The 57,671-nt window shown below is 69.2% G+C and carries 49 protein-coding genes, 1 tRNA gene, 1 other RNA gene and 1 pseudogene (2 of these 52 cut by a window edge); 30 read left to right on the forward strand and 22 right to left on the reverse strand.

The features are described from left to right. Nucleotides 1-517, forward strand: the 3' portion of a protein-coding gene (locus tag ODE13_RS12450) for a DUF5998 family protein (protein ID WP_179542830.1). Its footprint begins 104 nt before the window's first position; the window shows 517 of its 621 coding nt (coding positions 105-621); its start codon lies beyond the left edge, outside the window; it ends in the stop codon at nt 515-517. Between the two features lie 19 nt (nt 518-536). Beyond that, entirely contained in the window at nt 537-1,763 is a 1,227-nt protein-coding gene (locus tag ODE13_RS12455; protein ID WP_322479574.1) for an alkaline phosphatase family protein, read from the forward strand. A 21-nt stretch (nt 1,764-1,784) separates the two neighbouring features. Here the strand turns inward: ODE13_RS12455 and sepH are convergent, their stop codons facing one another. After that, nucleotides 1,785-3,089 (reverse strand): septation protein SepH, encoded by a 1,305-nt coding sequence (gene sepH / locus ODE13_RS12460; protein ID WP_322479575.1) that lies wholly within the window; start codon nt 3,087-3,089, stop codon nt 1,785-1,787. 350 nt (nt 3,090-3,439) lie between these two features. Here sepH and ODE13_RS12465 point away from each other — a divergent pair, with 350 nt between their 5' ends. Further along, entirely contained in the window at nt 3,440-3,739 is a 300-nt protein-coding gene (locus tag ODE13_RS12465) for a DUF4193 domain-containing protein (RefSeq protein WP_070158911.1), read from the forward strand. A 138-nt stretch (nt 3,740-3,877) separates the two neighbouring features. On the opposite strand, the gene ODE13_RS12470 is transcribed toward ODE13_RS12465, so the two are convergent. Further along, nucleotides 3,878-4,360, reverse strand: a complete 483-nt coding sequence (locus ODE13_RS12470) for a DUF3093 domain-containing protein (RefSeq protein ID WP_322479576.1) — start codon at nt 4,358-4,360, stop codon at nt 3,878-3,880. Between the two features lie 151 nt (nt 4,361-4,511). On the opposite strand from ODE13_RS12470, the gene dut reads away from it, so the two are divergent. The 7 genes from dut to ODE13_RS12505 all read left to right on the forward strand — a co-directional run bounded on the left by dut (nt 4,512) and on the right by ODE13_RS12505 (nt 14,346). Next, on the forward strand, nt 4,512-5,006 hold the full coding sequence (dut, locus tag ODE13_RS12475; protein ID WP_322479577.1) for a dUTP diphosphatase: 495 nt from the start codon (nt 4,512-4,514) through the stop codon (nt 5,004-5,006). A 26-nt stretch (nt 5,007-5,032) separates the two neighbouring features. Further along, nucleotides 5,033-6,019, forward strand: coding sequence for a DUF3710 domain-containing protein (locus ODE13_RS12480; RefSeq protein WP_322479578.1), 987 nt, complete (start codon nt 5,033-5,035; stop codon nt 6,017-6,019). 84 nt (nt 6,020-6,103) lie between these two features. Continuing rightward, a complete protein-coding gene (locus ODE13_RS12485) occupies nt 6,104-6,913 on the forward strand; it encodes a DUF3159 domain-containing protein (RefSeq protein ID WP_322479579.1) in 810 nt (269 codons plus the stop codon). Between the two features lie 4 nt (nt 6,914-6,917). Then, nucleotides 6,918-8,459 carry a class I SAM-dependent RNA methyltransferase gene (locus tag ODE13_RS12490; protein ID WP_322479580.1) on the forward strand — a complete coding sequence of 514 codons (1,542 nt, stop codon included), beginning with the start codon at nt 6,918-6,920 and terminating at the stop codon, nt 8,457-8,459. 343 nt (nt 8,460-8,802) lie between these two features. Next, entirely contained in the window at nt 8,803-11,625 is a 2,823-nt protein-coding gene (locus ODE13_RS12495) for an aconitate hydratase (protein ID WP_322479581.1), read from the forward strand. Nucleotides 11,626-11,761: 136 nt separating this feature from the next. Continuing rightward, complete coding sequence (gene dxs / locus ODE13_RS12500; RefSeq protein ID WP_322479582.1) at nt 11,762-13,780, forward strand: 1-deoxy-D-xylulose-5-phosphate synthase; 2,019 nt, start codon at nt 11,762-11,764, stop codon at nt 13,778-13,780. 71 nt (nt 13,781-13,851) lie between these two features. Further along, nucleotides 13,852-14,346 carry a hypothetical protein gene (locus tag ODE13_RS12505; protein ID WP_322479583.1) on the forward strand — a complete coding sequence of 165 codons (495 nt, stop codon included), beginning with the start codon at nt 13,852-13,854 and terminating at the stop codon, nt 14,344-14,346. 53 nt (nt 14,347-14,399) lie between these two features. Here ODE13_RS12505 and ODE13_RS12510 read toward each other — a convergent pair whose 3' ends face one another. The 6 genes from ODE13_RS12510 to msrB all read right to left on the reverse strand — a co-directional run bounded on the left by ODE13_RS12510 (nt 14,400) and on the right by msrB (nt 20,696). Continuing rightward, a complete protein-coding gene (locus ODE13_RS12510; protein WP_179542818.1) occupies nt 14,400-14,840 on the reverse strand; it encodes a Rieske (2Fe-2S) protein in 441 nt (146 codons plus the stop codon). Nucleotides 14,841-14,919: 79 nt separating this feature from the next. Then, nucleotides 14,920-17,097, reverse strand: a complete 2,178-nt coding sequence (locus ODE13_RS12515; protein ID WP_322479584.1) for a 3-hydroxyacyl-CoA dehydrogenase NAD-binding domain-containing protein — start codon at nt 17,095-17,097, stop codon at nt 14,920-14,922. Nucleotides 17,098-17,192: 95 nt separating this feature from the next. Further along, on the reverse strand, nt 17,193-18,422 hold the full coding sequence (locus ODE13_RS12520) for a ribonuclease D (protein ID WP_322479585.1): 1,230 nt from the start codon (nt 18,420-18,422) through the stop codon (nt 17,193-17,195). Between the two features lie 7 nt (nt 18,423-18,429). Beyond that, entirely contained in the window at nt 18,430-19,059 is a 630-nt protein-coding gene (locus tag ODE13_RS12525; protein ID WP_322479677.1) for a DUF3000 domain-containing protein, read from the reverse strand. 75 nt (nt 19,060-19,134) lie between these two features. Continuing rightward, the gene (locus tag ODE13_RS12530) at nt 19,135-20,262 is read right to left on the reverse strand and encodes a threonine aldolase family protein (protein ID WP_322479586.1); all 1,128 of its coding nucleotides are present in this window, start codon (nt 20,260-20,262) and stop codon (nt 19,135-19,137) included. Then, nucleotides 20,259-20,696: a peptide-methionine (R)-S-oxide reductase MsrB gene (msrB, locus tag ODE13_RS12535; protein ID WP_322479587.1), complete on the reverse strand. Its 438-nt coding sequence runs from the start codon at nt 20,694-20,696 to the stop codon at nt 20,259-20,261. Before msrB ends, ODE13_RS12530 begins: the two co-directional genes overlap by 4 nt. A gap of 264 nt (nt 20,697-20,960) precedes the next feature. Here msrB and ODE13_RS12540 point away from each other — a divergent pair, with 264 nt between their 5' ends. Beyond that, complete coding sequence (locus tag ODE13_RS12540) at nt 20,961-22,334, forward strand: alpha/beta hydrolase family protein (protein ID WP_322479588.1); 1,374 nt, start codon at nt 20,961-20,963, stop codon at nt 22,332-22,334. Here ODE13_RS12540 and ODE13_RS12545 read toward each other — a convergent pair. Then, nucleotides 22,306-22,764: a SufE family protein gene (locus tag ODE13_RS12545; protein ID WP_179543253.1), complete on the reverse strand. Its 459-nt coding sequence runs from the start codon at nt 22,762-22,764 to the stop codon at nt 22,306-22,308. The genes ODE13_RS12540 and ODE13_RS12545 overlap by 29 nt on opposite strands. A 117-nt stretch (nt 22,765-22,881) precedes the next feature. After that, complete coding sequence (locus ODE13_RS12550) at nt 22,882-23,766, reverse strand: sulfurtransferase (RefSeq protein ID WP_322479589.1); 885 nt, start codon at nt 23,764-23,766, stop codon at nt 22,882-22,884. A gap of 128 nt (nt 23,767-23,894) precedes the next feature. Between ODE13_RS12550 and zapE the strand changes: the two genes are divergently transcribed. The 4 genes from zapE (at nt 23,895) to ODE13_RS12570 (ending at nt 29,264) form a co-directional block, all read left to right on the forward strand. After that, on the forward strand, nt 23,895-24,983 hold the full coding sequence (gene zapE / locus ODE13_RS12555) for a cell division protein ZapE (protein WP_322479590.1): 1,089 nt from the start codon (nt 23,895-23,897) through the stop codon (nt 24,981-24,983). Nucleotides 24,984-25,199: 216 nt separating this feature from the next. After that, complete coding sequence (ppk2, locus tag ODE13_RS12560; protein WP_179542811.1) at nt 25,200-26,138, forward strand: polyphosphate kinase 2; 939 nt, start codon at nt 25,200-25,202, stop codon at nt 26,136-26,138. Nucleotides 26,139-26,432: 294 nt separating this feature from the next. Beyond that, a complete protein-coding gene (gene gndA, locus ODE13_RS12565; RefSeq protein ID WP_322479591.1) occupies nt 26,433-27,875 on the forward strand; it encodes an NADP-dependent phosphogluconate dehydrogenase in 1,443 nt (480 codons plus the stop codon). Between the two features lie 159 nt (nt 27,876-28,034). After that, nucleotides 28,035-29,264, forward strand: coding sequence for a M14 family zinc carboxypeptidase (locus ODE13_RS12570; protein WP_322479592.1), 1,230 nt, complete (start codon nt 28,035-28,037; stop codon nt 29,262-29,264). 22 nt (nt 29,265-29,286) lie between these two features. On the opposite strand, the gene epsC is transcribed toward ODE13_RS12570, so the two are convergent. From epsC to msrA, 3 genes are all read right to left on the reverse strand, one after another. Next, nucleotides 29,287-29,874: a serine O-acetyltransferase EpsC gene (gene epsC, locus ODE13_RS12575; RefSeq protein ID WP_322479593.1), complete on the reverse strand. Its 588-nt coding sequence runs from the start codon at nt 29,872-29,874 to the stop codon at nt 29,287-29,289. A gap of 131 nt (nt 29,875-30,005) precedes the next feature. Then, complete coding sequence (gene cysK / locus ODE13_RS12580; protein ID WP_322479594.1) at nt 30,006-30,941, reverse strand: cysteine synthase A; 936 nt, start codon at nt 30,939-30,941, stop codon at nt 30,006-30,008. A gap of 105 nt (nt 30,942-31,046) precedes the next feature. Further along, the gene (gene msrA, locus ODE13_RS12585) at nt 31,047-31,622 is read right to left on the reverse strand and encodes a peptide-methionine (S)-S-oxide reductase MsrA (RefSeq protein ID WP_179542806.1); all 576 of its coding nucleotides are present in this window, start codon (nt 31,620-31,622) and stop codon (nt 31,047-31,049) included. Between the two features lie 107 nt (nt 31,623-31,729). Between msrA and ODE13_RS12590 the strand changes: the two genes are divergently transcribed. Beyond that, entirely contained in the window at nt 31,730-32,653 is a 924-nt protein-coding gene (locus tag ODE13_RS12590; protein ID WP_322479595.1) for a Nif3-like dinuclear metal center hexameric protein, read from the forward strand. A 68-nt stretch (nt 32,654-32,721) separates the two neighbouring features. After that, on the forward strand, nt 32,722-33,174 hold the full coding sequence (locus ODE13_RS12595) for a reverse transcriptase-like protein (RefSeq protein WP_322479596.1): 453 nt from the start codon (nt 32,722-32,724) through the stop codon (nt 33,172-33,174). A gap of 75 nt (nt 33,175-33,249) precedes the next feature. On the opposite strand, the gene ODE13_RS12600 is transcribed toward ODE13_RS12595, so the two are convergent. From ODE13_RS12600 to ODE13_RS12610, 3 genes are read right to left on the reverse strand one after another with little or no spacing between them, the layout of a single operon-like run. Then, nucleotides 33,250-34,032, reverse strand: coding sequence for a YaaA family protein (locus ODE13_RS12600; protein ID WP_322479597.1), 783 nt, complete (start codon nt 34,030-34,032; stop codon nt 33,250-33,252). A gap of 52 nt (nt 34,033-34,084) precedes the next feature. Further along, the gene (locus ODE13_RS12605; RefSeq protein ID WP_322479598.1) at nt 34,085-36,100 is read right to left on the reverse strand and encodes a VWA domain-containing protein; all 2,016 of its coding nucleotides are present in this window, start codon (nt 36,098-36,100) and stop codon (nt 34,085-34,087) included. Next, nucleotides 36,097-37,020 (reverse strand): ATP-binding protein, encoded by a 924-nt coding sequence (locus ODE13_RS12610; protein WP_322479599.1) that lies wholly within the window; start codon nt 37,018-37,020, stop codon nt 36,097-36,099. The genes ODE13_RS12605 and ODE13_RS12610 overlap by 4 nt, the downstream gene beginning before the upstream one ends. Before the next feature lie 258 nt (nt 37,021-37,278). On the opposite strand from ODE13_RS12610, the gene ODE13_RS12615 reads away from it, so the two are divergent. The 4 genes from ODE13_RS12615 to ODE13_RS12630 all read left to right on the forward strand — a co-directional run bounded on the left by ODE13_RS12615 (nt 37,279) and on the right by ODE13_RS12630 (nt 41,476). Beyond that, entirely contained in the window at nt 37,279-38,778 is a 1,500-nt protein-coding gene (locus tag ODE13_RS12615) for a flotillin family protein (protein ID WP_322479600.1), read from the forward strand. Nucleotides 38,779-38,791: 13 nt separating this feature from the next. Continuing rightward, nucleotides 38,792-39,289 carry a hypothetical protein gene (locus ODE13_RS12620; protein ID WP_322479601.1) on the forward strand — a complete coding sequence of 166 codons (498 nt, stop codon included), beginning with the start codon at nt 38,792-38,794 and terminating at the stop codon, nt 39,287-39,289. 106 nt (nt 39,290-39,395) lie between these two features. Beyond that, an RNA gene (gene rnpB, locus ODE13_RS12625) (RNase P RNA component class A) lies at nt 39,396-39,809 on the forward strand. A 200-nt stretch (nt 39,810-40,009) separates the two neighbouring features. Next, nucleotides 40,010-41,476: a glyceraldehyde-3-phosphate dehydrogenase gene (locus ODE13_RS12630; protein ID WP_322479602.1), complete on the forward strand. Its 1,467-nt coding sequence runs from the start codon at nt 40,010-40,012 to the stop codon at nt 41,474-41,476. A gap of 122 nt (nt 41,477-41,598) precedes the next feature. Here ODE13_RS12630 and ettA read toward each other — a convergent pair whose 3' ends face one another. Together ettA and ODE13_RS12640 are read right to left on the reverse strand one after the other, a co-directional pair. Continuing rightward, the gene (gene ettA / locus ODE13_RS12635) at nt 41,599-43,281 is read right to left on the reverse strand and encodes an energy-dependent translational throttle protein EttA (protein WP_322479603.1); all 1,683 of its coding nucleotides are present in this window, start codon (nt 43,279-43,281) and stop codon (nt 41,599-41,601) included. A 186-nt stretch (nt 43,282-43,467) separates the two neighbouring features. Beyond that, a complete protein-coding gene (locus ODE13_RS12640) occupies nt 43,468-44,031 on the reverse strand; it encodes a single-stranded DNA-binding protein (RefSeq protein ID WP_322479604.1) in 564 nt (187 codons plus the stop codon). Between the two features lie 286 nt (nt 44,032-44,317). Here ODE13_RS12640 and ODE13_RS12645 point away from each other — a divergent pair. The 3 genes from ODE13_RS12645 (at nt 44,318) to ODE13_RS12655 (ending at nt 47,283) form a co-directional block, all read left to right on the forward strand. Continuing rightward, nucleotides 44,318-44,390, forward strand: a tRNA-Arg gene (locus ODE13_RS12645). A gap of 1 nt (nt 44,391) precedes the next feature. Continuing rightward, nucleotides 44,392-45,852, forward strand: coding sequence for a DUF2079 domain-containing protein (locus ODE13_RS12650; RefSeq protein ID WP_322479605.1), 1,461 nt, complete (start codon nt 44,392-44,394; stop codon nt 45,850-45,852). A 189-nt stretch (nt 45,853-46,041) separates the two neighbouring features. Further along, nucleotides 46,042-47,283, forward strand: coding sequence for a glycosyltransferase (locus ODE13_RS12655; RefSeq protein ID WP_322479606.1), 1,242 nt, complete (start codon nt 46,042-46,044; stop codon nt 47,281-47,283). Nucleotides 47,284-47,348: 65 nt separating this feature from the next. On the opposite strand, the gene ODE13_RS12660 is transcribed toward ODE13_RS12655, so the two are convergent. Next, complete coding sequence (locus ODE13_RS12660; protein WP_322479607.1) at nt 47,349-48,371, reverse strand: acyl-CoA thioesterase II; 1,023 nt, start codon at nt 48,369-48,371, stop codon at nt 47,349-47,351. A 323-nt stretch (nt 48,372-48,694) separates the two neighbouring features. Between ODE13_RS12660 and ODE13_RS12665 the strand changes: the two genes are divergently transcribed. Beyond that, the gene (locus ODE13_RS12665; RefSeq protein ID WP_322479608.1) at nt 48,695-49,474 is read left to right on the forward strand and encodes a hypothetical protein; all 780 of its coding nucleotides are present in this window, start codon (nt 48,695-48,697) and stop codon (nt 49,472-49,474) included. 80 nt (nt 49,475-49,554) lie between these two features. Here ODE13_RS12665 and ODE13_RS12670 read toward each other — a convergent pair whose 3' ends face one another. Next, nucleotides 49,555-49,983 carry a globin gene (locus tag ODE13_RS12670; RefSeq protein ID WP_322479678.1) on the reverse strand — a complete coding sequence of 143 codons (429 nt, stop codon included), beginning with the start codon at nt 49,981-49,983 and terminating at the stop codon, nt 49,555-49,557. A gap of 213 nt (nt 49,984-50,196) precedes the next feature. Then, nucleotides 50,197-50,664: pseudogene (locus tag ODE13_RS12675) on the reverse strand (OsmC family protein); the annotation flags it as partial. 161 nt (nt 50,665-50,825) lie between these two features. On the opposite strand from ODE13_RS12675, the gene ODE13_RS12680 reads away from it, so the two are divergent. From ODE13_RS12680 to pgsA, 5 genes are all read left to right on the forward strand, one after another. Continuing rightward, the gene (locus tag ODE13_RS12680) at nt 50,826-51,299 is read left to right on the forward strand and encodes a ribose-5-phosphate isomerase (protein WP_322479609.1); all 474 of its coding nucleotides are present in this window, start codon (nt 50,826-50,828) and stop codon (nt 51,297-51,299) included. A 40-nt stretch (nt 51,300-51,339) separates the two neighbouring features. Further along, nucleotides 51,340-52,233 (forward strand): Fpg/Nei family DNA glycosylase, encoded by an 894-nt coding sequence (locus ODE13_RS12685; RefSeq protein WP_322479610.1) that lies wholly within the window; start codon nt 51,340-51,342, stop codon nt 52,231-52,233. Nucleotides 52,234-52,408: 175 nt separating this feature from the next. Next, nucleotides 52,409-54,412, forward strand: coding sequence for a threonine--tRNA ligase (gene thrS, locus ODE13_RS12690; RefSeq protein ID WP_322479679.1), 2,004 nt, complete (start codon nt 52,409-52,411; stop codon nt 54,410-54,412). Between the two features lie 10 nt (nt 54,413-54,422). Beyond that, on the forward strand, nt 54,423-55,067 hold the full coding sequence (locus ODE13_RS12695) for an HIT domain-containing protein (protein WP_322479611.1): 645 nt from the start codon (nt 54,423-54,425) through the stop codon (nt 55,065-55,067). Continuing rightward, nucleotides 55,067-55,681 carry a phosphatidylinositol phosphate synthase gene (gene pgsA / locus ODE13_RS12700; RefSeq protein WP_322479612.1) on the forward strand — a complete coding sequence of 205 codons (615 nt, stop codon included), beginning with the start codon at nt 55,067-55,069 and terminating at the stop codon, nt 55,679-55,681. The genes ODE13_RS12695 and pgsA overlap by 1 nt, the downstream gene beginning before the upstream one ends. Here the strand turns inward: pgsA and ODE13_RS12705 are convergent, their stop codons facing one another. After that, on the reverse strand, nt 55,682-57,671 hold the 3' portion of the coding sequence (locus ODE13_RS12705; protein WP_322479613.1) for a M3 family metallopeptidase. It continues 161 nt past the right edge of the window; only the last 1,990 of its 2,151 coding nucleotides appear in the window; its start codon lies off the right edge, out of view; its stop codon occupies nt 55,682-55,684.

Consider the following 57,671-nt stretch of genomic DNA (forward strand, 5'->3'; position numbering starts at 1 on the left):
CGAGGCGCTCGACGGCCGCGAACCGACGCATCAGATCGTCCATGTGGACACTCATTTCGACATGGAGGAGGTGCACCGGCACATCACCGTGCTGGCGCTGGCCGAGAACGTCATCGTCGTGGCTCATCTCGACGACCATGACCTGGAAGCCGACGACGCGGCGACCGCCGGGCGCACCGACACTGTGGCGAGGATCTCCACGGAGGTGGTCCCGGTCAGCCGGATCCGTTCAGTCATCCTCTCCGAGGTGCACCGCCAGCCCGAGCACTTCCGCCCAGACCGCGGCCTCGCCGAGGTCACGCTCAACATGAACTGGACCGGCGGGGCACGCTTCGAGACGGCTCCGGTGCACTGTGGGGATCCGGACTGCATGGCGGACCACGGCGACGACGGCACCGTGATCCCGGAGGACATCGTGCTGCGCATCGCGGCCACCGCCGAGGGCGACACCGCCGTGGAGGAGGCGCGAAGCTTCGTGCGTGCCCTGCGTCGTGCCTGCGTTCGTCACGCCCGCTGAACGGGAGGGGAGCATTCCGATGACAGCACGCGCACGTGAGCTGGCCGCACTCGCCCCCGACTATGACGGGGGCCATGTCCGCCATGTGATGACCTCTGCCGCAGCCTCCCTGGGGCTGGACGGCTTCTCCGAGCGGCTGGGGCTGCCCTCGGCGAGCATCGCGGTGGTACTCATGGTCGACGGGCTCGGCGATGAGCTCATCGCCCGGCACAGCGGCCACGCCCGTTTCCTGGCCTCCGCCTGGCGGCGCAGCGCCACAGGTCAGGTGATCGACGCCACGGCCCCGGCCACGACGGCAGCCTCCATCGCTTCGTTGGGCACCGGTGAGGTTCCCGGACGCCACGGCCTGGTGGGCTACGACGTGCTGGCCCCCTGGCTGGACCGGGTGGTCAACATGCTCGGCGGCTGGGACCCCGCGGTGGATCCGGCCCGATGGCAGCCCCATATGTCGGTGCTGAGCCGCGCGGAGCGTGGCGGTGCCCGGGTGCTGACGGTGTCCCGACCGAAGTTCGCCGACTCTCCGCTCACCCGGGCGGTGCTCGCCGGCGGCGAGTTCCTCGGCGCGAACCGGATGGACGCTCGGTTTCGGATGGCGGCCGACGCGGTGCACGCCCATCGGCCCGAAACCTCCGCGGCCCGGCAGGGCTCTCCTCAGCCGCTGCTGATGTATCTCTACGTGGATGAGCTGGACAAGACGGGGCACCGCTACGGCGTCGACTCCCCGGAGTGGATCCGTGCCCTGGAGACGCTCGACGCGGAGGCGGAGAAGTTCGTCACTCGACTCGGGCAGCGATTCGGCGATCAGTTCTCCGCGGTGCTCACCGCCGATCACGGGATGCTGGACATCGCGCCGCAGGGGCGCTTGGACTTCGGCCAGGAGGAGGCGCTGCTGCGCGGCGTGAGGCACACCGGCGGCGAACCACGCTTCGTGCACGTCTACTTCGACAAGGACGCCTCTCCTGCGGTGCGCCGTCAGGTCCACGAGGCCTGGGAGGAGCGCTTCGGCGACCAGGCGTGGATCTGCACCCGGGATGAGGCCATCGACGCCGGCTGGTTCGGCCTCGTGGAGGACCGGGTGCGCCCCCGGATCGGGGACCTGCTCATCGCCGTCCACGGCCCGCTCGCGCTCTATCACACCGAACGTACGGGGACGGACCCGCTGCAGATGATCGGCCAGCACGGGTCGCTCACCGATGCTGAGATCAAGGTGCCGCTGCTCTCGCTGACGGGCCGCCCCTTCGGCTGAGCCCGCACCCAGGAGCTGAGCTCAGTCGCCCTTCGATCCGAAGAGGATGTCGTCCCACCGGGGCATGTTCGGGCGACGAGCTCCTGAGCGCTTCGGTCGCGGGCGCCCTTCGGAGGCGCCCTCCTCGTCCGGGCTCCTGGACTCTGAGGAGCCGCGGGAATCCTCGCCGGTCGTCGGCTGGTCCGTGTCGTGGGTGCCGGTCGCTCCGGAGACGGGTCCGGCATCACCGCCAGGCTTGGTGGTCTGCGCCTCCACCGTCTCGGCGTAGCTGAATCCCCAGGCGTCAGTGCGCTCGGCCTCGGTCAGGGAGGGCTCCTCGCCGTCCTCGTCCTCCAGCGCCCGCAGACGGGGGGCGTCCTGACCGGCAGTCTGCTCGTCCCGGGTGAGCATCAGGGCCAGTTTGTCGTCGGCGTCCTCGTCGGCGCCCAGACGCTGGCCACGACGGGCGCGCAGCACGTCCAGCAGGTCCTCGTGCTCGTCTCCCTCGACGGAGGGGCCCGCCGGTCGGGCTGTTGCAGGGTCCGGGGCGGCGGCATCGATGGGGGAGGTGTCCTGCTCGTCGGCGGGCACCGGGCCCGCCGCGCGGTCTGGGCGGCGCCGGGGCGAGGGCTGCTCGGTGGAGGACTCCACGTCGAACGGGGCGTCGACTGCGGTCAGCCGGCGAGGTCCACGGCGGGATCCGGTCTCCGGAGGAAGGCTGCTCAGGGTCTGCGCCCAGGGCCCCACGGGGCGCAGATGCCGTGACTCGGGGGTGAAGACCCACTCCGCCGGCGGATCGACGTCGACGCGGGCACGGCCGGCGGAGAGGTCGTCGGCGTCGAACCAGCACAGGATCTGCCAGTTGCCGTCCTGTCGACGCCAGGCGTCCCAGGCCAGTGAGGCGAGGTCCACCTCGAGAGCACGCAACCGGACCAGGACCATGGCCTGCAGCGTGGCCGGGGCGTCGCCGAAGGCGATCCGATGCTGCTCCGTCGAGGACGGCGGGGAGATCTGCGTGCCCCGGGCGCGCTCGGCGATGTAGGCGCGCTCGGCCTGCACCGGGCCCGCGTAGCGCTCCACCCGGGCGGGGTCCAATCCCGATTCAGCGACCATCTGCTCCACGGTCGCGCCGGCGCGCAGCCGGGCCTGGACCTCACGGACGGTCATCGGGGCGCGTGCGTCCTCGGCTCGTGTGGTGAGGTGCGCCGGGCGCGTAGAGCGCCGCGCCACCGCCGTGCGCAGCGCCTCGTCCACGGGCAGGGCGTATTCCTGGCCCTCCTCGTCCGCGAGGACGAGCGTCTCGTCGGAGTCCTCTTCCGTCACGCCCATGATCCGCAGCTGCTGCATCGATGCTTCCTCCTGCCAGTGGTCGGCAGTCGTCGTCCTGATGGATGTGGTCCAGGGGTCACTGTAGCGCGGGACGCCGGTCACCTCCTGACTCCGATGGAGCAGAACTTGAACCTTGTGCCTCAACAGTGTCTCCTAGGGGTGCTCCTGTGCCTGCTCTGGACTCCAGATGAGGTCCGTGGACACCGGTGCGGTCCGACCGCTTCCGCCCACGGCTCAACATGGTGTCCTGGATTTGGCACAGGGGGACTGATACGACACAATCTGTCCGACAAATCGCGCCGGAGGCACTGGTGGTGGCCGGTGGCCGCGCGACAGGAATTCAACTCTCGGAGTGTGGAGCGACCCTCATGGCAACCGACTACGATGCGCCGCGCAAGAACGACGACGACGTCAACGAAGACTCCATCGAGGAACTGAAAAATCAGCAGACCAATCGACAGTCTGCCGTCGTCGACGAAGATGAGGCCGAGGCCGCTGAGGGTTTCGAGCTCCCCGGCGCGGACCTCTCGGACGAGGAGCTGCAGGTGCGGGTGCTGCCCGCCCAGTCCGATGAGTTCACCTGCGGGGAGTGCTTCCTGGTGCGTCACCGTTCCCAGGTCTCCCGCGAGGAGAACGGCATGTTCATCTGCAAGGACTGCGACAGCTGACCTCACGGCGCAGCCAGCGGTCGCAGACTGACGGAGGCCCCGTCCCGGATCATCCGGGACGGGGCCTCCGTCAGTCTGGTCTCATGGTGTCACAGCGTCTCGTAGTGTCCCAGCCGACGCACGGGGTGCACGACCGGCTCAGTCGGTCACGCTGACCCCGGTCTCCCGGATCGGCTCCGTGGAACCGAGCGCGGCCAGCACGGCCTCCGGGTCTCGGGTGGAGATGATCCAGTATGGCGTCGCATCCTCCGGATCGGTGATCTGCACGGTGAGTACGGGGTCGATCCACCCGCGGATGCACTGATAGGACCGGGCGTCGAAGCCGGGCCCGAGCTGCTCGCGGGCGGCCGGGCCGCGGTGACCGACCACCATGCCTACGTGCTGCAGGTCGATGCGGGCACGGCCGGCGGTGAGCCATCCGTCGGAGATCTCGAGCCGCGGGGTGGTGATCACCAGGGCGAAGAGCAGCAGCGCCATGCCGATCACCATGACCACCAGGCCGAGGCCGATGCTGATCGGGAAGAAGATCAGCGAGACCGAGGCTCCGATGATGACCGCGACGAGCCAGATCCACCACGCCGGCCAGAGCTTCTCGGAATAGCTCGGAGAATGGTTCGTCATGCTCCCAAGCTTCTCACGGAACGCCGGTGGGCGAGGAACCGTGCGGCCGGGCTCCGCCCGCGTGTGGGGGGGGCTCCGTCGTCCGTGTCGAGGTGAGTCGAGGTGAGTAGACTCGAGGGGTCGCCGCCCACCCGAGGAGAGAGCACCACCGATGACCACGTCCACGCATGAGCACGCTCACGAGCCCGCCCCGGTCACTGACGCGCCGGACCGGGTGAGGGTGCCGATCCGCCAGCTCGACCACACGCTGCCCCTCCCGAGCTACGCCCACCCCGGGGACGCCGGAGCGGACCTGGTCAGCGCCGAGGACTTCACCCTGGAGCCGGGGGAACGTCGTCTGGTCCCCACAGGGGTCGCGGTGGCCGTCCCGCAGGGGTGGGTCGGCCTGGTGCATCCGCGCAGCGGTCTCGCTGTGAAACACGGAATCACCCTTGTCAACACGCCGGGAACCATCGATGCTGGGTATCGTGGGGAGCTCAAGGTGTGTCTGGTGAACACCGACCGTTCGACTCCGGTGAGCTTCCGTCGTGGAGACCGCATCGCGCAGCTCGTCATCCAGCGGGTCGCGCAGGCCGAGTTCGTGCCTGTCGCCGAGCTGGACGACAGCGTCCGCGGCGCGGGCGGCTTCGGCTCGACCGGCACGTGACTCCCGAGGAATAGAGGAACTTCAGCATGATCTTCGGACGACGGAAGAAGTCCACGGAGGCGCAGGCGCCCAAGCCCGCCACCATCCAGGAGGCCCTCCGCGAGGAGGATCCGGTAGCCGCTGCCGGTCCCGATGCCGCCGGCGTCACCGATGTGTCCACGGAGACCTCCGCCGACGAGAACACGCAGACCGGGGCGGAACCGGGCTCGGCCCGGTCCGCGCCCGAGGAGACGGGAACAGATGCTGCCAAGGGCGTCGCCGCAGAGGGGGATGCCGCCGAGAGCATCGCCGGCGCGGGCCCCTATGACGTCACCGAGGTCGAGTCGACCAAGGGCTACATCGATTTCGGCGCCCTGCTCGTGCCGGCGGGCAAGGAGCAGAAGGTCAGGCTCGACATCGATCAGAAGACCAAGCGAGTGGTGGCGCTGACTATCTCGGTCGGCGAGGCCAGCATCCAGATCCAGCCGTTCTCCGCGCCCAAGTCCGGCGGAACCTGGGACGAGGTCCGTGAGCAGATCCAGGACTCGGTGATCAAGCAGAAGGGCCGCATCAAGGCGCTCGACGGCCGCTTCGGCAAGGAGATCGCCGCCCGCGTGCCGACCACCCTCAAGGACGGCCGTTCCGGCTGGCGGGTGGCCCGCTTCATCGGGTTCGAGGGGAATCGCTGGTTCCTCCGGGGAGTCGTCGGAGGCCGCGGTGCCATCGATCCCAAGGCCGCCCAGGGCGTGGAGGATCTCTTCTCCCGCCTCGTGGTCGTCCGCGGAGAAGACCCGTTGCCGCCGCGTGAGCTGCTGGCCCTCCGACCTCCCGAGGGCGCGAAGCGCGTGGTGGTTCCGCGGAACCCGGCGCAGCGACGAGATGCCGCTCCCGGTCCGAACCCGGCTGCGGCGGCAGTCGGCGGCGTCGGGGGCGTGGGCGGAGAGGCTCAGCCCGCCGCCAACGGGGTGCGACCGCAGGAGCAGGACAGGGCGGCCCGCGGTCCAGGACGGGCGGACGGCTCGGGACAGGGCTGAGAACGCCCGATGTGTGATGAGCAGGCCGGCGGGGTCTCCCGCACGGCGGGGGGACCAGCACAGGGGGAGGCACAGGCGACAGTGATGACAGACTCATCGGCACGGGCTGACACGCCCGGCGAGCCGGACGACGACGTGCGTGAGGCGGATCAGGCGCACCGGGGCATGCCACGGGCCGAGGGCCCGCAGGGCACCCCCGCCGAGACCGAGCCCGGCGCCGGGGAGTTCGGCGAGCGGCTCTCCGAGTCGGCCGCCTCCCGGATGCGCACCCACGACGACGGCTCCCTGGACGTGATGGCCTCCATCGGCGGGGTGCGGGGCCTCGTGGAGGCCTCGGTGCCCGCCGCCGCGTTCCTCACGGTCTTCGTCATCACCGAGGACCTGCTGAGCTCCTCACTCGTGGCGGTGGCGCTCGGCGTGCTGTTCACCATCGCCCGCCTGATGCAGCGGGGCCCGCTGGTGCAGTCCCTCTCTGGCCTCGCAGTCATCGTGCTCTGTGCCTTCGTGGCCCAGCAGACCGGTGAGGCCCGCGACTTCTACCTGTGGGGATTCCTCACCAATGCTGCCTACATCGCAGGCTTCGCCCTCTCGGTCGCAGTGCGCTGGCCCTTCCTGGGCATCCTCTTCGGCTTCATCCGCGGTGAGGGCGTCACCTGGCGGCAGGACGACGAACGCCGACGGCGCTACGCCCTGGCCACGTGGATCGTCACCGGGGTGCTGGCGCTGCGGCTGATGGTCCAGCTCCCGCTCTACCTCTCCGACGCAGTCGTCGCGCTGGGCACCGCCCGCCTCGTGATGGGGCTTCCCCTCTATGCGCTGGCGCTGTGGATCGCCTGGATGATCACCCGCCCCTCGGCGGTTCCCGCGCCGCGCACCGGTGGGGCGGTGACCTGAGCCTATGACCGGTCAGACCGCACGCACCACGAACTCGCAGCAGGTGCTCACCCTCGATGTGGGCCCGATGGCCCATGGTGGTCACTGCGTGGCCCGCCACGAGGGCCGCGTCATCTTCGTCCGGCACGCCATTCCCGGTGAAGTCGTGCGAGCCCGGGTCACCGACTCCGGGCCGCAGGCCAAGTTCTGGCGCGCAGACGTCATCGAGGTGCTCGCGGCCTCGGACTATCGCCGCCGCCACATCTGGAAGCTGGCCGACGCCCTGCGCGCCCATGAGATGGACCGGCTGCCGGTGGGCGGCGCCGAGTACGGACATATCACCGATCAGCACCAGCGGAGGGTCAAGGCCCAGGTCTTCCGAGACACCCTTCAGCGCATCGGGGGCATCGCCCTGCAGGACCTCGCGCTGGCCCATGGCCCCGCCGACGGGGAGATCCATGTGGCCGACGTCGGGGAGCGCCACAGCAACGGCCTGCACTGGCGCACCCGAGTGAGCTTCGGCATCAACGATCACGGTGTGCTGAGCATGAAGCCTTACCGCAGCCACCAGCTCATCGATCTGCGCGGCATGCCGTTGGCCGTCGAGGCCATCCACGAGTCCCGACTCTTCGGCGGAGACTTCACCGGTGCGGAACGGGTCGACGTCGTGGCTCCGGGCGGGCGGGCTCCGCTGGCCCTGGTGGTCCACGCCCAGCAGCATCGGGCCGCTGAGGCAGGACTGCGAGAGCGGCTCCTGCGCATCGCGGAGATCGAGCCGACCGTTCAGACCATCGTGCTGGCCCTGGCCCGGGCAGACGACGCGCGCGCCGGAGACATCACCTCCGGGGATCCGAGCAGCGCAGGCGGCCGCGGGTCCCGGCAGGGCGCACGCAACGGTGCCCGCGGGCGGGCCCGGGGTGAGCGGCTGGCCGCACCTCAGGTGCCCACGGTGGTCGAGCATGAGGTGGTCCTGGGAGGGCGCACCGTCGAGGAGCCGCTCCCGGTGCCGCTGACCACGGATGCCGGCGAGGTACGCCATTTTGTGCCGCTGCGCCCCGAAGGCTTCTGGCAGATCCACCGGCACGCGCCCGATGCGCTGGTGCGCACCGTCGACGAGATGGTCTCCCTCGGGGCGGGGAGCTCGGTTGCCGACCTCTATGCCGGGGCCGGGCTCTTCAGCGCCTGGGCGGCCGAGCGGACCGGCGCGGAGGGACGAGTGATCAGCGTCGAGGCGGCCCCGGGCTCCAGCGCCTCAGCCCGTGAGCTCTTCGCGACTTCCCCGCAGGTGAGCGTGGAGCGAGCAGCGGTGGAGCGTGTGCTGGACTCACTCTCCGGCCATGACCTGGTCCTGCTGGATCCGCCGCGTGCCGGTGCGGGGAAGAAGGTCATCGCCGGATTGGACGTAGCCGGCCAACGACAGATCGTCTACGTGTCCTGCGAACCGGCCTCCTTCGCTCGCGACGCGAAGGACCTCCTGGCCCGTGGATGGCGACTTGCGGACCTCCAAGTCCTCGATCTCTACCCGAACACCCACCACATGGAGTCGGTGGCCCTGTTCGAGCGCTGATCCAGGCAGGTGGAGCAGCTCCTGGTCAGTGTCGTCCCCGTGTCTTCCCGTGCCGTCACTGTGCACGGCGCGGTCGTTCCGACACGAGTCTCCTCAGCGCATGACGACCGAGTAGGATGGACAGCGATACGGCTCTGAGCGCTGGAGGAGGGACCGCGTGCTCAGGCCCGGTCGCACCACTGACCCGAGATCGCCGTCGTGCTCACTGTTGAGCGTCGCTGCGTCCACGGGGCGACCGAGGCCGGCACCGGAGACTCCGCCATGTGAGATACCTCAGCGCCCGTAGTCCGGGGGCCGTGCGCCGCCGGACCGTGTCCGTCTGGCAACTACAGAGGAGTCCCGCGTGAGCACTGTGGACAGCTTCGGAGCAAAAGGCGTTCTCAACGTCAACGGCGCCGACTATGAAATCTTCCGCCTCAACACTGTGGAGGGGTACGACTCCCTGCCCTACAGCCTGAAGGTCCTTCTGGAGAACCTTCTGCGCACTGAGGACGGGGCGAATGTGACGGCCGAGCACATCACGGCCATCGGGCAGTGGGACGCGAAGGCACAGCCCAACACCGAGATCCAGTTCACCCCGGGCCGGGTGCTGATGCAGGACTTCACGGGCGTGCCCTGCGTGGTGGACCTGGCGACCATGCGCGAGGCTGTGGCCGATCTCGGCGGAAACCCGGACCAGATCAACCCGCTGGCGCCGGCCGAGATGGTCATCGACCACTCCGTGCAGATCGACTCCTTCGGCAATTCGGACGCGATCGAGCGCAACATGGACATCGAGTACCAGCGCAACGGTGAGCGATACCAGTTCCTGCGCTGGGGTCAGATGGCCTTCGACGACTTCAAGGTCGTGCCCCCGGGCATGGGCATCGTGCACCAGGTCAACATCGAGAACCTGGCCCGTGTGGTGATGACCCGGGAGATCGACGGCGTGCTGCGCGCCTACCCGGACACCTGCGTGGGCACCGATTCGCACACCACGATGGAGAACGGCCTGGGCGTGCTGGGCTGGGGCGTGGGCGGCATCGAGGCCGAGGCTGCGATGCTCGGCCAGCCGATCTCCATGCTGATCCCGCGCGTGGTCGGCTTCAAGCTCTCCGGTGAGATCCCGGCCGGCGCGACGGCCACCGACGTCGTCCTCACCATCACCCAGATGCTCCGCGAGCACGGCGTGGTCGGGAAGTTCGTCGAGTTCTACGGCGAGGGCGTCGCCGCGGTGCCGCTGGCCAACCGCGCCACCATCGGCAACATGTCCCCGGAGTTCGGCTCCACCGCGGCCATGTTCCCCATCGACGACGTCACCATCGATTACCTGCGCCTGACCGGCCGCACCGAGGAGCAGCTCGCCCTCGTGGAGGCCTACGCCAAGGAGCAGGGCATGTGGCACGACGCATCGCGCGAGCTGCGCTTCTCGGAGTACCTTGAGCTGGACCTCTCCACCGTGGTGCCGTCCATCTCGGGACCGAAGCGACCGCAGGACCGCATCGAGCTCACCGACGCCAAGCAGCAGTTCCGCAAGGACATCCACAACTACGTGGAGCACACGGTCGACACCTCCACCAACGGCCACGCCGACGCCGCCTCGGCGGCCTCCTTCCCGGCCTCCGACGCTCCGGCGCACGCCGCCGACGAGGAGCAGGACGCCAAGGACCGTCCGCGCCACGACGACAGCGGACCCGTGGTGGGCCGCCCGTCCAAGCCGGTGGGCATCTCGATGCCCGACGGCCGTGAGTTCACCATGGACCATGGTGCGGTCTCCATCGCGTCGATCACGTCCTGCACGAACACCTCCAACCCCAATGTCATGCTCGCCGCAGGTGTGCTGGCGCGCAACGCGGTGGAGAAGGGCCTCACGCAGAAGCCTTGGGTGAAGACCTCCATCGCCCCGGGATCGAAGGTCGTCACCGACTACTATGAGAAGTCAGGCCTGATCGAATACCTGGAGAAGATCGGGTTCTTCGTGGTCGGCTACGGCTGCACCACCTGCATCGGCAACTCGGGTCCTCTGGAGGAGGAGATCTCCCAGAAGGTCCAGGACGAGGACCTCGCCGTGACCTCGGTGCTCTCCGGAAACCGGAACTTCGAGGGCCGCATCAACCCCGACGTGAAGATGAACTACCTGGCCTCTCCGCCGCTGGTGGTCGCCTACGCGCTGGCCGGCACGATGGACTTCGACTTCGAGAACGAGCCGCTGGGTCAGGACGCCGACGGCGGTGACGTCTTCCTGCGCGACATCTGGCCCGACCCCGTCGAAGTCCAGAGGATCATCGACGAGTCCATCGACACGCAGATGTTCACCTCGAAGTACGACACCGTCTTCGACGGTGACCACCGCTGGACGGCGCTGGACACCCCGGAGGGCTCGACCTTCTCCTGGGATGAGAGCTCCACCTATGTGCGGAAGGCCCCGTACTTCGACGGCATGCAGCTGGAATCGTCGCCGGTCGAGGACATCACGGACGCTCGGGTGCTGCTGAAGCTCGGCGACTCCGTCACGACGGACCACATCTCACCGGCTGGGTCCTTCAAATCGGACACTCCAGCGGGACGCTACCTGCTGGAGAACGGCGTGGAGCGCAAGAACTTCAACTCCTACGGATCCCGGCGCGGCAACCACGAGGTCATGATCCGTGGCACCTTCGCCAACATCCGGATCAAGAACGAGCTCCTCGACGACGTCGAGGGGGGTTTCACCCGGGACTTCACCCAGGACGGCGCCCCGCAGGCCTACGTCTACGATGCCGCGATGAACTACCAGGAGGCAGGCACCCCACTGGTCGTGCTCGGCGGCAAGGAGTACGGCTCCGGCTCGTCGCGCGACTGGGCGGCCAAGGGCACCAAGCTGCTCGGGGTCCGTGCGGTCATCACCGAGTCCTTCGAGCGCATCCACCGGTCGAACCTCATCGGCATGGGCGTGCTCCCGCTGCAGTTCCCGGAGGGCGAGACCGCCGACACTCTGGGCCTGACCGGCTTCGAAACCTTCAGTATCTCGGGCATCACGGCACTGAACGAGGGCACCACCCCGGAGACCGTGACGGTCACCGCCACCAAGGAGGACGGCACCGAGGTGTCCTTCGACGCGGTGGTCCGCATCGACACCCCCGGCGAGGCGGACTACTACCGCAACGGCGGCATCCTGCAGTACGTGCTGCGCCAGCTGGTGAAGTGACCGGCTGATCGAGGCGGCGGAGGTCGCCGGAGCGACGGCGGGCGGACCGGGGGAGACTCTGGGCCGCCCGCCGTCGGCGTCCGGCGGGTGCGGAATCCGGCACGACGGACGGTAGAATCGCAGGAAGCCTGATCGCATGGGAGGGATCGAGTCCGTGAAGACCATTCTGGAGACCATCAGGTCTCCCCAGGATCTGACCCGGCTGTCCGATGAGCAGTTGGAACGGCTGACCGCGGAGATCCGGCAGTTCCTCATCGACAACGTCTCCAGGACGGGCGGGCATCTGGGCCCCAACCTCGGCGTGGTGGAGCTGACCCTGGCGATCCATCGCATCTTCGACTCGCCTCGTGACTCGATCATCTTCGACACCGGACACCAGTCCTACATCCACAAGCTGGTGACCGGGCGTCAGGACTTCTCCACCCTGCGGCAGCAGGGAGGGCTGGCGGGCTACCCCGATCGGGCGGAGTCCATCCACGACGTCGTCGAGTCCTCCCACGCCTCCTCGTCGCTGTCCTGGGCCGACGGGATCTCCAAGGCCCGGGTCCTCAGCGGGGAGGACGACCGGTCCGTCGTCGCTGTCATCGGGGACGGAGCGCTGACCGGCGGCATGGCCTGGGAGGCGCTGAACAACATCGCCGCGGACAAGGACCGCCGAGTGATCATCGTCGTCAACGACAACGGTCGCTCCTACGCTCCGACAGTCGGCGGGCTCGCCGATCAACTGGGTCGGCTGCGCCGCGGCTTCCTCGACAAGCTGCGCACGCACCACGTCTACGAGAGGACGATGGACGGCACCAAGCAGCGTCTGCAGCATGGGGGGCCGGTCAGCCAGATGGTCTACCGCAGCCTGCATGCGGCGAAGAAGGGCGCCAAGGACTTCTGGGCCCCGCAGGGCCTCTTCGAAGACCTGGGCATGAAATACATCGGCCCGGTGGACGGCCATGATCAACGCTCCATGGAGGAGGCTCTCCAGGACGCCAAGAACTATGGCGGCCCGGTCATCGTCCATGCCCTCACGGAGAAGGGTCGCGGCTATGCGCCGGCCCGCGCGGACGAGAAGGACCAGTTCCACGCCGTCGGGGTGATCGATCCGGAGACCGGTGAGCCTGTCTCGCGGGGGGCCGCACGGTCCTGGACCTCGGTCTTCGAGGAGGAGATCACCGCCATCGCCGACGAGCGTCCCGACGTCGTCGCGCTCACCGGGGCGATGCTCAATCCCGTGGGGCTGCGCAGCTTCGCCCAGAACCACCCGGAGCGGGTCTTCGACGTCGGCATCGCCGAGCAGCACGCCGTCACCTCTGCGGCCGGGCTGGCCTATGGGGGACTGCACCCGGTGGTGGCCCTTTACGCGACCTTCCTCAACCGGGCCTTCGACCAGCTGCTCATGGATGTCGCGCTCCACAAGGCGGGAGTCACGCTCGTCCTCGACCGCGCAGGGGTCACCGGTCCGGACGGCCCCAGCCATCACGGCATGTGGGACCTCTCCCTCCTGCAGATCGTCCCGGGGCTGCAGATCGCCGCACCGCGTGACTCGACGCGGCTGCGTGAAGAGCTGCGTGAGGCAGTGGCGGTTGACGACGCTCCTACGGTGGTCCGTTTCTCCAAGGGCTCGGTCAACGGCGAGATCGACGCCCTGCATCGGTTCGACGACGGCGTGGAGGTGCTCCATGGCCAGACCGACGACGACGGCGCCTACAGCAACGACGTGCTGATCGTCTCGGTCGGCACGATGGCTGAGCTGTCTCTCGACGTCGCCCGGCGACTCGCCGACCAGGGCATCACCTCCACGGTGGTCGACCCGCGATGGGTGCTGCCGGTGCCGGAGACCGTGGTCTCCCTGGCGGCGAGGCACCGCATCGTGGTGTGCGCCGAGGACGGGGTGAAGGCCGGCGGCGTCGGGTCGCGGATCCGTCAGACCATGCGTGAGGCCGGAGTCGACACCGCTCTCAACGAGGTGGGCCTGCCGGTGGAGTTCCTCTCGCATGGATCGCGGGGCGAGGTGCTCGCACGGGTCGGACTGACCTCCGCCCAGATCGCACAGGACACCGTGGCCCAGGTGCTGGGCACCAAGGTGCCTTTCGCCCGCCCGCTGCCCGGGGAGGACCTCCCCACCGGAGAGATCCCCAGCTTCCCCTTCAGCCGGGACACCTGAACCTGCCCCTGACCAGCTCACACTTCCCGCCGCTCGGGACCTCCCTGCGGCCCAGACCCTCCGGAGGCTCCATGATCAGTCTGTTCCGTCCCGCCGAGCCGTCAGGCTGGCAGTACCGCGAAGCGTGGTTCGACGAGGCCGCCGGTGAGTTCGTGGTCCATCACGGTGCGGTGGGCGTCAACGGCACGCTGACCGCCGAGAAGGCGCAGCCCGAGGAGGCTCAGGTGCTGCTGGAGAGCTTCACCGCCCAGTGTGCGGCCGACGGGTACCGCGAGGTGTCCAAAGAGGAGACTACCGAGCTGGTGGTGGCTGTCCCGCTGAAGGGCTCGGAGCCTTCGGCGGCGGAACGGCGGAATGCGGACACCGTGCACGCCACGGTGCTGACCACCCTGGCCTGGCGGGGCCTCGGCGCGTTGAGCGATCCTGAGCCGGCGGAGTTCGACGGTGCCACGGCGCTGGTCATGAGCGGCCGCACGCTGCACCGCCGCAAGGCTGGAGATGCGGTGCGCGGTGCCATCCGCGGAACGGATGTGCCGGCCTCGAAGGTGCGTATCCGCATCGGCTGATCCTGATCGCACGGATCCGCCTCCGGTCCGGGCTCCTCAGAGGGTCGTACTGCTCAGATCAGCACACGGATTTCGCCGTCGGTGATCTCCGCCTCGAACCGGGTCAGCGGGCGGGTCGCGGGCCCAGAGATCGGCTCGCCCGAGTCGACGGCGAAGACGGATCCATGGCAGGGGCAGGGGAACCGCTCGTCCTCAGCCTCCACCGTGCATCCCTGGTGGGTGCAGACGGACGTGAAGGCGTGCACCTCTTCCTCGCCGCTGCGGTGCAGGAGAAGGTCATGCTCTCCGACGCTGGCTGACGTGGAGGCTCCCGGCGGCAGCTCCTCGGCCGCGAGCACCGATTCCCACGTGTCGCCGGGATGCACGGCCTCGCCCGCAGACTCGGAGTCTTCCGTGCCGCCGCCGCAGGCTGCCAGTGAGAGCCCGGTCAGGCCGACGGCCCCGGCAGCGGTGGAGCGGAGAAAGGCCCGGCGGGCGCAGCATGTGTCACTCATCGGTCCCGAGTCTACCGGGACCAGGAACGCAGTGCCGCGCCCACCTGACGGGCCGATTTGATCGACTGTGGGGCCGACCTCAGTGGAAGGTGCGGCCGTTGATCCGCTCGCTGGCGCCGATCTGATCCAGGTAGGGAGTGATGCCGCCGCGGTGCATCGGCCAGGCGGCCCCGAGGATCATGCACAGATCGATGTCCTTCGGCGAGCTGACCACCCCCTCGGTGAGCATCAGACCGATCTCCTGGGCCAGGGCGTCCTCGACGTCGTGGAGCAGCTGCTCGCCGGTGCGCGGGGAGTCGCCGACCTCGATGAGCGCCAGCGTCTCCTCCTTGATGTACGGGCGGCCCTCCTCGTCGGTGCTCCAGATTTCGGTGACACCTGCCTCGATGAGTCGTTGCAGATTGTCCGAGACATGGAACCTCTCACCGAACGCCGCGTGCAGCGACTCGGTGACGTGCTGGGCCACCGGGATGCCGACCATCGCCAGCAGGGTGAAAGGCGTCATCGGCAGTCCGATGGGCCGCAGCGCCTGATCCGCGGTGGCCGCGTCGGTGCCCTCGTCGAAGGCCTTCTGCACCTCGGCCATGAGGCGCAGCAGGATCCGGTTGACCACGAACGCGGCCGAGTCGGTGGTCAGCACCGGGGTCTTGCGCAGCCGTGCGGCAAGGTCGAAGGCCGTGGCGATAGGCTCGTCAGCGGTCTGCGGGGTCCGGGCGATCTCGATCAGCGGCATCACGGCGACCGGGTTGAAGAAGTGGAAACCGATGACCCGCTCAGGGTGCCGCAGATCGGCGGCCATCTCCGTGACCGACAGGGAGGAGGTGTTCGTGGCCAGGATCGTCTCGGCAGGGACGATCTCCTCCAGCTCCGCGAAGACCTGCTTCTTCACCCCGATCTCCTCGAAGACCGCCTCGATGATGAAATCGGCGTCCGCGTAGACGGACTTGTCCGTGGAGCCGGTGACCAGGCCCTTGAGGCCTGCGGCCTGATCGGCGCTCAGCCTGCCCTTCGTCTGCAGCTTCTGCACCTGGGAGGAGACGAAGTCCAGGCCCTTGGCGACGCGGGCGTCGTCGACGTCGGTCATCACCACGGGCACCTGCAGGTGCTGGGCGAAGACCATGGCGAGCTGAGAGGCCATCAGCCCGGCCCCGACGATGCCGACCTTGCCGACCTGACGCGGAGCCGTCTCCGGCACTCCGGCCGGACGCTTGGCGCGCTTCTGGACCAGCTCCAGGAAGGCGTAGACGGTGTTGGCGAACTCGGCGGTCACCATCAGCTCGGCCAGCGCATCGCATTCGGCGACCCGATCCTGCTCGCGATCCCGATCCTTGCCGGCGGTGAAGACCTCCAGCGCCTTCACCGGGGCGGGCGCAGACTCTCCGGTCTTCGTGGCCACGGTCCTGCGGGCGGAGCCCACGGCGCGCTCCCAGGCCTCCTCGGAGGTGTCACGGTCCCGGTGTCGCGTCAGTGAGGTCAGCGTCTCGGGGTCCTCGGAGATGACCCTGGCCGCGAAGGCCAGGGACTCCTGTTCGAAGTCGTCGGCCCCGAGCAGGGCGTCGGCGATGCCGAGCTCATAGGCCTGCGGGCCCTTCAACGTGCGGTTGTTGGCCAGCGCGTTGCTGAAGATCACCTGCGCGGCCGCCTCGGGGCCGATGAGCCGGGGCAGGCGGTACACACCGCCCCATCCGGGGATGAGCCCCAGGAAGGCCTCGGGCAGGGAGAGCGCCTTGGCGCCCGTGGAGACGGTGCGCCACTGGGCCGCCAGTGCGATCTCCAGACCGCCGCCCAGAGCGGTGCCGTTGATGAAGGCGAAGCTGGGCACCGGGAAGTCTTCGAGCAGGTTGTAGGCCTGATGGCCCAGTTCGGCCATCGTCCGGGCGAGCTCCGAAGATTCGATGGTGTTGACCGCGCCGAGGTCCGCGCCGGCCACCAGGTATCCGGGCTTGCCGATCACGGCGAGGCCGACGATCTCGCCGGACTCAGCACGGGGCAGCTGCGCGGCCACGGCTTCGCCGAACGCGATGAGCGAGTTCGGTCCGAGCGTGGTGGGCCGTTTCGGCGCATCATTGTCGAGCCGGATGAGCGCCAGGGTGCCGGCGTCGTCGGGAAGTGCGACGTCCTCGACCCGGCTGTGCGTGAGCACCTCGTCGGAGAAGGCCTCCGCGAGGGCGGCGTAGCCGGAGAAGTCGGTCTGTGCGGGGGTGATGGCCTGCCGGTCGGTTCCGGCGGAGCTGGAGCGGGCGGACTGCGCGTTCATGGGTGCCTCCACAGCGTCGTCGTCAGGGAAGAATGCGTTCCGCATCACATGCTACCGACGAGTAGCTCACCTGGCCAGCGCGCCCGCCGACTGCCTCAGAGGTCGTCCAGCGGATCGGGGTCCAGCAGGGCGACCGTGACGATGGCCGCGGTCTGCTCCACCTGCCACGGACGGGCCCCCAGCTCGGCCAGAGCTGCTGCCACCGTCTCGAGATCGATCGGCTCCGGCGGGTCCCAGCAGAGCTGCTTGAGCACCGCCGGAGTCAGCAGGATCTCCGACATGACCTCCAGCCTCTCGGCCTGCCGGACCAGGCGCTCCCGGGCCGTGCGGTACCGGCGGAAGGCCAGCGGATTCCGATCCTTCCAGGAGCGCGGAGGAGGGGGAGCGCCGGTGCGGCGCTGCAGTTCAGGAAGGTCCTCGGACGCCGCCCCGGCTTTGACCGCCCGCAGCCATCGCGGGGCTTCCCGTTTGGCGGCACGCCCGTGGAATCCCGGCACTCCCAACAGCTGCGGCACGGTCCCGGGCATGTCCTGGGCCGCGGCGACCAACGCAGAGTCGGGGAGCACGTGGCCCGGGGCGATGTCCTTCTGCTCGGCCAGGTGCTCGCGGGCGCGCCACAGCTCTCGCAGGGCTGCCAGGCGGCGCGGACTCTTCAGCTTGTTGATCCCGGTGGTCTTGCGCCATCGGTCCTTCCTCGGGACCGCGGCCGGTCGATGCGTCCGCACATGCTCGAACTCCTGGGCCGCCCAGTCCGTCTTTCCCTGCTCCTCGAGCATCTGGCTGAGCGAGGAGCGCAGCTCGATCAGCAGCTCGACGTCCAGAGCCGCATAGCGCAGCCAGTCCTGCGGCAGAGGGCGTCGGGACCAGTCCGCCGCCGAGTGCTCCTTGGCCAGCCGGACGCCCAGCAGGGATTCGACGACGGCACCGAGGCCGACGCGGGGCAGCCCGGCCAGCCGGGCTCCCAGCTCGGTGTCGAAGAGCGCATGCGGGTGCATCCCCAGCTCGGCCAGGCAGGGAAGATCCTGGGAGGCGGCGTGCAGGATCCATTCCGCACTGCCGAGGGCACGCTGCAGCGGGATGAGCGTGTCGAAGGGCTCGGGGTCGATCAGCCAGAGTCCTGAGCCCTCACGCTTGAGCTGCACGAGAAAGGCCCGCTGGCCGTAGCGGAAGCCGGAGGCGCGCTCCGCGTCGACCGCCACCGGTCCGGAGCCTGCGGCGAGAGCCTCGGCGCAGCGCTGCAGGCCCCGCGGGGTGTCGATGACGAAGGGTACTCCGTCGGCGGGCTCGGTCAGCAGGGGCGGAAGATGCTCTTCCTGGTCCTCCATGATGTGGTCAGTTCCTCCTGACATGGGGCAGGGCCACCACGCCGTCGGGCAGGGGCGGGAGTCCGGCGAAGGAGCAGACCATGTCGGCCCAGGCTTCCAGGTGCCGGCCCAGGTGCGAGCCCGTGGGTGTCCAGGAGGCGCGCAGCTCCACAGTGTTGCTGGCCCGACGCTCCTCGAGACTGCCGAAGGACTCCGAGAGGATGCGCGTGGCGGTGCCGCCGGCGTGGCTGTGCTCGACGCCGCACTGGTCCAGCGAATCGCTCAGCCAGGTCCAGGCGACCTCCGCGAGCAGGGGATCGTTGCCCATGTCCGCGTCCAGCTCGGCACGGATATAGATGACCACCCGGAAGGTCCCGCCCCAGGTCTCCTGGCCCTGTGGATCGTGCAGCAGGATGAAGCGCCCCGTCGCCAGCATGTCCGGTTCCTCCGGCGCCGGCCGGAGCCGGTCAGGGCCGTGCACCGGAGTCTTCGCCGAAGGTTCCAGCACCTCGGCACGCAGCGCCACCGCGTAGGGGGCGAGTTTCACCGGGGCCGGGATCTCCTCGACGAGCGCCTGGTGCCGAGGTCGGGCACGGCGCAGGTCCCCCAGGGCCGAGCGGAAGGACTCTGGGAGCTCGTCGATGCCGGGAGTGGAGATCTGTGGGCCGAGCCCGCGTCCCCTCGCAGATCCGGCCGGATCGAGTGCTGTCACGCATCCAGCCTATGGACAGGATCAGCCACCGTGGGCGAGGCGCGCCGTGGAGGCTCTGCGCGCGTGGTCCACCAGCTCGTCGATCTGCGCATCCGAGGTGGCGAAGGAGCACATCAGGCGGATGATCGGGTCACCGTCGGCCGCCTCGTCCCAGACATGGCACAGGTACCGCGACTGCAGGGCCGCCACCACATGGCGGGGCATCTTCGGGAACACGGCGTTGACCTGGGCGGGGGAGGAGAGCTCGATGCCGTCGATCTGCGCGAGCCGCTCGCCCAGCCGCCGCGCCTGTGCGTTGGCATGCTCGGCGTTGCGCCGCCACAGGTCCGTGCCGAAGAGCTCGAGCAGCTGGGCGGAGACGAACCGCTGTTTGCTGGCCAGCTGCATCGAGAACTTCCGGATGTAGTCGAGCCCGGTCACCCTGTCCGGGTTCAGGACAACGACGGCCTCGGCCGCCAGCGCCCCGTTCTTGGTGCCGCCCAGACTGAGGACGTCGACACCGACGTCGGTGGTGACCTCACGCAGGGACACGCCCAAGGCCGCGGCCGCGTTAGAGATCCGTGATCCGTCCATGTGCACTCCCAGGCCTGAGGCGTGCGCCCGCTCGGCCACGGCGGCGATCTGTGCGGGGGAGTAGACGGTGCCGACCTCGGTGGACTGGGTCAGCGTCACGGCCAGCGGCTGTGCGGCATGGACGAAGCCCTGCGCACCCAGTTCCGCGTCGACGTCCTCCGGGGCGAGGCGACCGTCGGGGCGAGGGCGGGCCAGAAGCTTGATCGCCCCCACTCGTTCTGGCGCGGCACCCTCGTCAGTGTTCACATGTGCCTGGCGGGTGCAGATGGCAGCTCCCCAGCGAGGCAGCATCGCCTGCAGGGAGACCACGTTGGCGCCGGTGCCGGTGAACACCGGGAAGATCTGCGCCTGCGACCCGAACTCCTCACGGATGACATGCTCCAGCCGTGCTGTCACGCTGTCCCCACCGTAGGGCAGGGCAGAACCCGTGTTGGCGTCGGTGATGGCCCCGAGGACCGCGGGGGAGATCCCGGCGGTGTTGTCCGAGGCGAAGCCCGGGTCGAGCAGGTCCGCCGGCACAGCTGGTGCCGCTGACTCCGCGGCCCTCTCAGCGGCGGTCAGGTCGATGCTGGTCACTCGTCCTCCTCCTGGAAGGTCATCGACAGGGAGTTGATGCAGTAGCGCTGATCAGTCGGGGTGTCGAAGCCTTCCCCGGAGAACACGTGCCCCAGGTGGGAGTCGCAGGAGCCGCAACGGACCTCCACACGCTCCATGCCCATCCCTGTGTCGCGAAGATAGCGCACGTTCGCGCCCTCGGCGGGCTGGTAGAAGCTCGGCCACCCGCAGCGGGAGTCGAATTTGGTCTCGGAGGTGAAGAGCTCGGCGCCGCAGGCGCGGCAGCGATACACGCCGCGCTGGCCGGCGTCCCGCTGCTCTCCGGTGAACGGGCGCTCCGTACCCCCTTGGCGCAGGACGTAGTACTCCTCGGGGCTCAGCCGCTCTCGCCACTGGGCGTCGCTCAGCGAGGCGAACGCGGCCGGGGCGCCGGGGTCGGTCTGGTCAGTGCTCATGGCTCCATCACATCACGATCACATCGTCGGGTGTCCTCCACGGGCCCGTGCGGCGCCCGCGGCCGCCGACCCTGCGGGTCGGCGGTGTTCAGCAGGCACAACGTCCGGACCGCGACGGAGCTTCCCGAGGCGGCAGGTGAAGCCCAGCTCCGGACTCGCCTGAGGTGTGGAACACAGCATGCGCCAGGCGGCGCGCGTAAGCTGGCCTGTGGGCATCGTAGCCCTCGAAACACCCGGAACCGACCTCGTGGAGGCCTCCCAGTCATGTCACCCCGCGCTCACGCGCCCGGCTCGGCTTCGCGTGCCCTGCCCGCTCAGGTCGGCGGCCTGACCGCTCGGATCCGACGCGTCATCGAGAGGCTCCCGGAGAGGTCTTCCCGGCGGACTCCCGATTCGGACCCTGGGACCCCCTGGCTGCGAGCCTCGATGCTCGGCGTCGGCACCGGCCTGGCCGCCGGCATGACGCTGGCCGGGGCCGCCTCCGCCCTGGCAGGCCACTTCGCACGCGTGGTGGTCACGCCGGCCAAGGAGCATGCCGAGGACCTGGAGATCCTCGCGGTGGTGCGTGGGCCCGCCGGTGACGAGGTCATCCTGCCGGCCACCCCCGAGACGGTGGTGGAGGGCACCTACGGACTCAACTTCCACGGTGGTCGGGCGAGTGCACGGATCGGGGAGATCAGCTCGTTCAGCCCTCGCGACGGCACGATCGCCCGCCGCGTCGAGAAGGTCTACGACGGGGACCTTCGCCAGGTGAACCGGGGCTGGTGGACCTCCGTGCCGGACCCGACGCCCGACGCCGCCGGCTTCACCTCCCGCGACGTCGTCGTCGAGCTCCCGGGCGGACCGGCCCCGGCGTGGCATGTGCCCCCGCGCACCCGCACCGGCCCGCTGGCTGAGAAGAACGTCTGGGCGGTGATGGTCCATGGACGTGGGGGTCGACGCGCCGAGGGCATCCGTGCGCTGGGGGTGGCCGAGCGGCTCGGCATCGACGCCCTGCTGATCTCCTACCGCAACGACGGCGAGGCCCCGGACGCCCCCGATGGACGCTACGGACTCGGCGTCACCGAATGGGAGGACGTGGAGGCCGCGGTGCAGCACGCTCTGGACCAGGGCGCCGAGGACGTCCTGCTCTTCGGCTGGTCCATGGGCGGGGCCATCGCTCTGCAGACTGCGGACCGGTCGCGGCTCGCACCGGCGATCCGCGGGCTGGTGCTCACCGGGCCGGTCGTGGACTGGATCGATGTGCTGGGCTACCAGGCACGGGCCAACCGCATCCCGGAGGCCGTGGGACGCCTGGGAAGCTGGTTCATCTCGCATCCGGCGGGACGCCGCGTGACCGGGCTGGCTGCCCCGGTGGACCTCAAGGCGTTGAACTGGATCGACCGTGCCGACCAGCTTCACGTGCGCACGCTGATCCTGCACAGCAGCGATGACGACGTCGTGCCCTACGTCCCCTCACGGAACCTCGCCGAGCGGAACGAGATGGTCACCTTCGTACCGTTCACCCAGGCGCGGCACGTCAAGGAGTGGAACCACGACCGTGAACGCTGGGAGCAGAGCGTGGTGGCGTGGGTGACGGAGCTGTTCGGCGGCGACGCACCGGCGCACCTCAGCTCAGCGACGCGACGTGCGCGGTGATGTTCCGCTTGATGCGGCCCAGCATCGCTGACATGCCACGCAGACGCAGGGGCGTGATGGCCTTGGACAGGCCCAGCCGTGCGGGGACGTCATCGGGCACCGCGAGGATCTCCTCGTAGCTGAGGCCGTTGAGCCCCTGATGCAGGATCGAGGCGAAGCCCCGGGTGGTGGGAGCCTCCGGCGGCGCGGAGAAGACGATCTCGGCTGTGCGGGCCTCGTCGTCGTACTCGAAGGCCAGGAACAGCGGAGTCTGGCACTCCACCACCTGCTCCATGGAGTCGGCGGAGCCCTGATAGCGCGGAGGCACCTCGGGCAGCTCTCGGGAGAGCTCCAGCAGCAGCTCCAGCTTCTGCTGGTCCGGAACCGCCTGGAACTCCTCGATGATCTCGGCCAGCGGCTCGGGCAGGCGCGCGGCGGTCGTGGTGGTCATCATGTCTCCAGGATAAGCGGGGAGGGCGTCCTGAGCCGACCCGCCGCCCGCCTGACGGTGCCAGGCACGGGCGACGGGCGCTCAGACACCCGAGCGTCGCGGGGTCGACGAGGGCGTTCAGCCGCGGGGCGCCTCGCCGGGCTCCTCGCCCACGGCGATGGGCAGCCGCACCGCATTGCCCCATTCGGTCCAGGAGCCGTCGTAGTTGCGCACGTTCTCGTGGCCCAGCAGGTGCTGGAGCACGAACCAGGTGTGCGAGGACCGCTCGCCGATGCGGCAGTAGGCGATGACGTCGTCGGCCTCTCCCAGCCCGGCGTCCTGGCGATAGATCTTCTCCAGCTCCTCGCGGGACCTGAAGGTGCCGTCCTCCTGGGCCGCCTTCCCCCAGGGAACGGAGGCCGCCGAGGGGATGTGTCCGCGCCGCAGGGCGCCCTCCTCCTCATAGCCCTCCATATGGGTGCGCTCCCCGGAGTACTCCAGCGGAGAGCGGACGTCCACCAGAGGCTTGCCGAAGTGGGCCTGCACGTCTTCGCGGAAGGCGCGGTGGGTCGAGTCGTCCCGGGGGACCACCGGGTACTCGCCCCGGGCCGGCGAGGGCCGCTCGGTGCTGACCTCGCGCCCCTCCTCGGTCCACTTCTGGCGGCCGCCGTCCATGAGGCGGACGTCCTGATGGCCGAAGAGCGTGAACACCCAGAGCGCATAGGCCGCCCACCAGTTGGACTTGTCACCGTAGAAGACCACGGTGGAGTCCCGGCTGATGCCCTTGGCCGCGGCGAACTCGGCGAAGTGCTCACCGTCGAGGAAGTCTCGGGTGACCGGGTCGTTGAGCTCGGTGTGCCAGTCGATCTTCACCGCACCGGGGATGTGGCCGGTCTCGTAGAGCAGCACGTCCTCGTTCGACTCGACCAGCACCACGCCGTCGTCGTCCTTGTGCTCCGCCACCCATGCAGTGGAGACCAGCTTCTCCGGGTGGGCGTACTGACTGAAGTCCTTCTCGCTCATCTGCGGGGCCTTTCTGTCGGGCTCGGGCATGCGCCTGGTGCCAGCGTATCGAGGCACGCGGTGTGTTCCCACCAGATGTCACGAACCGTCATGCGTGGGTGCCCGTGCTCAATGGGTAGCATGGCCTCATGCCGTCTGACGCCACGCCGCTGAGCCGACGGAGTCCGCAGGTGGGCGTCGGGGAGCTCCTCGAGGGCCTGACGCCCTCCTTCCGCTTCGCCGATGTCTCCTTCGACTCCTACATCCCGGATCCCGGGCACCCCTCGCAGGCGCAGGCTGTGGAGGAACTGCGTGGATTCGCCGAGACCGTGGGGCGCCCTCGCGGGTCGGGTGGACTGCTGTCCCGGCTCTTCGGGGGAGGATCCTCGGGAGCCCCGAGCGGCAGGCGGGGGCGGAGCACAAAGAGTCCCAGAACGGGCGGCATCTACCTCGATGGCGGCTTCGGCGTGGGCAAGACCCACCTCTTGGCCTCGCTCTACCACGCCTCCCCGGGACAACGTGCCTTCGGGACGTTCGTGGAGTACACCAACCTGGTGGGCGCGCTGTCCTTCCGCCGCACCGTGGACGTGCTCTCGGACTACTCGCTGGTCTGCATCGACGAGTTCGAGCTGGACGACCCCGGGGACACCGTGCTGATGTCCCGACTGATGCGCGAGCTGACCGACGCCGGCGTCAAGCTCGCCGCCACCTCCAACACGCTGCCCGGCTCGCTGGGCGACGGACGCTTCGCCGCCTCCGACTTCCAGCGTGAGATCCAGGTGCTGGCCGACCAGTTCGCCGTGGTCCGGGTCGACGGTGAGGACTTCCGCCACCGTGGCCTGCCCGAGGCGCCCCCGCCGCTGGCCACCGAGGAGCTGGAGGACTTCGCCGCCGCGCACCACGAGGGAGCCACGGTCGTCGTGGACGACTTCGAGGCCCTGACCGAGCACCTGAGCCAGGTGCACCCCAGTCGATACCGGCACCTGCTCAGCGGGGTCGAGGTGCTCGTGCTCAAGGATGTCACCACCATCGAAGCCCAGTCCCTGGGACTCCGCTTCGTGGTGCTGGCGGACCGGCTCTATGACCAGGACGTGAAGATCATCGCCTCCGGGGTCCCGTTCGACCAGCTCTTTACCGAGGAGATGATGTCCGGCGGGTACATGAAGAAGTACCATCGGGCCGTCTCTCGCCTGACCGCCCTGGTCCGGTCCGGCCAGATGGGGGAGAAGGCGCTCTGACCACGCCGTGGGTGCGCGCACTGCTGTGCCGCGCCGCAGAGAGGCGTAGACTCGATCCTCACCATCGACGGGCTGCCGACGCGCCTCGGGGCAGACGTGGACGTGCCAGCGGCGCGTGCGCCCGGCTCTCGGAGGTCGTCATCGCAGGTCGTTAACGGGCCGTTCATCGGCGTCTGATCGGATGGAGGACGTCGCAGGAGAGAAGGGGAGCAGAGCATGATCAGGGACCAGGTGCAGGACATCGTGGGGGATCTGAACCAGGCGCCCCGGGAGAACCTCCGCGAGTTCATCGACCGCCTCCGCGAAGGTGGCTACACGGTCCAGGACGGCCACACTCCGGACCCGGACCTCATCGATCCCCAGGGCAACGCCGTCGAGACCTGGCAGGAGAACTACCCCTACGAGTACCGCCTCGAGCGGGACATTTACGAGCTGGAGAAGTACCACCTGCAGGTGGAGCTGCTGAAGTTCCAATACTGGGCAGAGGACTACGGGCTCAAGCACGTCCTCGTTTTCGAAGGTCGGGATGCGGCGGGCAAAGGTGGCACGATCAAGCGATTCACCGAGCATCTCAACCCCCGGACCGCACGCGTCGTGGCGCTGAACAAGCCCTCAGACCGGGAGCGTGGCCAGTGGTACTTCCAGCGCTACGTCCACCATCTGCCCACCGCGGGGGAGATGGTCCTGTTCGACCGTTCCTGGTACAACCGGGCAGGTGTGGAGCGGGTGATGGGCTTCTGCTCCGATGACGAGTATGAGGTGTTCATGCGGCAGGCTCCGCAGTTCGAACAGATGCTCGTCGATGCCGGGATCCACCTGACGAAGTTCTGGTTCTCCGTGACCCAGAAGGAGCAGCGGACCCGCTTCGCGATCCGGCAGATCGACCCGGTCCGGCAGTGGAAGCTCTCGCCGATGGACCTGGAGTCCCTGGATCGTTGGGAGGCTTACACAGACGCCAAGGAGGAGATGTTCCGGCGCACGGACACCGATCATGCTCCATGGATCACCATCAAGTCCAATGACAAGAAGCGAGCCCGCCTCAACGCGATGCGCTACTTCCTCAGCCAATTCGAGTACGAGGGCAAGGACCACGAGGTCGTGGGTGAGCCCGACCCGCTGATCGTGCGGCGCGGTCGCGACGCCGTCGGCGACTGACCCGCGCCCTCCTTGACGTCCGCGCCGCCGCTGACGTGGGGGACTGGCCCCGGGAAGCAATGGTCATCACATTGCGGGCCCCGAGGCGATAGAGTGTAGACGCTCGCCTCCTCGGTCGTCGTCGACCGTCGACGGCGAGCATCGTGTCATCTGAGCACCTCTGAGCACCTCTGAGCACCTCGCGCCACCGTCTCACCACGGGGCGGGTGTCGCATGAGGAGGCTGCGTCATCCCGGAAACCTCCCGGGACTAGGATGCACTCGATCGATCACCAGACCTCGATAAGGAGACTGCATGAGTGCCGATATCGGCGTGACCGGACTGGCCGTGATGGGAGCCAACCTGGCGCGGAACCTGGCCCGCAACGGCTACACCGTGTCCCTGCACAACCGGTCGGTGGGCCGCACCGATGCGCTGCTCGCGGCGCATGGGGACGAGGGCAGCTTCGTCCGCACTGAGACTCTCGCCGAGCTGGTCGAGTCTCTGCAGCGGCCACGTCGGGTGCTGATCATGGTGAAGGCCGGGGCCCCGGTGGACGCCGTCATCGAGGACCTCGTCCCGCTGCTCGACGAGGGCGACATCATCATCGACGCCGGCAACTCCTTCTACGAGGAGACTCGCCGTCGAGAGGAGACGCTCCGCGAGAAAGGCCTGCACTTCGTGGGCGTCGGCGTCTCCGGCGGCGAGGAGGGCGCGCTCAACGGTCCGTCGATCATGCCCGGCGGTTCCCGAGAGTCCTACGAGACCCTCGGTCCGATGCTGGAGAAGATCTCAGCGGACTACCACGGCGAGCCCTGCTGCGCCTGGGTCGGCACCGACGGTGCGGGCCACTACGTGAAGATGGTCCACAACGGCATCGAGTACGCCGACATGCAGGTCATCGGTGAGGCCTATGACCTCATGCGCAGCCTCGCCGGCATCGAGCCCGCCGACCAGGCGAAGGTCTTCCGCGAATGGAACACCACCGACCTGGCCTCCTACCTGATCGAGATCACCTCCGAGGTCCTCGAGCAGGAGGACGAGCTCACCGGCCGCCCCCTGGTCGACGTGGTGGTCGACTCCGCCGGTCAGAAGGGCACCGGCCGCTGGACCGCGATCTCCGCCCTGGAGGTCGGCTCGCCGGTCACCGCGATCGCCGAGTCGGTGTTCGCGCGTTCGATCTCCTCTCAGCAGGAGCTGCGCGCTGAGACCAACGCCGCATTCAGCTCCGGAATCGATGAGAACGCACCGGCCGCCGAGTTCGGCTCAGATTTCGTCGAGGACGTGCGCAAGGCCCTCTACGCCTCCAAGCTGGTCGCCTATGCCCAGGGTCTGGACATGCTGGTCGCCGCCGGGGAGGAGTACGGGTGGGACCTAGACCTGAAGTCCATCGCCTCGCTGTGGCGGGCCGGCTGCATCATCCGTGCCGACCTGCTGGACACCATCATGAAGGCCTACGACGCCGACGCCGACGAGCGGCCGAAGAACCTGCTGCTCGCCGAGGAGTTCACCGAGGCCATCAATGAGTGCCTTCCCGCCTGGCGCCGGGTGGTCGCCGCGGCGGCGACCCATGGGGTCCCGGCTCCGGTCTTCGCCTCGTCGCTCGCCTACTACGACAGCCTGCGTCGCGACCGTCTTCCGGCCGCGCTGACCCAGGGGCTGCGCGACTACTTCGGCGCCCATACCTACCAGCGCGTGGACAAGGAAGGCACCTTCCACACCCAGTGGTCGGGCGACCGCACCGAGATCGACGGCTGAGGCCGAGCACCACCTCGTCGACGCGCCGACGTCGCACGACGGACGAGTCAGGGCCCGGCCCGCGGAACTTTCCGCGGGCCGGGCCCTGACTCGTCCGGTCGCATGAGCCGCGGCCGCAGTGATGGGCATCACGGCCAGCTTGCTCTATGCTTCACAGGCATGACACATGATGCATCGTTCCCTTCTCGAACTGTCCCAGGTCAGCCCTCGGGGGCGACCTCACCGGAGGTGCCCGGCGGTCGGTCCCTCTCCCGGCGTGCCGCGCTCGGGACGCTCGGCTCACTGGCCCTGCTGCCGCTGGGCGTCCAGGCGGCGATCGCCCGTCCCGGTGCGGAGTCCAGCACCTCCACTCCGACCGGCGCCATCCGCAGCTACGACGACATGATCCGTGAGCTCGCCCAGATCGAGCGCTCCTCCCAGGGGCAGGTGACCGTGCGGACGCTGGCCGAGATCGGCACTGCCGAGACCCGTTCCGAGCAGGGGCGGGAGCTCTACGTGGCGCAGGTCGGCCACGGCGATCGCCACGTGTGGATCATGGGGCGGATCCACGGTGACGAGCCCTACGGGCTCGAGGCGACCCTGGCGGTGCTCAAGGCGCTGGGCAGCAGCGGACAGCCTGCCCACCGCCGGCTGCGCGAAGAGTTCACCCTGCACATCATCCCGATGTACAACCCGGACGGTTCGGAGATGAACACACGCACCACCACGCTGTGGGACCGGGAGGCCAACGCGCCGCGCCGCGACGCCCAGGGCGCCGAGCTGACCGTCGACCTGAACCGGGACTGGACGGCGGAAGGCTTCCTCGCCCGGGAGTCCCGGGCCTGGTACGAGTACTGGACGATGGTCCGGCCCAGCTACGCCCTGGACATCCATCACCAGGGGCAGAAGCTCGATCCGGAGACCGGCGAGCCGATCACGTTCTCACTGGGAGTCTCCCTGGCTCCGGGAGGGCCCACGCTGCCCGGGATCCGCGACGGGGAGTTCGACGTGCTCACCCGACAGATGGCCTCGCAGGTGTGGCTGGACACCCGGCACCGTGGCCACATCACCGCGGACCGCTATGACGTGGGAGGGGGTCAGGTGATCGACATCCGGGGCGGCGTCGTCTCGGCGATGATGCTCGGCCTGGACTGGGCCGGCCTGAACCCTGACGGTCATGCCCATGCGGCGATCTTTTTCGAGACCTCCGGGAACACGCGGGACGGGGACCTCGGCCAGCGCGGTCGTGGGAAGTTCGTGCAGCAGAACATCCTGGGCGTGGAGTCCTGGCTGGAAGGGCTGGCCAGCGGAGAGACCTTCGCACTGGCCCCGGAGATCTGGGAGGAGATCCCCCACGCGCCGGTGGAGTACTACTTCACCGATTGGGGCGGCGTGATCCCCGTCAGCTGATCACCCGTCAGCTGGGCCCCGATCAGATGAACAACGCCGGATCGAGGGCGTAGCTGGCGGGGTCGACCAGCGGCCGGTGCTCCTCCTGGCGGCGCTTGCGGTCCTTGGCCGGGACGCCCACCAGCACGGAATGCGCCGGAGCAGACTTCACCACCACGGCGTTGGCCCCCACCGCAGACTGCTCGCCGATCTCGACCGGTCCCAGGACCTTGGCTCCCGCGCCGACGACGACCCCATCCCCGAGGGTGGGGTGCCGTTTGGTCTGCTCCAGGGACGTGCCCCCGAGCGTCACCCCCTGGTAGAGCATGCAGTCGTCACCGATCTCGGCCGTCTCGCCGATCACGACACCCATGCCGTGATCGATGAAGAAGCGTCGGCCGATGTGCGCGCCCGGGTGGATCTCGATGCCGGTGAGTCCACGAGTGACCTGGGAGAGCACACGGGCTGGTGTCTTCAGCGGGCGGACGCCCCACATACGGTGTGCCACCCGGTGGGACCAGATCGCGTGGAGACCGGAGTAGACGAGCACCACCTCGACGTCGCTGCGGGCGGCGGGGTCGTGCTCGCGCGCGGAGCGGATGTCCTCACGCAGGCGCTTGAAGATGCCCAAGGTGGATCGGTGCCTTTCGACGTCGACGGCGGGTCACTGCAGGCTATCGGCGGCCGAGCGGCCGCGGCCAGTCGGCGCGTCCGCCGACAGGAGGGGTTCCCCTGGTCAGCGTGCGACGCCGGCCGCGGGGATCAGCTGCGGATGTCCTCGTAGAGCAGGGTGGAGATGTAGCGTTCGCCGAAGTCGCAGGCGAGGGTCACGATGAGTTTGTCGCGATACTCCTCGCGGGCGGCGACCTCGAGTGCGGCGGCCACGTTGGCGCCGGTGGAGATCCCGCCGAGGATGCCTTCCTGCGTGCCCAGGTCACGCGCAGTCTCGAGCGCCTTGTCCAGATTGGCGGTGACGACCTCGTCGTAGATCTCCCGGTCGAGGATGTCCGGGACGAAGTTCGGCCCGATGCCCTGGATCTTGTGAGGACCGGGAGCTCCGCCGGAGAGGATCGGCGAGTCCTCAGGCTCCACCGCGACGATGTGGATCTCCGGCTTGTGCTCACGCAGACGCCGACCGGCACCGGTGATGGTGCCTCCGGTCCCGATGCCCGAGACCAGGACGTCGACGGCACCGTCAGTGTCCTCCCAGATCTCCGCACCAGTGGTGTTGTAGTGCACCAGCGGGTTGGCCTCGTTGGCGAACTGTCGTGCCCAGATCGAGTTCTCGGTCTCCTCCACGATGGCCTTGGCCTTCTCGACTGCGCCGCGCATGCCGTCGGCCCCCGGGGTCAGCACGATCTCGGCGCCGAAAGCGCGCAGCATGACCCGCCGCTCTGTGGACATCGTCTCCGGCATGGTGAGCACCACCCGGTAGCCGCGTGCGGCTCCGACCATGGCCAGGGCAATGCCGGTGTTCCCGGAGGTGCCCTCCACGATGGTGCCGCCGGGCCTGAGCACTCCTGCGGCCTCCGCGGCATCCACGATGGAGGTGCCGATGCGGTCCTTCACGGAATTGGCGGGGGAGTAGTACTCGAGCTTGACCGCCACATTTCCGGGCAGATTGGCGTCGAGTCGGTTGAGCCGCACCAGCGGCGTGCTGCCGACGGCCTGGGTGATGTTGTCCAGGATCTTGGCCATGGTGGTGGAACCTCTTCCAGGAGGGTGGTGGGATCTGACGCGCAGGCTGGTGGGGCTGCCTCACCCCGTCGGGGAGAGCACCCCGGCTCTGACTCTATCGGCTGATCAGACCAGGATGTCCTCCCGGAGCCACGCGGCGTAATGCTGGCGCAGTCGCGCGACCTTCGGGTCGATGATCACCTGGCAGTAGCCGACGCCGGGCCGGCGGGCGTGGAAGTTCTGATGCACCGGCTCGGCCTCGAAGACCGGGCCCAGCGGCTCCAGCTGCGTGACGATGGGACGCTCATAGGCGGCCTGCGCCCGCTCGATCGCCGCGTGGAACTCCGCACGCTCGTGCTCATCGGCGTAGAACATCGCCGAGCGATAGTGGGTGCCGACGTCGTATCCCTGCCGGTTCAGCGAGGTCGGGTCATGGGAGGTGAAGAAGACCTCGAAGAGGATCTCGGCAGGAATCACCTCCGGGTCGAAGACGATCTCCACCGCCTCGGCATGTCCGGTGGTCCCGGAGCAGACGGACTCGTAGTCCGCGGGACCCTGACCGCCGGTATAGACGCTGCGCACCGCGTGGACACCCTGCAGGCGACGGGCCAGGGAGTCCAGGCACCAGAAGCATCCGGCTGCCAGCACCAGGGTCCGTAGCGAGGGCGCACCGGGTCTCGTCGGGTCACTGTGGATCGTCATGACTGCGACAACTCCGGCGGACGCGCGGACATTCCTCCATCGGGCAAGTGCCCCGGATCTGGTGTGTCCCTGGTGATCCCTCAGGCCGACGGGGTAGAACTGGAGCCATGGCACACACTTCCGGGATCGGATCCCGCACCGACCAGCCCGCCGAGGACGTCGCCGCCGCATCGCCGGTGCCGCCGCACCGCCAGACCCCGTTGCTCGGCGACGTGCTCGAGATCGTCGAGGAGCTCTGGCCCGTCGGCCTGGCCGAGGACTGGGACGCGGTCGGACTGGTCTCAGGTCGCCGTGACCGCCCGGTGGAGCTCATCCATTTCGCCGTGGACCCGGTGCGCGCAGTGGTGGAGGAGGCCTGTGCCGCCGACGCCGACCTGCTCATCACCCATCACCCGTTGCTGCTGCGGCCGGTGCAGAGCGTCGAGGCAGGGACCTTCAAGGGGGAGATCATCCACCGTCTCATCGAGTCCGGCTGCGCGCTGCTGACTGCGCACACCAACGGGGACTCCGCCGTCGGCGGGGTCAACGACGTGCTCGCCGAGATCCTGGGGCTCGAGGATGCCGAGCCGCTGAGTCCTGCCCCCGACGGTCTTCAGGAGGAGGGTCTGGGCCGCCTGGGGACTCTTCCCCAGGGGACCACGCTCGGGGAGTTCGCCGCCACGGTCTTCTCCATCCTGCCGGCGGTGGCAGGCGGCGTGCGGGTGGCCGGGGATCGCGACGCCTTCATCCGGCGGGTGGCGCTGTGCGGAGGCGCCGGTGACGGCCTGCTGCAGGCCGCGCGCGACGCGGAGGCCGACGTCTACATCACCGGCGACCTGCGCCACCACCCGGCCTCTGAAGCTCGTGAGGCGGTGCGGGACGGGCGGCCCTATCTGATCGACGTCTCCCACTTCGCCAGCGAGTGGCTGTGGCTCCCCGCCGCGGCGCACGCCTTGGACCGTGCGCTGACCGATCGCGGCTACGATGTGGAGGTCGCCGTCAGCGGCATCAACACCGACCCCTGGGACTTCGTGATCACTCCGGGTCGGTGATCCGGACACTTCGGTGATGCCCCCTGGTCCGGTGACGAGCCACTCAGCCAGGACGTGACAGGAGAGACGTGACCACCTTGATCATCGAGGCCGACGGCGGCAGCCGCGGCAACCCGGGCACCGCCGGATCCGGAGCCCTCGTGCGGGACGCGCAGGGCAGGATCCTCGCCACCCAGGCGACCCCGATCGGGAAGGCCTCGAACAACGTGGCCGAGTACACGGGGCTGATCGACGGCCTGAACCTGGTTCGGCAGATCGATCCGGAGGCCACCGTCGAGGTGCGTATGGACTCCAAGCTCGTCGTCGAGCAGATGAGCGGACGCTGGAAGATCAAGCACCCCGACATGCAGCGTCTGGCCCAGGAGGCGTCGCAGATCCTGCCGCTGATGAACGTCACCTTCACCTGGATTCCCCGGGCCAAGAACGGCGACGCCGACGCGCTGAGCAACGAGGCGATGGACGCCGCCGCCGCAGGTACCTCGTGGGACCCGGCGGCCAGTCGCATCCAGCCGACCCGCTGAGGCGCCCTGCGGAGCGGGTCGACGGCCCGGCCGAGAGGCTGTTCAGCCCCGCTCGATCTCAGCCCTGCTCGATAATCAGCCCTGCTCGATGAGGTCCAGCTGGTGGGGCGTGCGGCCGGTGGCCGGGCGCACCTCGACCTCCCAGCGGGCGGCGGCGAGCTGGGCGACGTCGTCGACCGTGCGCGGCTCCTGCTCCGCACGCAGAGCCATGCCGGTGAGCACGCCACGGGCGTGCTTGGCGAAGTGGGTGACCACCTTCCGCTCGCCCGCACGCTCGGTGAAGCTGTTGACCACCAGGGTCTGGTCCGGCTCGGGCCGGAAGGCCGCCGCGTAGCCGGCCGACCGGCAGTCCAGCACCAGCTGGTCGCCCACCCGCCGGCGCAGCGGCTCGGCCAGAGCCCGGCGCCAGTAGCCGCCCAGCTTGCCCGGACCCTGACCGTCTGCGGGGGAGAGGTCGACCCCCATGGAGAGCCGGTAGGCGGGGATCCGGTCGGCGAACGAGGTCGCCCCGAAGAGGCCGGAGAAGACCAGCACCTGCTCGGCGGCTCGCGCCGAGGCCGCCGCAGGCAGCGCCGAGGCGTCCAGAGCATCAAAGAGCACGCCGGTGTAGACCTCATGGGCCGGCGCGGCCGGTGCCTCCCAGAGCCGTCGGTTCTGCTCGACCTCCTCCATCACCCTGGCTCCGACCTTGAGGACCTGCTGGGCGTCGTCCTGCCGGCTGATCCGGATGAGTGCGTCCACGGCGGCCCGGCGCTGCTCCTCGACCTCGGGGAGGGCCATGAACGTCAGGTCAAGGGGCGCGGCGTGCTCGTCTCGCGGAGCAGTCTTGCCTTCGGAGGGTGGGAGAAAGATCAGCACCGCAGCAGGCTACCAGCGCCGACGGCCGCCGGGGATACGACGGCCGCGATGGTCAGAGCACCTGCGCTCCCGCGCGCCGGAACGGAGCCATGGCGCGGCGCAGACCGCCCTCCGATGCTATTCCGACCGGCAGGATGGAGACGCGGGCACACAGGTCCATGAGAGTCTCGAGCTGCTCCTCCAGCTCCAGGACGGCGGCCTCCTGCCGAAGGTGAGTGCCTCCGCGGCCGACGGTGGGGCGGCCGTCGGAGATGATCACCACTCGGCGGTGCGCCGGTTCGTCCTCGGACACCATGGCTGCGGCGAGCTCGAGCGCATGGACCAGGGGAGTGCCGCCGCCGGCGGGCTCACGCCGTGCTGCCTCTCGGATCCGAGACACGCTGGTGGAGCGGGTGACCAGCACGCGGGCGGCGGCGCCCGAGGCCAGCACCATGCTGACCGCGCCCCGCCGGGACGCCGAGGAGGAGATCAGCTCGTCGACCTCCTGGGCCGCTCGGGCGATTCCGCCTGCCCCCATCGATGACGAGCCGTCCACCACGACCACGGTGTGCAGGCCGCCTCTGCGCCGACGCAGCACGCCGCGGAGGTCCTGGCTCTGGACTCTGGCGGGGGCCTGGCCTGTTCCGTGCGCAGCGGCGTGGCGTCGGGCAGCCCGGCGCAGAGTCGGGGCGATGGCGATCACCCCGCCCGCGCGCTCCACCGGGACTTCGCGCATCATCCGACCGCGATCTGTGGAGAGGCTCTCGGAGCCGCCTCGGCCCGCATGATGGCGGCGGGCCATGGCGTCTCGACGAGCCGGGGGAGTCGCCGTCGTGGGCATCCCGGAGGGTCTCACCCCCGCCCCTGCCTGCAGGCTGAACTCCAGGCTCTCCGCATCCAGGCGCAGCTCGCCGAGGTCGACGGCGAGAGCTTCGGCGTCGTCGTGGCCGTGGCCTCCCGCAGGACTCGACGCGTCCGGACCGGGAGAGTCGGGCGCGGCGGCACAATCGCTCGCCGAGTCCTCGTCGGCGTCCTCCACGCCGTCTTCGCCCGTCTGCTCCCCGCCCTCGACATCGGCCGGGGCGGGGGTCGAGGGGACTCCTGGGGAGCTGGCTTCCGTGAGTGCCGCCGCCTGGGTCTCCTCAGGATCCTCGGCGGATGGGGCGGTCTCCGCGCCGGCTCCCGGTGCAGGGGGCTGCTCCTCCTCCGTCGCGCTGGCTTCTGAAAGATCGGCCGGCTCGTCGTCGTCGCCGGGCTGGGCGTCGGGCTCCGAGGGCTGGTCGACATCCGGGGACGGACCGCTTCCCGGCGCCTGTTCGGCGGAGGGTTCCTCCTCCGCGGTGCCCTGGTCGGGGGCCGACCCGTCCTCGGGCGTGCAGCTGGAAGCCTCCTCGGCGAGGTCGTCGGAGGAACCACGCGCCACCTGCCGGGGAACAGCGACGACCGCCTCCACCAGCGCCAGTGCATGGTCGACCCCGACCTGTTCCGCCAGTCCCGCCGCCAGATGGGTCGCCGCGGCGTCCAGTCCATGGTCGTGGCAGTCGGCCCGTGCCAGGAGAGAGACCACGCGGGCGGCGAGGGCATCGGAGGTCCCGGCCCCTGGCTCATCGTCGTCCACCGCGCGCGCCTGGCCCGCCCAGTCAGCCCGATCCGCCCAGTCAGCCCGATCCGCCCGATCCGCCCGGTCTGCTCGGTCTGCTCGGTCCAGAGGCGACGTGGTGCCGGTGAATCGGAGAATGGCAGTGCACCGGCGCAGCAGTGCCGGCGGCACGTCCTCGAGATCAGCCGCCATGGCGAGCAGGCGCGGCGAGTCCAGTGCCGCGATCTGCTCTGCCGTCATCATTGACGCGTGGCCGATCGAGGCATCGGCCGCCGGAAGCAGACGACGGAATGCGGCCTCGGCCAGCAGTGCATCCCCGGTGCACAGCACACCGCATGCTGCCCCAGCCTCCCACGCCGTCATCACCAGCTGCAGGGGTACCTCGATGGCCGGCAGCGCGTCCCCGCCCAGTGCCGAGGCCAGCGACGTGATTCGATCCGGGCGCCGCTGGAGACGTCGGGGGTCTCCGGGGACGGCTTGGCCCCTCATGCAGCACGAAGTCCGAGCACGCGGGCGGCGCTGAGCTTCACCCGGGCGGCCGGTGTGGTGCTGCGGTCCCCGGGGCGGGAGGGGGTGCGGTGCTGCAGTGCGGGCACGGCGGCGAAGGCGACATCGGTGGGGGTGACCTCGTCACGGCCGGCCAGCGCCGCCAGAGCTCGCGCGCTGCGCGCCAGCACCAGGTCAGCACGATGTCCGACGGCACCCGACTCCACGCAGACGTCGACGATCCGGTCCAGCATCGAGTCCGGGAGCGCCACGGCTCCCAGGCGTGCCCGGGCGGAGAGGGTCCGGTCCGCGAGCTGGGTCTGGCGGCCCTGCCAGCCTCGGGCGAAGGCCTCCGGGTCGGCGTCGTGGTCCAGCCGGCGGCGCACGATCTCGACCCGCAGCGCCGGGTCCGCGATGGTGCGGACATCGGTGGCCAGGCCGAAGCGGTCCTCCAGCTGAGGGCGCAGCTGACCCTCCTCGGGATTGCCGCTGCCCACCAGCACGAACCGGGCCGGATGGGTGTGGCTGAGGCCGTCCCGCTCCACCCGGTTGACCCCTGAGGCCGAGACGTCGAGCAGGACGTCCACCAGGAAGTCGTCGAGGAGGTTGACCTCATCGATGTAGAGGAAGCCACCATGGGCGTCGCTGAGGATCCCGGGAGCGAAGACGATCTCTCCCCGCAGCGCCTTGTCCACGTCCAGGCTGCCGAGCACGCGATCCTCGGTGGCGCCGAGGGGCATCTCCGCCACCGGCATGTCGATCTCGTGGTGGCGGAGGAGATCGCCCAGGGCTCTGATGGTGGTGGTCTTCGCCGTCCCCCGGTCTCCGAGGGCGAGGACGCCGCCGATGGCGGGGTCCACGGCGTTGAGGACGAGACAGTTCTTCAACGCATCCTGGCCGAGCACGGCAGTGAAGGGAAACACAGGAGAAGAATCTAGGAGAAATGCGAACGATTCGCAATACAGTGTGATCAATGGCAGGCGCAGGAGGCTTCCCGTCCTGTGGAAAAGCGAGTCAGCAGTGATCCTCCTGCTGATACGCTCGGCCCCAGGGTCATGCCTGCACATCACGGTCGGGGCGGCGACGCAGCCGCCGTGGCGTGGGTGCATCGGCTGACCCGCGGACACTGAAGAATCACGAGACGCACCTGAAGAACATCCAGCTGAAGAGGTACTGACCTGATGCTCGAGACACTGCTCGGGGCGAGCCTGTTCGTCCCCATCCTCGGCCTGATCCTGGTGGTGGTCGTGGCGATCGCCGCGATCGTCGCGCGCTACCGCATCGCGAAGCCGAACGAAGCGATCATCGTCTCCGGATCGGGATCCAAGCGCAGCGCCGACTCCGGACTGCCGGCGACCCAGAAGATCGTCCAGGGCGGAGGGACCTTCGTCCTGCCCTTCGTCCAGAAGTCCGACTCCATGTCCCTGGAGTCTCGCAAGGTCCTCCTCGAGACCTCGGCGATCACCCAGAACGGCATCAACCTCCACGTGGAGGCCGTCGCACTGGTCAAGGTCGATGGCAAGGAGGACTCCATCCGTGCCGCCGCCCAGCGTTTCCTGGGACAGCAGCAGGAGATCGAGCGGTTCACCAAGGACGTCCTCGAAGCCTCCCTGCGTTCCATCCTGGGCACCATGACCGTGGAGCAGGTCAACCGGGAGCGGGAGGCCTTCGCCACCCGTGCACTGGACGAGTCCGAGTCCACTCTGACCAACCAGGGCCTGCTGCTGGACGCCTTCCAGATCCAGGGCATCAGTGACGACAACGACTACCTCGTCGACCTCGGCCGCCCCGAGGCCGCCAAGGTCAAGCGCGATGCTGACATCGCCGAGGAGAACGCCCGTCGGGAGTCGGAGCGGGCCCATATCGCCGCTGAGCAAGAGATCCTCGAATCACAGCGAGAGCTGGACCTGCGCAACGCCACCATCCGTGAGGAGACCGACCAGGCCAAGGCGAAGGCCGCGGCCGCCGGTCCGCGGGCGGAGGCCGAGGCCCAGCGCGCGGTGGTCGACCAGCAGCGCGAGACCGCTGAGCGGCGGGCCCAGCTGCGCGAGCAGGAGCTCGTGGCCGAGGTGCACAAGCAGGCCGACGCCGACCGCTACCGCGCCGAGCAGGAGGCCGAGGCGCGGCGCGTGGCGGAGGTCTCTGAGGCGCAGGCTCAGGCTGAGCGGGTCCGGCTGGCCGCCGAGGCGGACCTGGATCGCCGCGAGAAGGAGGCCCGGGCCGTTCGGTTGGAGGGCGAGGCCGAGGCTGCCGCCATCCGCGAGCGGGGGCAGGCGGAGGCCCTGGCCCTGCATGAGAAGGGCGAGGCCTACCGCAGCTTCGGACAGGCGGCCATCATGGACCGCATCATCGCCACGCTGCCGGAGATCGCCCATGAGGCGGCCGCGCCGATGAACAACATCGACTCGCTGACGGTGATCGACTCCGCCGGCGCCAACAAGGTCGTCAAGAACGGCATCGACAACGTCAATCAGGCCGTGGAGCTGGCCAGCTCCACCCTGGGAGTCGACCTGCGCGAGCTGCTGAAGAACTTCACCGGCCAGGACCTCACGGCGACCGGCGTACAGGCCGACCACGAGCAGCCCTCTGCCGAGGCCGTCACGGACGGCGACTCCGAGGAGGCCAAGTCTGCTGGGTCGGACTCTGACGCAGCCAGGACCTCCGCGTCCGGGCAGGACTGACCCGGGAGACACCGTGGTCATCTGGTTCATCCTCGTCGCCGTCGTCTTCACCGTCCTGACGGTGGTCACGTTCTTCCTCGACGGCCTGCTGGACTCGGTGCTGCCGGACCTCGGCGGGGACGGGCTGCTGTCTTCGACATCGCTCTGCGCCGCGGTGGCCGGCGCCGGCTACGGGGGATGGATGGGGCTGGGCGCGCTCGAGCTCGGGACGGCCGGCGGACTGCTGCTGGCCGGACTGGCCGCCCTGGTGGTGCTCGCGGTGACCGGCCTGGCACTGCGGGCGGTGCGCCGTGCGGAGACTCCCCAGGCTCGCTTGGAGGATACGATCGGGACCCTGGGCAAAGCTCTTACCGGAGCGCCCGCGGGCAGCCCTTTCGAGTTCACCGTTCCGCATCACGGTCACCCCCTGAAAATCTCCGCAGTGGCGGAACACGACGTCGTCCAGGGGGAGGAGCTCGCCGTGGAGGAGGTCGTCTCACCGACCCGACTTCGGGTCGCTCCGCCCCGCTGAGGGCCCCGTCCGGCTCGAGGTCCGGCAGATTCGGGAGAGAAGAGTCACCCCTGCCCAGCATCGGTCCGGGCAGGGCTCGTCGCTGGCGTACTATGGACACCCGGGACGGGTCGGCCGGGCCATCGCGCCGCCGCAAGGCCCCGACTGCGCCAGGGTGCGCGGTCGGATAACTGCGGCGTCGAGGAACGTCCGGACTCCACAGGGCAGGATGGTGGGTAACGCCCACTCGGGGAGACCCGCAGGCCAGTGCCACAGAAAACAGACCGCCCGCTGTGCGCCCTCGGGCGTTCGCAGCGGGTAAGGGTGAAACGGCGGTGTAAGAGACCACCAGCGCGGCAGGTGACTGCTGCGGCTCGGCAAACCCCATCCGGTGCAAGGTCGAACAGGATGCGTCCGAGGGCTGCCCGCCTGAGCATCCGGGTTGACCGCTCGAGGCCCGTGGTGACACGCGGCCCAGATGGATGATGGCCTCCGCACGTCACGTGCGGAACAGAATCCGGCGTACAGGCCGGCCCGTCCCACTCGCCCCGCCCGCCGACCTCGGCGCGCGGGGTGTTCTGTCTCACATGTGACGTCGGTGGTGGCCGCTGTGACTCCGACCCCCGCTCCGACGCTCTAGACTGGGCCGAGGAACGCTTCGACGACGCGCCGCGGCGAGGATGCCGGCGGTGCGAGGCACTCCGCCCAAGACAATGACGTCTTCACGGAAGGAACACAACTGTGCCGCACCATGCTGACGAGCACCTCCAGCAGTGGATCGACAGAGAGTCCATGGCGGAAGCCATGATTCCGCTGATCGGCCGGCTCTACCGCGAGAACAACGTGGTGACCGGGATCCACGGCCGGAAACTTGTCAATCAGTCCGCCATCGACATCCTCAAGGCCCACCGATTCGCCCGTCAGGTGGATGAGACTGAGCTCCCCATCGCTGAGACGCTTCCCCTGGTGGAGGCCCTGACCACTCTGGACCTCGGCGCGGCCAGCGTGGACATCGCCCGCCTGAACTCCAAGTTCAAGAAGTCGGGATCCGAGGATCTCGTCGCCTTCCTGCGCGACGAGCTCTCCGAGGTCGTGAGCCGCCGAGGAGAGGGCGGCTCCGAGCCGCGTGACGTCGTCCTCTACGGTTTCGGCCGCATCGGCCGTCTGCTGGCACGGATCCTGGTGGGCCGAGCCTCTTCGGCCTCCGGACTGCGACTGCGAGCCATCGTGGTGCGCCGTGGTTCGGAGAATGATCTCGCCAAGCGCGCCTCGCTGCTGCGGCGAGACTCGGTGCACGGTCCGTTCGCCGGTTCGATTCGTCTCGACGAGGAGAACCAGGCGATCATCGCCAACGGGACGTGGATCAAGGTCATCTATGCCGACGATCCCGCGGCGGTGGACTACACCGTCCACGACATCGACGACGCGGTGGTGGTGGACAACACGGGCCGCTGGCGCGACGAGGAGGGCCTCAGCCAGCACCTCAGGGCACCTGGCGTGTCCCGGGTGCTGCTCACAGCACCGGGCCAGGGGGGTATCAAGAACATCGTCTTCGGCGTGAACCATGATGACATCACCTCTGAGGACCGCATCCTCTCCGCGGCGTCCTGCACCACCAATGCCATCACGCCGGTGGCCAAGCTGATGCACGAGGCCTACGGGATCGATCATGGGCACGTGGAGACGGTCCACTCCTACACCAATGACCAGAACCTCATCGACAACTTCCACAAGGGGGAGCGTCGGGGTCGTTCGGCGGCGCTGAACATGGTGCTCACCGAGACCGGGGCCGCCAAGGCCGTGGCCAAGGCGCTGCCGGAGCTGAGCGGGAAGCTCTCTGGCAACTCGATCCGCGTGCCCACCCCGGACGTCTCCATGGCGATCCTGAACCTGGAGCTGGAGCGGGAGACCAGCAAGGACGAGCTCAACCGGTTCCTGCGCCGGGAGTCGCTGGAGGGCTCGCTGCACAAGCAGGTCGACTACATCGACTCCGCCGAGGTCGTCTCCACCGATTTCGTGGGCACCCGCGCGGCCGGGATAGTCGATGGCCTGGCCACGATCGTCAACGGGCGCCAGGCGATCCTCTACGTCTGGTATGACAACGAGTTCGGCTACTCCGCTCAGGTCATCCGCACCCTGGAGCAGATGACCGATGCCGCCCCCGTGAAGTTCCCGCGCGTGGAGGATCTCGCCCCAGCTCCCGTCTGAGCCGACCTCTGGTCCCGCAGCGCCGGGTCATGCGGTGCCGCAGACGACGAGGCCCCGGACGAATGATCCTGAGAGGGACCTTTCGTCCGGGGCCTCGTCGTGACGCCGGCTGGGGTCGAGCCTCAGTCGCGGGTGAGCTTGCGGTGGGTGACCCGGTGCGGGCGGGCCGCCTCGGGACCGAGACGGTCGACCTTGTTGCTCTCGTAGGACTCGAAGTTCCCCTCGAACCAGTACCAGCGGGCCGGGTCCTGTTCGGTGCCCTCCCAGGCCAGGATGTGGGTGGCCACACGGTCGAGGAACCAGCGATCGTGGGAGATGACCACGGCGCAGCCCGGGAACTCCAGCAGTGCGTTCTCCAGTGAGCCCAGGGTCTCGACGTCGAGATCGTTGGTCGGCTCGTCCAGCAGCAGCAGGTTGCCGCCCTGCTTGAGGGTCAGGGCGAGGTTCAGGCGGTTGCGCTCACCGCCGGAGAGCACCCCGGCCTTCTTCTGCTGATCTGGTCCCTTGAAACCGAAGGCGGAGACATAGGCGCGGGAGGGCATCTCCACATTGCCGACCTTGATGTAGTCGAGCCCGTCAGAGACCACCTCCCAGAGGGACTTCTCCGGGTCGATGCCCGCACGCGACTGGTCGACATAGGAGATCTTCACCGATTCACCCACGGTGAGCTCGCCGTCGTCCAGTCCCTCGAGTCCCACGATGGACTTGAACAGCGTGGACTTCCCGACGCCGTTGGGGCCGATCACCCCGACGATGCCGTTGCGGGGCAGGGAGAAGGACAGGCCGTCGATCAGCTGCCGGTCCCCGAATCCCTTCTGCAGGTTCCCGGCCTCGATGACCTGTGTGCCCAGGCGAGGGCCGGGCGGGATCTGGATCTCCTCGAAGTCCAGCTTCTTCGTGCGTTCAGCCTCAGCAGCCATCTCCTCATACCGGGCCAGACGAGCCTTGGACTTGGCCTGCCGCCCCTTGGCGTTGGAGCGGACCCAGTCGAGCTCGTCGGAGAGGCGCCGGGCCATCTTGGCGTCCTTCTTCCCCTGGATCTCCAGACGGGAGCGCTTCTTCTCCAAGTAGGTGGAGTAGTTCCCCTCGTAGGGGTAGAGGCGTCCGCGGTCGACCTCGCAGATCCACTGGGCGACATGGTCGAGGAAGTAGCGGTCGTGGGTCACGGCGAGGACCGCACCCTCGTAGTCCGCCAGGTGCTGTTCGAGCCACAGAACAGACTCGGCGTCGAGGTGGTTCGTCGGCTCATCGAGCAGCAGCAGGTCCGGCTTGGACAGCAGCAGCCTGCACAGGGCCACACGGCGACGCTCACCGCCGGAGAGGTGGGTGACCTGCTCGTCGCCCGGCGGGCAGCGGAGGGCATCCATAGCCTGCTCGAGCTGGGAGTCCAGGTCCCAGGCGTTCGCCGCGTCGATGGACTCCTGGAGCTTGCCCATCTCGTCCATCAGGGCGTCGAAGTCAGCGTCCGGATTGGCCATCTCGTCGGAGATGTCGTTGTAGCGCTGGAGCTTTCCGTAGATCTCTCCCACGCCCTCCTGGACGTTGCCGAGCACAGTCTTGTCCTCGTTCAGCGGCGGCTCCTGCAGGAGGATGCCGACCGAGTATCCCGGGGAGAGCCGGGCCTCGCCGTTGGAGGGCTGGTCGAGACCCGCCATGATCTTCAGGATCGTCGACTTTCCTGCCCCGTTGGGGCCCACGACGCCGATCTTCGCTCCTGGGTAGAACGACATCGTGACGTCGTCGAGGATGACCTTGTCGCCCACCTTCTTGCGGGCCTTGACCATGCTGTAAATGAACTCTGCCATGGACCCCAGGCTAGTCGGCTCCTGTGCTGTTCGCCCAATGGACCGCCGTCGTGCGGCCCATGTGACCGCGCCCGACCCGTCTCACATCGCGCCTGAAGCGCCTGGGGGAGACGGCTTCCGCACGGCCATCCCGCACCGAAGCGCCCGCCGCGAGTGCTGGGGGGGGGGGGGGATCGAAGACTCCGCTCAGAAGGGGGCGTCGACACTCTCGGCCCCGGCGAGCTCCTCGTCCCCGCGCAAAGAGACCTCCGGGGAGGAGCCGTGGCCTGCCCCTGCGGCGGCATCCGGTCCTGGATCCCGTGCTTCCGAGTCGGCGAGGTCCGCTGTGTCCTCGGTGGACGTCAGGCCCGCGCCCGCTGAGCCCCAGCCGCTCGCCGAGTCGGCGGACTGCCCGCCGAGCCGGATGAAAGAACCGGTGCCGAAGGTCAGATCATGACCCACACCGTCGGCATCGATCTCCACGGAGGTGCCGCGCTGGCCGGTGTCGTTGGCCCACTGGCGAACTTTGAGACGGCCGGTGACCAGCACCGGATCGCCCTTGGAGACTGTGGTGCGGACGTTCTGTGCCAGAGCGCGGAAGCAGGTCACGGTGAACCAGTTGGTCTCTCCGTCGACCCACTCGCCACGCTCGCGGTCGAAGCGCCGCGGAGTGGAGGCCAGTCGGAAGCTGGAGATCGGCAGTCCCTTGTCGGTGGTGATGGTCCGCACCTCGTTGCCGATGAATCCGCGGACGGTGACGGTCTCGTTCATGATGTCCTCCTGGGGAGCTCGTGCTGGTGGTGATGCTCGGGTGGGTTGGGGTCGTGCATGTGATCCGGTCCATGTGATCCGGTCCATGTGATCCGGTGGAGCCAGTCTGTGCGGCCATCCGGTCAGGAGCGAGCGGATCATCGGCCCCTGTGGAGGTGACGGCGTGTCGCCAGGGGGCGCAGGTCGCCTGTGGAGGAACGAACTCGGTAGACTGGATGATCGGACTGGAGGGGAACCCCGGCACGGCCCTGCCTCAGGGTGCGGCGCGGGGCTCCGACCAGCACCAGCCTCGGTAGCTCAGGGGATAGAGCAGCGGCCTTCTAATCCGCCGGTCGGGGGTTCGAATCCCTCCCGGGGCGCTTGACGCGTTCACAGAAGATGCAGCTGGCCGCCGTGATGACGGCGGCCTCCTTGCTGTACCTGGTGCACTCTCTGCTGCGCTTCCGCAATTTCGAGGCCAAGGGGTACGACCTCGGCATCTTCGACCAGGCGGTCCGGCAGTACGCCCTGTTCAGCGCACCGATCGTCCCGATCAAGGGTGAGGACTTCCACCTGCTCGGCGATCACTTCCATCCGATCATCGCTGCTCTGGCCCCGCTCTACTGGCTCTGGGACGACCCGCGGATGCTCAACATCGCGATGACGGCCCTGCTGGTCTCCACCGCGATCCCGGTCCATCTGGTGGTGCAGGGCTGGTTCGGCCATCGGGCGGGTCTGCTCAGCGCCGCCGCCCTGCTGCTGTTCTGGCCGTTCCAGGCGATCACCAACTGGGACTTCCACGAGATCGCCTTCGGCGTTCCGATCATCGCCTGGGTGATCTGGGCGATCGAGCGTCACCGTCCCTGGCTGGCGGTCGGCCTCTCAGCGATCCTTCTGCTGGTCCGGGAGGATCTCGGCGTCACGCTGATCGCGATCGCCCTCGTGCTCGCCCTGCGTCGCTGGTGGCTGCCGGCCCTGACCACGGCGGCACTGGGGGGTCTCGGCTACTGGTTCGCCACCGAGGTGGTCATCCCGCACTTCTCGCCGGCCGGAGAGTTCGGCTACTGGGAGTTCACCGCACTGGGCGCGTCGGCGGGCGCCGCCGTGGTCTTCATGCTCACCCAGCCGTGGAACGCCGCTGTCGTCCTGGTCGACCATCCGCTCAAGGTCGGCCTGTGGCTGCTGCATTTCCTGCCGCTGTGGCTGCTGCCCTTCGCCTCGCCCTATGTGATCATCGGTGCGCCGATCCTGCTCTCCCGCCTCTTCAACGACCGACTCAACGTCTGGGCGCCCGTCTACCAGTACGACGCGATCCTCGCTCCGGTCTTCCTGCTGGCGGCCCTGGACGTCCTGCGTCGGATTGCGACGCGCACAGCACCCCGCACCGCGGGCCGGCTCGCGGTCGCGCTGCCCTCCACCGTGCTGGCGGTGAGCCTGGTCGGCACGCTGTTCTTCCCCCAGGTCTTCCCCTTCCAGCGGACGCTCACCGCCGGCAACTGGGAGATGACGGAGCGCGCGCAGGCCCACGAGCGTGCCGTCGCAGAGATCCCCGACGGTGTCTGTGTCGAGGCCGCGGACACCGCAGTGCCGCATCTGGTGGACCGCACCCGTGTGGGGCTCCACGGCACCACCGCGGAGGAACGGCTGAGCTGGCTGATCATCGATGACCGCGTCGAGGAGCTCGGCGGCTCCGATCCGCTCACTCCCCGGGAGGCCTTCGACCGTGCCGAGCAGCTCGGCTTCGAGCCCGTGATCGCCGACGACCAGGGACTGTGGGTCTTCACCAGGGAGCTCGACGACGACGTCGACACGACCCGCTGTGCGGAATATCTGGCTCGCTGAGTCGTTGCGCTGACCAGGCCTGGTCTCCCTGGCTCCCGCTCCCGACACAGACGGGACCCGGGCTGCCTGCCCCGCACCGAGGCTTCCGACTCACGGCCCACGGCCCACCGGCGCTCAGGCACAATGGAGACTGCGGACCCACGTCCAGGACCGCCACGACCACATCAGCCGCCCATGGAGATCCACACCATGTCCAGCCCCACGGCGACGCTTCCCTGCGGAGGCACCTCAGCCCTTCGCATCGTGATGGTGAGCCTGCACACCTCCCCGCTCGCGCAGGCGGGAGCCGGCGACGCCGGAGGACTGAACGTCTATGTCAATGCCCTCTCCCGGGCTCTGCGCGCCGCCGGTGTCTGCATCGATCTGGTCACCACCGGTGAGGGACCCGATCACGTGCGGGAGCTCGCCGACGGGCGACGCGTCCACCACCTCCAAGCAGGCACCGATGGGGACAAGAACAGCCTGGTGGACGAGACGGAGTCACTGGCTCAGCGCGCACTGCGCAGCCTGGCGGCCGTCGATCCGGGGGCGGTGACCACCGTCCACTCGCACTACTGGATCTCCGGGCTGGCCGGGCTGACCATGGCTCGTCGGCTGAGGGCTCCCTTGGTGCACACCATGCACACCATCGGGGCCGTCAAGCAGGAGTGCGATCCGCAGGCCGCAGAGGATCCTCGCCGTGATGCGGCCGAGTCGCTGATCGCACGCTCCGCAGACATGCTGACCGCCAACACCCTCCGTGAGCGGGACGACCTGGTGCGGCTCTTCGACGTGAAGCCCGCCGGCGTGGCCCTGGTGCGCCCGGGCGTGGACCTCAGCGTGTTCCATCCGCCTGCCGGGGAGGACGCTCGGCTGCATCTCGAGGGGCGGCCCCTTCGGCTGACGTTCGCCGGCCGGCTGCAGCCGCACAAGGGCCCCCAGGTGGCGGTCGCCGCACTGGGGAAGCTCCGCCGCATGATGCCCGACACTCCGGTGGAGCTGACGGTGGCCGGGAGACAGAGCGGCCAAGACGCCCTCGACATCGCTGAGCTCGCCGCCGCCCACGGCGTCGAGGACCTGGTGCGGACCACGGACCCGCTGCCGCATCCCCAGCTCGCCGACCTCTTCCGAGACAGCGACGCGGTGCTGATGCCGTCCTACAGCGAATCCTTCGGGCTGGTCGCCCTGGAGGCCATGGCCTGCGGCACCCCGGTGCTGGCCCACGACGTCGGCGGCCTGTCAGAGCTGGTCCGTCACCAGCGCACCGGCCGCCTCGTGCAGACCCTGGATCCTGCCGCATGGGCCGAGGAGATGCGGTGGCTGGTCCTGCACCGCCGCGCCTGGGCTCGCTACAGCGGCACCGCCGCCGTCCTGGCCGAAGAGTACTCCTGGGCGGCGACTGCGACGGCCAGCCGAAGGCTCTATCGCACCCTCAGCCCGGTGTCGGTCTGAGCGCCGGCCAGAGGGGCCCGACGCCCATGGGCGCCTCTGCTCCCTCGTCACTCAGCGAGTGACGTTCAGCGAGTGAAGTAACGAGAGGCCCAGGCGCTTCCGTACTTGCGATCGAGCTGCCGCTGGGTCCGGGAGCTGCGGACCATCGAATGCTGGATGCGCTCCTGGATACGCGGCCTGAGCCCCTGGGGCCGGCGCACCATGCCCTCCTGGGCGACGGTGGCCACCAGTGCGCCGTCGCGGTTGTAGATCGCTCCGGCACCGAGTCCACGGGAGCTCTGCGCGCTGGGGCTGTGCTGGACGTAGAGCAGCCACTCATCGGCGGCCGCATCACGATGCCACCACATGGCGTGGTCCAGGGACGCCACCTTCATGCCGGGCTTCGCCCAATAGAGGCCGTGGCGGCGCAGCACCGGCTCCAACAAGGTGTAGTCCGAGGCATAGAGGATCGCGGCACGGTGGATGTTCGGGTCCTCGGGAAGCGGGGCGCGGGCGCGCATCCACACGGCGTTGGAGGCCCGCGGCACGGTGTCCCCCTCCAAGTAGATGGGCCGGTCCACATGGCGGATCTCGAACGGCCGGCCATGGCCCCATTCCTGCATCACCGGATGCTTGACGTGCCCCACCAGCTCGTGCGGCGGGGCCAGCTCCTCCGGGGCCGGGATGTCCAGCGGCATCTCCTGCTGGTGAGTGGGTCCGGGGGAGGGCCGCTGGAACGAGGCGATCATCGACAGGATCGGCCGACCGTCCTGGTAAGCCTGGCTGCGGCGGGCTGAGAACGAACCGCCGTCCCGGAGCCGCTCGACGCCGATCTCCAGGGGCTTGGTGGCGTCGCCTGGCCGGAGGAAGTACCCATGCACCGAGTGGATGACCCGTGCGGAATCCACTGTGCGCATGGCGGCGATCGCCGACTGGGCGAGCACCTGACCGCCGAAGACCCTCCAGAACGCCTGATCGAAGACGGGCCCGCGGAAGCGCTCCTCGCTGCCCGCCGCCTCCGCCGGATCCAGCTGCTCGAGGTCCAGCATGCCCACGAGCCGCTCGACAGCCTCGGCAGGGGTGGGGATGCGGTACGGACGCTCAGGCATGGGACCTCCGGTCTTCGATGCGGTCGGCGGGCGCTGTGGGCAAGATGACACGGTCACCGGTCCACGGCGCACCAGGCGCTGCGCCCAGACTCGGTCAGCGCGGCGCGGGCGAACAGCTGGGTAGCTGCTGAGGACCACTCTATCCAGACACCTCCGGCGGGCAGGGGGACCGACCCCCTGTCGGCGCGGTCCACCACACGGGGACATGATCGTGCCCCGTGACAGAGCCCTTTCCGGAGGCGGCACGGCTGGGAGCGTCACTGCGGGACACAGTCCTGGCCGCCGAGACGATCCGGGCCAGCCCGGGTGGGACAATGTCAGACATGACCAGCACCGATCCGCGCAGCGCGCCCCAGCCCTCCGACGTCTCCTCCGACGGGCCCTCGGCGGCCGCCGCCGGAACCCGGTCCTCTGGAGGCTCGGACGCCGAGACCGAGGTGCTCCGCTTCGCCGAGGCGGTCGCGCTGCAGGACCTGAGCACCTACATCCGCCGCGCCCGGCGGATCCAGGAGCAGGGGATCAGACTGCAGGTCGTCGGCTCGGTGCTCGCCGCGTGGGTGCCGGTGATGACCCCTGGCTCCCTGGTCGGCCAACTCCCCGCGGTCCTCGGGCTGCGCACCATGGCGCTGGCCGAGCCCTCCGACGCCGACGTCACGGCGGAACTCAGCTCCATCACGGAGCGGCTCGCCCGCCTGAACCCTGCAGAGACCGTGCTTCCTCTGCCGCCCAGCCGACTGACGGTGCCGTGGGCCGCGGTCACCCCGCCGCGTGCGGGCTGGGAGGCGCAGGGAGAGCTCGACGACGATGTGGTCCGCGCTGCCGCGGAGAACGGCATCGCTGAGATCACCGAGACTCTTCCCGCCACCGCCGGTGCGGCCGTGGTGGAGCAGGTGCGCGAACGCGTGTGGGGCCGTGACCTGGCCGAACTCGCAGGTCAGGCCGAGTCTTGTGAGGTGCCGGCAGGTGCCGCCTTCGGCGCCCACGCCTTGAACTTCCTGACCGCACAGGGCGCCGGCGGACGCACCACCCTGCACTCGCGGGGCCGGTGGGTGCGGCTCAGCTCTGCAGGGGGATTCATCCTCTGCCGCCGCTCAGGGCTCTGAGCGCCGATGACCCTCGGCGGAGGAGGCCGGGGCCTCCGGGGCGAGCGCAGGCAGAGCGGTTCGTCCGCGGCCTCAGCTGCTCAGCTGTTGACCATGGAGTGGGCTGCCCGCTCCAGGTAGTCCCAGAGGATCTGCTCATGCAGGGGAGAGAGCTCCGCTTCCTCCACAGCCCGACGCATGTACCTCAGCCAGGTGTCACGCGCGGCGGCGTCCACGCGGAAGGGCATGTGACGCATGCGCAGACGAGGATGGCCGCGCTCGGCCTGGTAGGTGCGGGGCCCGCCCCAGTACTGCTCGAGAAACATCAGCAGACGGCGCTTGGCCGGCTCGAGGTCCTCCTCCGGGTACAGGGCGCGGAACTCCGGGTCCTCGGCCACCTGGTCATAGAAGACGTCCACGATCCTGCGGAACGTCTCATGGCCTCCGACCTCCTCGAAGAAGCTCTTCTCCTCCGGCGAGGGGGTCTGCTCGCCCAGGGGGAGACCGCCGGGTGCCGGCAGATACCCCATGTCGGCACCTGTCGGACGGGGATCAGGCTGTTGAGGGGCCTGTTCCGCTCCTCCGCTCGGCTGGTCCCGGCGGGCGAGGCCGCTGACCTGAGAGGGCGGCCTGCCCACGGGCCTCACCGTGGCGATCGGCGCGCCCAGTCGCCGAGAGAAGGTGGGCCGTGAGTCGTCGTCGGAGGCCGTCGCGGCCGGTGTGACCGGCTCGTGGGTGACCGGGAAGTTCACGCTGCGCGCGATGAAGCAGCGCCCGCTCGCCTCGGCGTGCAGGGCGTCTGCCTGGGTCCGCTGGGACTCCTCGGCCAACGTGACTTCGGGGCGGAGCACGGCGGCGGTGATCTCCCCGGAGCCGTCGCTGTGGACGCGCAGCTCGGCGGTGCCGCGCACCGTCATGGCGGTGACCACCACTCCTGCCCCGGCCGCGGCGTGCAGGTAGGACAACGTGTGGCACTGTGCCAGGGCGGCGAGGAGCAGCTGCTCGGGGTTCCACCGTTCGGCGTCGCCGTGGAAGGCGCGCGCGGCAGAACCGGTCAGAGGGGGCGGGGACTCGAGTCCCCGGGCCACCTCTCGTTCGCTCAGCATCGCCGTGATGGTGTGCTCACGCCGGTAGTCGCGCGGTCCGGTCGTGCCGCCGTCGGCGTCGCTCCAGGCGACCTCCACCCGGAAGGTGTGCTGGTCGATCTGCATGCTCTCCTCATCTGTGGTCGCTCCTCCCTCACGATACCGCCCGGAGGGAGGCGTGCCGGGCGCAGGGCGATTTCCCCATAGGATGTCATCGGCGCGTCAGCACCTGCTGTCGCCCTCGAGCCGACCGCCATCTGATGTCCCCGAGAGGAACACCGCCCGACATGCGCGTCCACATCGCCACCGACCACGCCGGCATGGAGCTCTCCACCCATCTCGTGAAGCACCTCAGCGCCCAGGGTTACGAGATGATCGACCACGGGCCCCAGGAGTACGACGCCCTGGACGACTACCCGGCATTCTGCCTCCGTGCGGCCGAGGCCGTGGCTCAGGAGCGCCTCCGGGGACTGGACTCGCTGGGCATCGTGCTCGGCGGCTCAGGCAACGGGGAGCAGATCGCGGCCAACAAGGTCCGGGGCATCCGCGCCGCGCTGGCCTGGAACCTGGAGACCGCTCGGCTGGCCCGCGAGCACAACGACGCCAACGTCGTGGGGCTGGGGGGACGCCAGCACAGCGTCGAGGAGGCCGCCGAGATCGTCGAGGCCTTTCTCACCGCTCGGTGGAGTGAGGCGGAGCGTCATGCGCGCCGCATCGGCAAGATCGCCCGCTATGAGGAGTCCGGCGAGATCGTCGACTGAGCCCAGAGCCCGCCGTCGACGCGTTCCGCACACACCTCCTATGCCAGAAGGTCACACCCTCCACCGTCTCGCTCGTCAGCTGGACCGCCTCTTCGTCGGTCACCCCTGGCGGGTGAGCTCGCCGCAGGGGCGCTTCGCCTCCGGTGCCGCGCGCCTCGACGGCCGGACCCCGGAGCGGGCCGAGGCGTGGGGCAAACACCTGTTCGTCCACGTCGGTGCCGACATCTGGCAGGTCCACCTCGGCCTCTACGGCGCCTTCAGCTTCCGCGGCGACGAGGAGTTCTCCGGTGCGTCCACACTGGGTGCGCCGCGGACGGCCGCCGAGCCCGTGGAGGCCCACTATGACGACGCCGGCTGGATCGTCCCCGCCGCTCCTGCCGGAGCGGTCCGCGCCCGGATCCACGTCCGCCATGGCTGGGCCGACCTCCGTGGCCCTGCCACCTGCGCGGTGCTGGACGTCCCTGACTATGAACGCGTCATCACCCGCCTCGGCCCGGATCCCCTGCGGCAGCCCGCCGAGGTGCTGAGTGAGCAGGCCGCGGGGGACTTCGCAACCCGGCTGGCACGCCGGCGCATTCCGATCGCGGCCGCTCTGATGGATCAGTCTGTCATCGCGGGAGTGGGCAACATCTACCGGGCCGAGTCGCTCTTCCTGGAGCAGATCGACCCGCAGACGCCTGCCCAGCGTCTCAGCCAGGCGGCCGTGGCCTCGCTCTGGCACCGACTCACCGCACAGCTCCGCCAGGGGGTCGCCGAGGGTGTGATCCGCACCCTGCGGCCCGAGGACGCCGCGGCCTCCCACGACGGCGCCGCCGGACGCCGCCACTGGGTCTATCAGCACCAGGGCACCAGCTGCCTGCGCTGCGGGGAGACCCTCGCCGCGCAGGAGCTGCAGGGTCGCAGACTCTACTGGTGCCCGGGGTGCCAACGCTGAGGGCCGGCGGATCGCCCCCTTGCTCGGTGTGCATGTCCTGCCTGCGGTGCATAAGCACGGGCCGATTCCCGTAGAATCGCATCCGACCCCGTTGACGAGGTCCCACGTGCCCCGACCGTGGCCGGTGAACCTGGCCGATCCGTGAGGAGAACCGCTCCAAGTGTCCGACAACGCAGTGTCCGAGAAGATCACCATCACGATCGACGGCGAGGCCACCGCCATCACGCCGGGCACCACTGGGACCACTCTCTTTGCGGAGCAGCCGACCATCGTGGTCATGCGCGTCGACGGCCAGCTCTGGGACCTGTCCCGCGAGCTGCCCGCCGGTGCCGTCGTCGAGCCGGTCCAGATCACCGAGGAGGCGGGCCTCGAGGTGCTGCGTCACTCCACCGCGCATGTCATGGCCCAGGCGGTCCAGCAGCTCTTCCCCGATGCCAAGCTGGGCATCGGTCCCTACATCACCGACGGCTTCTACTTCGACTTCGACGTCGACGAGCCCTTCACCCCGGAGGACCTGAAGAAGATCGAGAAGGCGATGCAGAGGATCGTCAAGCAGGGCCAGCGCTTCGAGCGTGAGGTCGTCACGGAGGAGCAGGCGCGCGCGGCGATGGCCCAGGAGCCGTACAAGCTGGAGCTGCTCGACTCGCAGAACGGCGCCTCCGCTACCGAGGGTGCCTCCGTGGAGATCGGCGGGGGTGAGATCACCCTCTACCACAACGTGGACCGCCACGGAGAGCGGGTTTGGGCGGACCTCTGCCGCGGCCCGCATCTGCCGTCCACCAAACCGATCGCCAACGCCTACTCGGTGATGCGGGCAGCGGGCGCCTACTGGCGCGGCAAGGAGACCAATCCGCAGCTCCAGCGCCTCTACGGCACTGCATGGCCCACCAAGGACGATCTGAAGGCCTACAAAGACCGTCTCGCTGAGGCGGAGCGCCGCGACCACCGCCGTCTCGGTCGGGAGCTGGACCTGTTCAGCTTCCCGGAGGAGATCGGCTCAGGCCTCTCTGTCTGGCACCCCAAGGGCGGCCTGGTCCGCGGCCTGATGGAGCAGCACGCACGGGCACGGCACCTCGAGTCCGGCTACCTGTACGTGTACACCCCGCACATCTCCAAGGCGGACCTGTTTGCGACCTCCGGTCACCTGGCCAACTACCAGGACGACATGTGGCCCGCCATCCACATGGACGAAGAGCGCGACGACGAAGGCAACATCACCAAGCAGGGCCAGGACTACTTCCTGAAGCCCATGAACTGCCCGATGCACATCCTCATCTACAAGGAGCGCGGGCGCAGCTACCGGGAGCTGCCTCTGCGCCTGGCGGAGAACGGCACGGTCTACCGCAACGAGCGCTCCGGGGCCCTGCACGGACTCACCCGGGTGCGGGGGTTCACCCAGGACGACGCCCACCTGTTCGTGCGCCAGGACCAGCTGGAGGACGAGGTCACCAAGGTGGTCGAGTTCGTGGTCTCGCTGCTGAGGGACTTCGGGCTGGAGACGTTCGAGCTCGAACTGTCCATGCGTGATGACGAGAAGGCCAAGTGGGTCGGCTCGGACGAGTTCTGGGAGTCCTCCACCCAGGCGCTGCGCAACGTCGCCGTCAGCTCCGGGCTGAAGCTCACCGAGATCGCTGGAGAGGCGGCGTTCTACGGCCCGAAGATCGACTTGAAGGTCACGGACGCCATCGGACGCAAGTGGCAGCTCTCCACGGTGCAGGTGGACCCGAACCTGCCTGAACGCTTCGAGCTCGAGTACGCGGCCGAAGACGGCACCAGGCAGCGTCCCATCATGATCCATCGGGCGCTCTTCGGCTCCATCGAACGGTTCTTCGCCATTCTGCTGGAGCACTATGCCGGGGCGTTTCCGGCATGGCTGGCCCCCGTGCAGGTGCGCGGGATTCCGGTGGCGGAGCCCTTCAACGACTACCTCGCCGAGGTCATCGATCGGCTGAAGGCCGCCGGGGTGCGCGCCGAGCTCGAGGACGGCAGCGACCGGTTCCCGAAGAAGATCCGCACCGCCTCCAAGGACAAGATCCCCTTCGTGCTCATCGCCGGTGGCGAGGATGCCGAGGCCGGAGCGGTGTCCTTCCGCTTCCGCGATGGCAGCCAGGACAACCAGGTCCCCGTCCACGAGGCCGTGTCCCGCATCCTGAAGGCCATCGAAGACCGAGAGGCCTGAGCTTCTCGTGATGGACCAGGAGCGGGACGTCGCCGGCGGTGCTGACGCAGAGACGGATGACTTTCCTCTCGCCGGCGTGCCCGATGCGTTTCAGCGGCTCTGGAACCCCCACCGCATCGCCTACATGCGGCGCGGCCAGGACCAGGTCTCAGGGGCTGAGGACTGCCCGTTCTGCGCCGGGCCGAGGCGCTCCGACGATGAGTCCCTCATCGTCCACCGGGGCCACCACTGCTACGTGCTGCTCAACCTCTACCCGTACAACCCCGGGCATCTGCTGGTGTGCCCCTACCGGCATGTCCCCGACCTCACGGATCTCACCCTCGCGGAGTCCCAGGAGTTCATCCGGCTCTCCCAGGTGGCGATGGTGGCCCTGCGCACCGTCGCGGCCCCCGGAGGGTTCAACCTGGGGCTGAATCAGGGCAAGGACGGCGGCGCCGGCATCTCGGCCCACCTGCACCAGCATGTGGTGCCGCGCTGGGGCGGGGACGGGAACTTCCTGCCGATCATCGCCCAGACCAAGAACATGGCACAGACCCTGGGGGAGACCCACCGCATGCTTCACGACGTCTGGGACGACGCCGCCCGCAGCTTCGCCGAGCAGCAGGCCCGCAGCGAGCGGGATCCTCGGGCCCGGGTCGAGGAGGGTGAGGCCTGATGCTGAACAGACACGCCCGCAACTTCTTCGCTTCCCTGTTCACCCCGCTCGCGCGGCTGCTGATCAGGATGGGAGTGACGCCGAACGCGGTCACCATCATCGGCACCCTCGGGGTGAGCTTGGGAGCCCTGGTGCTCTACCCGTTGGGGGAGCTGTTCTGGGGGACCGTGTTCATCACTCTGTTCATCTTCTCGGACCTCGTCGACGGTCTCATGGCCCGCCTGAGCGATCGCACCTCGCCGTTGGGCGGCTTCCTGGACTCCACCCTGGACCGTGTCCAGGACGGCGCCGTGTTCCTCGGGCTCCTGATCTGGTTCTTCACGGGAGGAGACCAGCCGTGGATCGGGGTGGCGGCGGCGGCCTGCCTGCTGCTCGGGGGTCTGGTCTCCTATGTCCGCGCCAAGGCCGAGGCTCTGGGCTACACCGCGGACGTGGGCATCGCCGAACGGCCCGAACGCATGGTGGTGACGTTGGTCTTCACCGGCTTCACCGGGCTCGGCCTGCACCCCGGTGTGCTGCTCGGAGTACTCACCCTGCTGGCCGTCGCCTCGGCCGTGACGGTCGTCCAACGGATGGTCAGCGTCAGAGCTCAGGCGGACCGGCAGAGTCACTGATCAGGCGGGTACGTCCATACCCAGGCTGCGCAGCATCGGGGTGATCGAGGGAGCGTGCCCCACCGCTCGGCGAAAAGACTCCTCGGGCGCACGGGTGTTGCCCCTGCTGAGCACCTCACGGCGGAAGTGCTGCCCGGCCCGTGCGAGGGCCGTCTCGTCACCCATCAGCTCGCGGAACCAGTCGGCGGCGTCGGCCGCGAGAACTTCCGCCCAGAGGTACGAGTAGTAGCCGGCGGCGTATCCGGAGCCGGCGAAGATGTGCTTGAAGAACCCGGTGCCGTAGCGCGGCGGCACGAGGGGATGGTCAAGGCCCCAGGCGGCCAGGGCCCGACGCTCGAACCCTTCCGGATCCTCCGCGGCCTCCTCCGCCTGTTCCACGCTCATGGTGTGCCAGGCCAGGTCGAGCACGACGGCGGCCACGTGCTCGACGGTCTTCATCCCTCGTCCCCACAGCCGGATGTCCTCACGATCGTCCCGTCCGGGGACGCCGCCCTCTTCGTGGTGCCGGGCGTCGCCGGGGGAGTGGCGCCACAGTTCGGCGAAGACCTCGTTGACCTGGGAGGGGAACTCGACGTTGTCCCTCGGCACGGCGGTGCCGGAGAGCTCCTCGAACTCTGCCTCGGCCAGCAGCCCGTGCAGGGCATGCCCGAACTCATGGAACAGGGTGCGCTGCTCAGCCCTGGTGACGCGGGGGAGGTCACCGGCAGCGGGCCGCGCCAGATTCAGACAGTTGATGACGACCGGGCGTGCCCCGGTCAGCGTGGAGGCCACAGAGAACGAGTTCATCCAAGCACCGCCGGCCTTGGTGGGGCGGCTGTGCAGGTCCAGCAGGAACAGGCCCAGCACGGCACCGTCCGACTCACGCACCTCGAAGGACCGTGCTCCCTCGACGAAGGGCGGGAGGTCCTCGCGTTCGAGGACCTGCAGTCCATAGACACGACGCGCCGCCTCGAAGACCCGGCTCAGGGCGATCTCCAGCGGCAGGGAGCCGTCATCGCGGTCACCGACCGGCTCGGTCCGGGCCGCACGTGCCCGTGCGACGACGGCCAGCCCGTAACTGATGTCCCAGGGTTGCAGTGCGCCGTCGACCTCTCCTGCAGCGTGCAGGTGCGATTCGACGGCGGCCAGTTCGGCGGCCAGCCGTTGGAGTCCGCCCTCGGCCAGCGGACGCAGCATCTCCTCGATGCCTCTCCTGTCCGGGGCGGTGCGCAGCGGCAGCACCGCGTCCAGGTGGTGAGCGTGCCCCAGCAGTCGGGCCCGCCGTGCTCGGAGCACGGCGATCCGGGCCCCGATCTGTCGGGTGGTGCGCCCGTCCTCGCCAGGCAGCGTGCCGCGCGAGACGGAGGCCTCGTGGAGGCGGCGGCGGGTGTCGCGATCCTCCAAGAAGGCCAGCAGCGGCTGCTGGACCGGCATGGACAGCCGGAGCAGGTGACCCTCCGCGTGGCCGGCGTCGCGGGCGGCCTCAGCGGCCGAGGACCGCGGGGCGCCTTCGAGCCCGGCGAGAGCGGCAGGATCGGTCACGAGCACGGCGCTCTCCTCAGCTTCTCGTCGTTGGAGACGCTGATAGGCGGACTCCTCCTCGGCGAGGCCTCGGTTGAGCGCACGCAGCTCGGACCGGGCGTCTGCGTCGAGACCCGCTCCGGCCGCCTGGGCCTCCGCCAGCAGCTGTCCGAGCATCCGTGACTGCTCCTCACTCAGGGCGGTCTCTCCTGAGGCGGCACGTTCGGCGAGCTCCTGCAGACGACGATGCAGACCGGCATGGAGCTGGAACCAGTCACGGTGCGCGGCCAGCTCAGGGGCGATCTCGGCCTGAACCTGCTGGAGCTCATCGGTGCCGTCTGCGGAGAACCGACAGGAGAAGGCCCGGTGGACGCGCGTGAGCCGGCGTCCGGCGCGGCCGATGGCTCGCAGCGTGTTCTCCGCGTCAGCGGGGGCGTCGTCGTCGGCCACCTGGTCCAGGTCCCGACGTGCATCGGCCATTCCGGCCCGC

Origin of the sequence: Nesterenkonia sp. HG001 (genome assembly GCF_034438835.1) — a bacterium.
GTDB classification, from domain to species: domain Bacteria; phylum Actinomycetota; class Actinomycetes; order Actinomycetales; family Micrococcaceae; genus Nesterenkonia; species Nesterenkonia xinjiangensis.

Coding starts and splice junctions, on each gene's coding strand:
- msrB (WP_322479587.1), bottom strand. CDS start 20,696: ATGAGCACTGACCAGACCGACCCCGGCGCCCCGGCCGCGTTCGCCTCG.
- pgsA (WP_322479612.1), top strand. CDS start 55,067: ATGCTGAACAGACACGCCCGCAACTTCTTCGCTTCCCTGTTCACCCCG.
- ODE13_RS12640 (WP_322479604.1), bottom strand. CDS start 44,031: ATGAACGAGACCGTCACCGTCCGCGGATTCATCGGCAACGAGGTGCGG.
- sepH (WP_322479575.1), bottom strand. CDS start 3,089: ATGCAGCAGCTGCGGATCATGGGCGTGACGGAAGAGGACTCCGACGAG.
- ODE13_RS12465 (WP_070158911.1), top strand. CDS start 3,440: ATGGCAACCGACTACGATGCGCCGCGCAAGAACGACGACGACGTCAAC.
- ODE13_RS12520 (WP_322479585.1), bottom strand. CDS start 18,422: ATGGAGGACCAGGAAGAGCATCTTCCGCCCCTGCTGACCGAGCCCGCC.
- ODE13_RS12655 (WP_322479606.1), top strand. CDS start 46,042: ATGTCCAGCCCCACGGCGACGCTTCCCTGCGGAGGCACCTCAGCCCTT.
- dut (WP_322479577.1), top strand. CDS start 4,512: ATGACCACGTCCACGCATGAGCACGCTCACGAGCCCGCCCCGGTCACT.
- ODE13_RS12480 (WP_322479578.1), top strand. CDS start 5,033: ATGATCTTCGGACGACGGAAGAAGTCCACGGAGGCGCAGGCGCCCAAG.
- cysK (WP_322479594.1), bottom strand. CDS start 30,941: ATGGCCAAGATCCTGGACAACATCACCCAGGCCGTCGGCAGCACGCCG.
- ODE13_RS12570 (WP_322479592.1), top strand. CDS start 28,035: ATGACACATGATGCATCGTTCCCTTCTCGAACTGTCCCAGGTCAGCCC.
- ODE13_RS12470 (WP_322479576.1), bottom strand. CDS start 4,360: ATGACGAACCATTCTCCGAGCTATTCCGAGAAGCTCTGGCCGGCGTGG.
- ODE13_RS12685 (WP_322479610.1), top strand. CDS start 51,340: ATGCCAGAAGGTCACACCCTCCACCGTCTCGCTCGTCAGCTGGACCGC.
- ODE13_RS12515 (WP_322479584.1), bottom strand. CDS start 17,097: ATGAACGCGCAGTCCGCCCGCTCCAGCTCCGCCGGAACCGACCGGCAG.
- zapE (WP_322479590.1), top strand. CDS start 23,895: ATGCCGTCTGACGCCACGCCGCTGAGCCGACGGAGTCCGCAGGTGGGC.
- ODE13_RS12485 (WP_322479579.1), top strand. CDS start 6,104: ATGACAGACTCATCGGCACGGGCTGACACGCCCGGCGAGCCGGACGAC.
- ODE13_RS12680 (WP_322479609.1), top strand. CDS start 50,826: ATGCGCGTCCACATCGCCACCGACCACGCCGGCATGGAGCTCTCCACC.
- ODE13_RS12505 (WP_322479583.1), top strand. CDS start 13,852: ATGATCAGTCTGTTCCGTCCCGCCGAGCCGTCAGGCTGGCAGTACCGC.
- dxs (WP_322479582.1), top strand. CDS start 11,762: ATGGGAGGGATCGAGTCCGTGAAGACCATTCTGGAGACCATCAGGTCT.
- ODE13_RS12590 (WP_322479595.1), top strand. CDS start 31,730: ATGGCACACACTTCCGGGATCGGATCCCGCACCGACCAGCCCGCCGAG.
- ODE13_RS12605 (WP_322479598.1), bottom strand. CDS start 36,100: ATGAGGGGCCAAGCCGTCCCCGGAGACCCCCGACGTCTCCAGCGGCGC.
- ODE13_RS12695 (WP_322479611.1), top strand. CDS start 54,423: ATGGACCAGGAGCGGGACGTCGCCGGCGGTGCTGACGCAGAGACGGAT.
- ODE13_RS12615 (WP_322479600.1), top strand. CDS start 37,279: ATGCTCGAGACACTGCTCGGGGCGAGCCTGTTCGTCCCCATCCTCGGC.
- ettA (WP_322479603.1), bottom strand. CDS start 43,281: ATGGCAGAGTTCATTTACAGCATGGTCAAGGCCCGCAAGAAGGTGGGC.
- ODE13_RS12540 (WP_322479588.1), top strand. CDS start 20,961: ATGTCACCCCGCGCTCACGCGCCCGGCTCGGCTTCGCGTGCCCTGCCC.
- ODE13_RS12665 (WP_322479608.1), top strand. CDS start 48,695: ATGACCAGCACCGATCCGCGCAGCGCGCCCCAGCCCTCCGACGTCTCC.
- ODE13_RS12660 (WP_322479607.1), bottom strand. CDS start 48,371: ATGCCTGAGCGTCCGTACCGCATCCCCACCCCTGCCGAGGCTGTCGAG.
- msrA (WP_179542806.1), bottom strand. CDS start 31,622: ATGACGATCCACAGTGACCCGACGAGACCCGGTGCGCCCTCGCTACGG.
- ppk2 (WP_179542811.1), top strand. CDS start 25,200: ATGATCAGGGACCAGGTGCAGGACATCGTGGGGGATCTGAACCAGGCG.
- ODE13_RS12670 (WP_322479678.1), bottom strand. CDS start 49,983: ATGGGGTATCTGCCGGCACCCGGCGGTCTCCCCCTGGGCGAGCAGACC.
- gndA (WP_322479591.1), top strand. CDS start 26,433: ATGAGTGCCGATATCGGCGTGACCGGACTGGCCGTGATGGGAGCCAAC.
- ODE13_RS12550 (WP_322479589.1), bottom strand. CDS start 23,766: ATGAGCGAGAAGGACTTCAGTCAGTACGCCCACCCGGAGAAGCTGGTC.
- ODE13_RS12455 (WP_322479574.1), top strand. CDS start 537: ATGACAGCACGCGCACGTGAGCTGGCCGCACTCGCCCCCGACTATGAC.
- ODE13_RS12490 (WP_322479580.1), top strand. CDS start 6,918: ATGACCGGTCAGACCGCACGCACCACGAACTCGCAGCAGGTGCTCACC.
- ODE13_RS12545 (WP_179543253.1), bottom strand. CDS start 22,764: ATGACCACCACGACCGCCGCGCGCCTGCCCGAGCCGCTGGCCGAGATC.
- ODE13_RS12510 (WP_179542818.1), bottom strand. CDS start 14,840: ATGAGTGACACATGCTGCGCCCGCCGGGCCTTTCTCCGCTCCACCGCT.